Here is a 45,954-nt window from a genome sequence, read left to right as displayed (position 1 = left end):
AAAATTCCGACTGATGAAAAAAAGCGTCTGCGCGGAGATGATTATGAATGCCCTTCCATACCATGACGTGCGGTTCGTCCGACATGAGTTTGGTGATGGCCGATTCATGAAAACGGAGTTTCCGGTCGTACACGCTCAGGATGTCGGGCAATGACACGCCGAAATGAAAATCCGGGCTCAAGTTTTGACCCGAATTACAATAATAATGTGTGAGAAAATTCATGCCGTTAATGTACGATCGTCGGGGGCAATTGCAAACAAAAGTTGATGTACACTACGATCAAGCAATTTGTCATAAAAATGACAACGCGTCATGCTGTTGTGCCGTTGTACGGCAATGCAATGTTGATATGTAGAGCGGAACGGCGTTCCGCTCTACAATTTCCGACGCGGTCGTTGAGCGAAGTCGAAACGAGCGGAATGCCCGAGGCTTCCTTCGACTCCGCTCAGGAAGCGGTCTTGGTCGTTGAGCGAAGCCTGATGCCGGAGGCACATCCTCCAGAGGCGGACACAGTCAGCCTTTGGCTGAGAAACGACTCTGCGTCATGCTGAACTCGGTGCAGCATATTTTTAACGAGGGTTTTAAAGTGAAACTTGTTCGAACGGGAAATTAAATAAACGGTGGGATTTTTACTTCTTAGAAACTCTGATCTTCTTTATCTCCACAAGACTCAAGCCGGTGATTTTTCAGCTTTTTTCAGATCGATCGTCATGGATGATGTGTGTAAAATTTTTACGATATGATTTGGACGGCTACATTGTAATAAGCGGAGAGATGAAAGGCAAGTGATTAAAGTGATTACGGTTTACAATAGTGATCGAAGAAAGACATGATTTTATTTTCATATTCAATTCCTCCTGCAGTCATTAAATTATAATGGTCACCTTCGGATATTTCATAGAATTCTTTATAAGGAGATTGAAGATTATGATAAACTCTTTTTCCGTATTCGATCGAGATATGTTTGTCTTTTGTACCGTGAACCACCAAAACCGGTTGGCGAATGGAAAACGCTGCGATTTCGGGTTGAACTTCGTCAACGGGAAACTTAGCAATGGAACCTGCTTCATTCAAAGCCGCATTTGAAAAAGAGCGCCAACGTATTTTGATGATTCGCGTCAAGTAATCCGACGTAACTTCCCGTAATGTTGCGAAAGGACTTTCCACAACAGCACAAGTCAAGCGAGGCTCTATAGCCAGCGTTTGAATAGTAATGGCTGCGCCGAGCGAATTGCCAAACATGGCGAATGGAGCGGCTTGCGGATATTTGGATTGAATAGAATCGATAACAATAACCACGTCGCGTTTTTCCCAATATCCATACGTACAATATTCGCCGCCGCTTTCGCCGTGCGTCCGCAAATCAAACAATACAACATTGTAATTGTTCCGGCAAAATTTACTTGCGAGCGGCAGCATCGCTTCTTTACAACTTGCGATTCCGTGTAAAACGAAAACAGTACCTTTATTGCTATCGGTTATCGAATGCAAAAACCAGCCTTTAAGCGTGATCGTATCGTTTACCGGAATTGAAAGTGTATCAAAGGTCAATCCGAATTGATCCGGATAACGCTGAGAAAACATTTGTTCGATCTCAGAACGGGACAGCCGGTGCGGTTTGATAATAGAATACGGGGCGATGTGACAAGCGGCTACATATAAAAGTGAAGCGATAATAACACCGATAGCGAGAAGACGAAGGATCCATTTGATCATTTTAGAATATTTCGATGAAGGTTTATTTTGGAGCTATTGTGAGAACAGTGATGGAATGAAAATCAATACATAAAATTAAATGGAAATGTCTATCGAATTAGTCGGCCTTAATTAAATCAACTGTTCCATTCGAATAAGAAAATATAATAGTTCTTATAGAATTATATACCAAAATACCTCTTCTATTGAATGTTGCAGCTGTTATTATCTTATCATTATTGTCGTATAATCCAGCATGCAAGGTAGATGAATCTCCTGGCATAAAACTAATTTTTAAATGACTATATGCTTTATATTGCTCAACCAAATTATCAATATGCGAATATAGGTTGATGTCCACTTTTTGAATGATTTTATTTGCACTATCAGTATAGTTCATAGCTTGTCATTGCTCAAACTGCTTATTTTGAAAAAATATTACGTCGCAATTGTACATCATAGTTCGTGGAAACGCAAGTTATAAAATGGACAACCGCCCTTGCTGGTCAGTTCTCGACATGCTCGAACTGACGCCATTCTTACGTGCGTTTCGACAATTGTAACGAGGTCGTTGAGCGAAGTCGAAACGACCGGAATGCCCGAGGCTCCCTTCGACTCCGCTCAGGGAGCGGGACACAGCCTTGACCTTTTCTTGGTTCTTTCTTTTGGGTCAAGCCAAAAGAAAGAACGTGGTGTCCGGTCTTTGCGGATATTCACTCAGAGCCTGAATTTGTTTGTGTTCCAAATCACTAAAACCTGAAATCCATTATGTTCTTTTCTTTGTCTTGATACAAAGAAAAGAACCAAAAGAAAAATCAAGGCTTTGCAAAAAACGCCTGAACCGCCGTTCGCTTTTTGGGTGCGGAAAACAGTTACATGCTATTAGTTTTGCTCAAAGATTGAATGTGTTTCACGTTTTCCGCATGATGATATGCGAACGCCGGTTCTTAGTCCGGCGTTTTTTGCAAGGCCGGTCAGAAATGCCCAACTAACACCAAATCTCTTTGAAAGGAATGGGAACTTTTCCAACTCTTATGTCATACCCGCGAACGCGGGTATCCAGATTTCACACACTAATTTGGAATTTCGTTCTGGATTCCTGCGTACGCGGGAATGACAATCCCATTCGACACGTATTTCCTTGGCCTTGATAAAACCGCCGAAGAGAATACGAGTTCGCGAAAGGTTCAGCGGAAAATGTGAAATGATTGATCACGTTTATGAATGCGATAGAATTTGGAACTATTTTCCGCCACTAAGTAAGCGAACTCGGATTCCGGCAGTTTTATCACAGCCTTGATTTTTCTTTGGCTACTTTCTTTGTATCAAGACAAAGAAAGTGGCACGGCGTAGCCGTAGGAACACTTATGAGAATATGCTTTCTGGTCTGGATTCCCCCGACTTGTCAGGGGAATGGCAATTTCATTCAACGCGTATTTTCCGGCCTTGATAAAACCGTGTTTCGACAATAGTAACGAGGAAAAACTTGTTCGAGCCCTTCTTGGATTCCCGCTTGCGCGGGAATGACACCTAACAAATCGCATTTGATAATCGCGAAGGGAAAGGTTATTTTATGTCCCACTTATTCAGGGAGACAATCATGGCTGAACATAGTTTATCCGGACTGGAACCGCGTCAGGTCTTCGATTATTTTTACCAGATCACGCAGGTTCCCCGGCCTTCCAAAAAAGAAGAAAAAATCCGCACATATATTATTGAAACGGCTAAGAAACTGAACCGTGAAATTCAGGAAGACACCACGGGCAATATCGTCGTCAGGAAAGCGGCGTCGGCCGGTTTGGAAAATGCGCCGGCGGTCGTTTTGCAAGGCCATCTCGATATGGTGTGCGAAAAAAACAAAGACGTGACGATGGATTTCGACAAAGATCCGATCCGTCCGCGCGTTGACGGCGAATGGATCAAAGCGACGGGTACGACGCTCGGCGCGGACAACGGTATTGCAGTGGCGACGATGCTGGCGATTTTAAGCGACGACTCGCTCGTGCACGGACCGCTGGAAATGCTTTTTACCATCGATGAGGAAACCGGCCTGACCGGCGCGACGCATCTGGACCCGAAAATGCTCAAAGGACGTCGCTTGATCAACCTGGATTCCGAAGAAGAAGGCGTTCTTTTTGTCGGATGCGCCGGCGCCAAAGATGCGACGATTACGTTTCCAGTCAAATGGAAGGACGTGCACGACGGCATGACGGCATTGCAAATCAAAGTCGAAGGCGCAGTCGGCGGCCATTCCGGTCTCGATATTCATCTCGGCCGCGCAAACGCGATCAAGATCCTTGCGCGAATTCTCTGGAGCTTGCACCGTTCGTACAGTTTTCGTCTGTCGCATCTTCACGGCGGCAGTAAACGCAATGCGATTCCGCGCGAAGCAGAGGCCGTCCTGGCCATTTCAAACGAAGATGTTGCGTCGTTCAAAAAGGATTTTCAGCGATTGCAGAAAGCTATCAAACCGGTCTATCATTCGACCGATCCGCATTTAAAAATGACACTGACCGAAACGTCCACGGAAAAACCACATGTCATGAAGAAATCACAAACGGCCGTTTTGATTAATTTATTACATGCGTTGCCGCACGGTGTGATGGCGATGAGCAAAGAATTATCCGGACTTGTGGAGACGTCGGTGAACCTGGCGACGATCGAAATGACGCATACATCAATATTGATCGGGAGCAATCAACGCAGTTTCATCGAAACGGAAAAAGACGCGCTGGTCGATCGGGTGCGCGCGACTGCTGAACTCGCGGGCGCCGAGATGACACAATCGGAAGGATATCCTGGATGGAAACCGGACATGAAATCGAAAGTGCTCGGCATCGCTAAAACGACATTTCAGGCAATGTACGGCAAAGAACCGCATGTCACGGCCATTCATGCAGGTCTGGAATGTGGAATCATCGGCGAAAAATTTTCAGGTATGGAAATGATTTCATTCGGTCCGACAATTCAAGGTGCGCATTCGCCTGACGAAAGCTTGTTCATTCCGTCCGTTAAACCGTTTTACGAAGCAACGTTGAAAATGCTCGAGAAATTGGCGCAAGGGTGAAACGAGTTCGAAGTAGACAGAGTTGTACATTTTTCGACTTTTTCAGCGAAAACTAAATTATCTGCAATAGCTAATGTTTGACCAAAAACTCATCGAAAAATTACGCACGGCAAAACGTATTGTAGCGTTTACCGGCGCAGGCATTTCCGCCGAGAGCGGCGTTCCGACTTTTCGTGATGCGCAGACGGGCATGTGGGCGCAATTCAATCCGGAGGAACTGGCCACGCCGCAGGCTTTCCGGCGCAATCCGGCCATGGTATGGGAATGGTATGCCATGCGCCGCGAAATGATCGCCAAAGTTCAACCCAACCCCGGACATTTTGCATTGGCTGAGATCGAGCAGCGCGCGGAATCGTTCACTCTCGTCACACAAAATATCGACGGTTTGCACCGGCTGGCCGGAAACCATCATGTTTTGGAAATACACGGGAACATCAAGCGTACGAAATGTTTTGAAGAAGACGTCGTCGTGGAGTTATGGAAAGATACCGGCGATGTTCCGCCGCGGTGTCCGCGATGCGGGGGCATGCTGCGGCCCGACGTCGTATGGTTTGGCGAAATGTTGCCGGTAAAAGAAATGCACGAAGCTATGGAGATCTCGCGTCAATGCGATGTTTTTTTTGCCATCGGAACGTCGGGCGTTGTCTTTCCGGCTTCCGGGCTGCCATTGGATGCTTTGCGGAACGGCGCAACGGTAGTGGAAATTAATCCGGAAGTAACGCCGTTGAGTCCGAAAGCAACTTATTATCTTCAGGGTAAAAGCGGGGAAATTCTGCCGGCGTTGGTGAAAGCCGTGTGGGGATGAATTCCGGCTTATCGGATTATAAATTTTAAAAGCGAATAGTGTCTTTTGAAAACGACCCAATTATTACTTTCCTTATTAGGATAATTTTTTTACATTCGTCCGTCCGAAATGTTCAACAAAAACCGGAGATTCACGTGGCAAACGGGCTTTTTATAAGTTTCGAGGGCATTGACGCGTGCGGCAAGTCGACGCAAGTGGAGAAACTGGCTGAGAGGCTGCGCGCCGACACTTTTAATGTACTCACGCTGCGCGATCCGGGCGGCACACCGATCTCCGAAGAAATCCGTAAAATTCTTTTGTCGAATCAACACGCCGAAATGGGCGCGATGACGGAATTGCTTTTGTATGAAGCGGCGCGTGCGCAAATCGTCTACGAACGCATCATTCCCGGTATGCGGGAATGTGACGTTGTTTTGATCGACCGGTTTTTCGATTCGACTACGGCGTATCAGGGTTATGGCCGCGGCATCGATTTGGAAAATGTCAAACGCGCCAATTTACTGGCGACCGGCGGGCTCACGCCGCAATTGACGTTTTTCATCGATATCGCGTGGGAAGAATCGCGGCGTCGCAAAAGCAACGGCCACATGGATCGCCTTGAAAGCGAAGATCAGGATTTCTTTAACCGCATCCGCAACGGATATTTGCAATTGGCCCAGACACACGCCAAACGGTTTCGCATTATCGACGGCAATCAATCGCCCGACGCCGTGCATGAAGCGATTTATAAAGAAACGAAAAAAATTACCAGCGGATGGATCTTGAGCCGGTTGAAATAAACATTTCGGCTACCCCACACCATTGCTTCGCATGAATCCAACATCCTCTTTTTTCCTCAAACATAAAGGCGAGATTTCTTTTTTTGCGGTTTTGTCCGGCCTACTGGGAACCTCGGCCGTCATCAAACTTTTTCCGGAATGGGCGCCGTTGTGGATGAGCGTACTGCAAACGGGTTTTGAGGCGGGCACGGTCGGCGGAGCCGCCGATTGGCTGGCTGTCAAAATGATTTTCGATGAAATCAAGATCGGCCGGTGGCGTGTCGTGCCTGCGTCAGGCATCATTCCACGTAAACAAAAAGCCATCGCTCAAAGTGCGGGCAAATTGGTGGCCAATGAATGGTTGTCGCGCGAAAGTATCGGCAAAATGTTGACGCAAATTGATGTCAGCGATGCGATAGCGGAAATGCTCTCGTCCATGCACCGTAAAGGTGAAACGACAGCCTTCATTCAATGGCTGATGAATACATTGTTTGAGTTCCTTGAACAACCTTCGACGCAGGAAAAATTGACCGTACTGGCGAAAGAAAAACTATCCGACATCCGCGTCAGCCGGTGGATAGGTCAACATCTGAATGACGGGCGAGTTCGTGAACTCATGAATCGCCTGATCCCTTTTCTGTCGGATAAATTTATTGCGGCGTTATCCACGAAAGAAGCATACGATTTGATTTATGAAAAAATGGCGGAAGAACGGGGCGGATTTTTCAAACAATTGTTTTTTGATCCGGCGGACGCAACCGATAAAACTATTATTAAATTAACGCGATTTCTCGAGGACATTCAGTACAACGAATGGCATCCTTTGCGCGAACGACTGAATGAACTCACGTCGGACTGGGCACAGAGACTCCTGGATGAGCGTTCGTCCGCTGCCGTTGAAATGAATGAATTAGGGAAAGAATTGACACGAAATTTCGATACAAAAGCCTGGATCCAACGGCTCGTTGCCGCTATTAAAAATAGCGTCGACGAGCAAATGCGTGCAGTCGACAGCTCATTGAGCACCATGATTCGAGAAGGCGTCGAGCAATTGATCGGGCGATTGAAAACAGACGTTGAATTGAAGTCCGACATCAATCAAAAAATTATGAATATTGTCGGAGAGCTTTTGACCAGACATCATCATCGCATCGGGGAATTGGTCGAAGAAAACATCTTACGTCTTTCGCCGGAGGCGATCAAAGAGCAATTCAAGGCACGCACGTATGATGACATGCAGTGGATCAGGGTCAACGGTGCCATAGCCGGCTTTGCTATCGGAATTGTGATCGGTTTGATTCGGTTGCTGTTTTAAAAGCAGCGTTGAGTAATTCAACGCAACCGTTATTTAATCAAAAGATTATGATAATATATTTTGACATTCGCTGAATTTGTTCTTACTATGTCCGGGACAACACACTGAAACATAATCTATTCTGCTCGCGTAAAGTTGCAGTAATTTTTTCATGCCTTTACCGGAATCTTCAAAGTTGTAAACCATTATCTTGAATTTCACTGCCAAAGGAGTTATGACATGATCTGGAGCGTTCTGACTGAACATTGGTGGCTGCCTGTATTGATTGCATGCATCAGCGGACACTTGACAACGGTATGCGTGAGTTTGTATCTTCACCGCGATCAAACGCACGGAGGATTGACCATTAAAGCTCCGGTGAGCCATCTGATGCGATTCTGGCTGTGGCTGTCAACCGGGCTTAATACACGCGAATGGGTTGCCTGCCATCGCAAACATCACGCGTTTACCGATCAGGCGGACGATCCTCACAGTCCTGTCAATCACGGCGTGTTGGGAATCCTCTTTGCAGGCGTGTACTATTATCGCCAGGCAACCAAGAACATGGCCGTCCTGGAAAAATACGGCAAAGGCGTCGTCAATGACTGGCTGGAAAAATATATTTTTACGAAATTACAATTCGTCGGCGTCTTGACATTATTGGCCATCGATATCGTATTATTTAACGTCGGATATGGATTGCTCGTATGGACCATTCAAATGGTATGGATTCCTTTTTGGGCTGCCGGCGTAATCAATGGCGTAGGACATTATTTGGGATACCGCAATTATAAGGTTGAAGATGAAAGCCGTAATATTGTTCCGTTCGGTATTTTGCTTGGCGGTGAAGAACTGCACAACAACCATCATAAATATCCCGCATCGAGTAAGTTTTCATCGAAATGGTTTGAATTTGATATCGGTTGGATGTACATCCGCATCCTGATGTTTTTCAGGTTAGCCCAGGTAAAGATTTCCGATATGTCGAAATAAAAATGTAAAGGCTGCCCGTTCGGGCAGCCTTTTTTGTTTTTTCCGTTCCCGCCTGCTTGACTTTCGCTCGATCACTCCTTACCTTCAAAAAGACATAATCTTCTCTGCAACCTGATCTAAATTTCATGAATCCGCCATCGGACGTTTTAATCGAAGTCACCAATCTTCGGAAGAATTTTCGTGTCAGAAAGAATTTTTTTTCACATTCGGCTGCTGCCGTTCAAGCCGTGGGCGGAATTTCGTTTTCGATCAGTCGTGGCGAGACGTTGGGGCTTGTTGGTGAATCCGGCTGTGGCAAAAGCACGACGGGCCGATGTGTGATCCGGCTGATCGAACCGACCAGTGGGACGGTTACACTGGAAGGACGCGATGTGACGACCTTATCCGGTAAGGATTTGCGGGCTATACGGCGTAAGATGCAGATGGTTTTTCAGGATCCTTTCAGTTCACTCAATCCCCGCCAGACCGTCGATACTATGTTACGGGAAATTTTTCATGTGCATCGCATCGCCGAAGGCGCACAGGCGGATCAAAAAATCAGTGAGTTGATGGAAATGGTAGGTTTGCCGGTTGGCAAGGCCAATAATTATCCTCATGAATTTTCCGGCGGTCAACGCCAGCGTATCGGTATTGCGCGTGCATTATCGGTTAATCCGTCGTTTATAGTATGCGATGAGCCTGTTTCAGCGCTTGACGTATCCATCCAGGCGCAAATTGTTAACCTTTTAACGGAACTCAAAAAAAAACTTTCGCTGACAATGTTGTTTATTGCGCATGATCTGGCGATCGTGCGCCACATTTCGGACCGGATTGCGGTGATGTATCTCGGTAAAATTGTTGAGATGGCGGATGCTCAGTCGATTTACAAGAATCCATTGCATCCTTATACGCAGGCCCTTATGTCGGCGGTACCAATTTCGGATCCGGAAATCAAAAAGCAAAGAATTGAATTGAAAGGGGACGTACCAAGTCCGGCTCAAATACCGCAAGGCTGTGCATTTCATACGCGATGTCTGTATGCTGAAAAAATTTGCAAAGAAGTCGAGCCGTCATGGAATGAAGCCGGCGGACATTGGGTAAGTTGTCATTTAGCTGGTCGTCATACAATGGCGGTTTGAATTGTAAAAAAAAGCGAGGTGCCTTATGGAAGGGCAAGTCATTCATTTTGACAATGAAGAAATCGGTGACGTGATTCTTATGCGAATTCATGATGAACGCGTGGACAGCCGGATATCGTCTCATTATAAACAGGAATTTCTGGCTTTACGCAATGAAGGTATTTGTAAAGTGATAGTTGATCTTTCCGAAGTTAATTTTATTGACAGTTCAGGGTTGGGATCGCTGCTATTCGGGCGGAGGATTTTCAGTGAAGACGGAGGCGATCTCCGGATCGTCGGCGCCTTTGAAAAAGTACTAAGCATGTTCAAAATTGCCAAACTTGACCGCGTGTTTGAATTTTTTGAAAATAAGGAAAATGCTATTGAAAGTTTCCGTGAGGACGAAGAAGAAGAGGGATTAGAAACATAATTTTACGCGGGATTTTTAAGCCCGTCGGCTTACATTTTGGATTTCTGTTTTTTTGGTTCAATATCTAAAAGATTCATTAACTTCCTTTATTGACATTATTCGAATATTTCAGTAACATTGCGAGAATTTTTCACGCCGACAGTGTATTCATATTTAATTCTATCAGGTAGGTAGAGCATGGAAGACATTTTAAAACGATTACGCAACGATACTCCCGGCGTGAGCGCCGTGGCCTTAGTCAGCAACGACGGTTTGATCATTTCCTCATTATTACCCGACTCGATTGAGGCGGAAAGGGTGGCTGCAATTTCAGCCGCTCTGCTGAATCAAGGCGAAACCAGTTCAGAAGACGCCATGATCGGACAAATGTCGCAGATCACTATTCGCGCAAAAGAAGGTTTTATCGTGATTACCCGTGCGGGGCGCGAAACGCTTCTGACAGTATTTACGACAACGAATGCGAAACTTGGATTGATTCTATTTGATATTAATACGGCATTAAAAGAATTAAAATCGCACGTCAATTAAACGGCAAAAGGCTCCATGCTTTCTCATAAATCTTATTTTGACAAACTCATCAAAGACATCGAATCCGTCGATGCGAAATCCATTGTAGCACTGGTTTCGGAAGAAGGCTTTGTGCTGAGTTCGAATACGCCCGATGAAAATGCTGACGCACAATTAGCAGCGATGGTGTCGGTTTTTATGGATTACGGTAAAAAGATTTTTGCGATCCCGGGCGTTACATCCGATCAAATGAACGAAGCCGTACGGACCAACGTTTCAGTCGGTGACCGACGGTATGTATTGGTGACGCAATTGGCGCCGCACACTTTTATCATTGTTGCCGGTGAAGACAAAAACCGCATCAGCATGATGATGAAAAAGACCCTGGAATACGTCGACGCCACGGCATCGATGATGCAGAAAAAAGAAATTGTTTTTTAATTGAACAAGCGGAATCAGTTCCGCTTTTTTTATGTACTTTTAACGACAAACGGACATGCTTTATTACAACAACATCCTGGAAGTGATCGGGCGTACCCCGATGGTAAGACTTAACCGCGTTGGCGCCCATTTGGAATGCAACTTATTTGCAAAATGTGAATTTCTCAATCCCGGCGGATCGCTGAAAGATCGTATTGGTAAATCGATGGTGGAAGCGGCTGAAAAAGAGGGCCGTATCAAACCCGGCGACACCTTGATTGAGCCCACGAGCGGTAATACGGGTATCGGCATTGCGCTTGCCGGAGCGGTGCGCGGTTATCGCGTCATCATTACGATGCCAGAAAAAATGAGCCGTGAAAAACAAGTCGTCCTGGAGGCTCTGGGCGCGGAAATTATCCGTACGCCGACAGAAGCATCGTTTGATTCGCCCGAAAGTCATATCAGTGTCGCGCGACGGCTTCAATCGGAATTGCCCAATGCTCACATTCTCGATCAATACTCCAATCCCAATAATCCGCTCGTTCATTATGAAACTACGGCCAAGGAAATTCTGGAAGCCGTGGATGGCAAAATCGATATGGTTGTAATGGGAGCAGGTACCGGAGGTTCGATTACCGGCGTCGCGAAACGTATCAAAGAAGTTGCGCCGAATTGCCGCATTGTCGGAGCCGATCCGGTCGGATCGATTTTGGGCGGCGGTACGCAAGTCGGTACGTACAAAGTCGAAGGCATCGGCTATGATTTTGTTCCGGACGTACTTGATCGCGGATTGGTGGATGAATGGGTGAAAACAGAAGATCAACAGTCGTTTCTTTTGTCGCGCCGGTTAATTCGCGAGGAAGGTTTGTTGGTCGGCGGTTCCAGCGGTTCGGCTATGTTTGCCGCTTTGCAAAAAGCTCCGTCGCTTAAGAAAGGTCAAAATTGCGTGGTTGTATTGGCGGACGGCGTTAGAAATTATATGACAAAATTCGTTGATGATAAATGGATGCGCGATAACGGATTCTTTGAAACACAGCCAATCAAAGGCAAAGTGAAAGACATTTTGGATAAGTCGCCGCGGCCACAACTGGTCTGTGCCGATGATATGCAAACCATCCAGATGATCGTTGCTCAAATGCGCGAAAAAGGTATTTCACAATTACCCGTAACGTCCGGCGGCGTGCTGGTTGGCATTGTGTCGGAGGCCGACCTGATGGAATTTCTCGCGTCCGGCGCAGGCGTTCCGCATTCATTGGTTTCAAAATGTATGAACCGGCAAGTACCGGTCGTTGGATTCAATACTCCCATTACAACGTTACAAGAAATGCTAAGTAAGAGTCAGGCCGTTGTCGTGGTTGATGAACATCGGAAGCCGGTGAGTATTATGACGCGTATCGATCTGCTCGATTATTTAGCCGTTATGGGAAAGTAATTAATCGTAATCAAATTATGCGTTGACAGTCCAATTTTGAAATTGGATGATCGTCAATACAATTACTAAAAAGGAAATATCATGGGCTTCCAGACCGATGCAATTCATGCCGGACAAATTCCCGATCCGACGACCGGCGCGGTGATGACGCCGGTTTATTTCACGTCGACCTACGCACAGGAGGAGTTGGGTAAATCCAAAGGTTTTGATTACGGACGCACGATCAATCCTACGCGCGTAGCGCTTGAAAAAAATATTGCCGCACTTGAAAAAGGAAAACACGGGATCGCGTTTGCCAGCGGCATGGCGGCCATTACAAATATTGCCGCGTTGCTCAACGGCGGCGATCATGTGATCGTGTCAAACAATGTCTATGGCGGTACATTTCGTTTTTTCGATAAGATCATGAAACGTTTTAACCTGGAAGCGTCGTGGATCGATACGTCTGATGCAAGTCTCATCGAAAAAGCCGTGCGTCCGAATACAAAAATGATCTACGTCGAAACACCGACGAATCCGATGTTGACGATTACCGATCTGCAGGCCGTTGTGAACATTGCAAAAAAACATAAACTGATTTCTGTCGTCGATAATACGTTTATGAGTCCGTATTTTCAGACGCCGCTGAATTTTGGAATCGATATTGTCATGCACAGTACGACCAAATACATTAACGGCCACAGCGATGTGATCGGCGGCATCGTGATCACGGGCGATGATGCTATTCATGAGAAATTACGTTTTCTTCAAAATGCGATTGGCGCCGTGCCGTCGCCGATGGATTGTTTTCTTGTTTTACGGGCGACCAAAACGCTCGGACTTCGTATGCGCCAGCATAACGAAAACGCAATGCACATGGCCAAATTTTTATCCGAACATTCTAAAGTGAAAAAAATTTATTATCCGGGATTACCGACCCATCCTCAACACGCGTTGGCAAAAAAACAAATGACAGGGTTCGGGGGAATGATTTCCATCGAATTGGGCTCGATTGAAAACGGAAAAAACCTTTTGCGCAATGTTAAAATTTTTGCATTGGCGGAAAGCCTTGGCGGCGTCGAAAGCTTGATATGCCATCCGGCCAGCATGACGCATGCGTCCGTGCCGCAGGAAGACCGTTTGAAATTGGGATTAACCGACGGACTAGTCCGGCTTTCGGTCGGGTGTGAAGACAGCGATGATTTGATCGCCGATATCCGGCAGGCATTGGAACACGTGTAATTCAGGATACAGCCACTTCGCTTTCGGATGGTTCGGCTGTAATCAATCCACGGTCTGTTTCCGGAATGTAATCTGACACTATTTCATTTAGATAATTAATATAGCGCGGAACGATGGAATCCCAGGAGAAATGGGATTCAACATAAGCGCGGCATGTCGCAGCCATCTGTTTTGATTCCCCGTTAAGCATTACATCGATTCGCTCGGCGAAGATCTCAGGATGACCGTAAGGAATGCGGTAACCGTTTTTGCCTTGCGAGATAACATCTTTGATACCCTCCAGATCCGACGCTATCACCGGCGTTCCAGCCATATTTGCTTCCAATAATACTATTCCAAATCCTTCCATGTCTCCTTCGACAGGAACATTGGGCATAACAAAAATATCTGCAGCGGCATAAGCCATCTTTAAAACCTCATCCGTTTGTTTGCCCAGAAGTTGAACACAGCTTTGTAAATTCATACGTCTTATCATATTTTCAATAGCACTATATTCCGGCCCTTCTCCGATAATCAGATAAACACAGTCGTGACGAATTTTCAGAAAAACGTTTTCGATAAACCATGCGTGGCCTTTTCGTTCTATCAGTCGCCCGACGGTAAGCAATATTTTTTTGTTAAGGAAAGGTCTATGCACAATTTCTTCCAGTGATTGTTTAGCCGTAGTTCTTTCTATAAAAGTTGTCAACGGAAAATCATGGAAACCATTTGGGATGACGATACTTTTTTCTTCGGCCAAACCACGATCCATGCACGCTTGCCTGGTAGCATGCGATACAGAAATGACGCCGTCTAGCTTTGAAAATATAACCGGTAAAAAATATTGATATAAAAAAAACGGCAAGGTAACATCTTTGCCGTGAGTGACGGCTATCATCGGTGTATCAAGACGGCTTTTCAGGATAGTCGCGGTCAGCGCAGTTACCATCGAAGAGAAAATAATTACATCAGGCTTAAAACGTTCGGCAACCACAGGAACCCTGAATAACAGATTCCACAAGAAGTGAAAAGTTTTTACGCCAATCCATGACCATGACGTTTGTTGGACCATGGAAAAAAGTTTAACGCTTCGGTGACGTCTTAATGCCTGTTCCAACTGCATACTCACTCGCTGCATACCGCCGACATTTTCAAGCGGAGCATTTACGGGAGGATGGGAATGGGAGATGTAGAGGATTCGTAAGGCCATAGTTTTTTGTTAATAGTATATTCTGATGAACGTAATGCCTGGTAATAATTATCCAATAATTCCGAGTTGATTTTTTCCCAAGGCAGTGTCATCGCTTTTTGGCGTGCCGCTTTGGACATGTGCTCGCGTAACGATGACGATCGGCTCAACTGAAGGATGTATTGGACGAACATTTCGATACGTTTGGGCTCGGCTGCAAATCCTGTAGCACCATGCTGAACAAGGGATACACTGCCCGTCGCATTGGCGACAATAACCGGTAGTCCACTGGACATGGCTTCCAAAGTAACGTTACCGAAAGTTTCAGTCTCTGACGGAAAGAAAAACATATCGCTGCTGGCATAGGCTTTGGCAAGTATTTCGCCGGACAATGTACCCGTAAAACAAGCTTGCGGCAACTGTCGCTGCAGTTCAGTTCGCGCGGGACCGTCACCTACAATTAACGTTTTGATGCTTCGATCCGTTTTCATGGCTTCCTGCATGACGTTTACAAAAACACTGAGGTTTTTTTCCCAGACCAACCGCGAGACTAATAATACCACTTTATCATGGTCGTTGAAGCCAAGTTTTCTCCGCCAATTCCAATCACGTTTATCCGGTTCGAATAATTCCGTATCGACTCCGCGGCTCCACAGCCGGATATCGGGAGCGACGTTATGTTTTCGCAATTCAGCAGCCATCGATGGAGTGGGAACATACACATGCCGGCATTGTTTGTAAAACCATCTTACAAATTGCCATCCCGGTTTTTCCAGCCATCCCAATCTGTAATATTTCAGATAACCGGTGAAATGAGTGTGGTATGAACCGACCATTGGAATACGCCTGCTTTTTGCAAACCGGATTGCACTGAGTCCAAGTGCATCCGGCGTGGACACATGAATAAGATTCGGATTAAAATTCTGAAGTTTGGCCAGCGTATGCTGAGGCAACCCGAGAGAGAAACGGTATTCTTTTCTTCCCGGAATTGTTACCGACGGAACGGTCTCGAGATTTCCAAAAGGCTCGACGGCCGGTTTGTCGATATACGGTGAAAAAATCATGACATGAACTCCACGGCTGTCGAGAAATTTTACTAAACGGTTCAGAGTGAGCGCTACACCATCCCGTACGCATTGATAATTGCCTGTAAAAAGCGCAACCCTTAAAGATTGAGGGGATAACTTCGATGCATGCAAAGGCAGACTATGCTCGAACATGGTGGCCCTTAATATGAAAAAAAATGTTTCGAAAAAATTAGGCTCAAAAATTGCGCCAAACGCTCACGAAAATTGTTGAATGCGAGAATGTTATGAGAAAGTTTTGAGAGGATAGATTTATAGTGACCGGGTTACACGACAGAAAGATTTATTAGAAGAATATTATGAGTGTTAATCGCGATAACATTTACTGCAAGAAACAATGTACGTGCGCAACAAAAAAATGGCATGCAAGGATGTAATGAATGAGTCAAAATGAAGGATATATTTATACCGCGTATGGCGAAGAAAAATATTTACACCATGCTGCTGCATCGGCAAAAACGCTGCGCCGATATGATCAACAACGGCCGATCGCGTTGGTATGTGAATCGAGCCATCGTGATATCCTGCAAAAGAATGAGATAAATGTTTTTGATCAAATCGTCATGTTGAATCCGAAACACACATCCATCGTCGGATTCAAACATAACGTTCATGAGTATATGATTTTTGAAAAGAATCTTTTTTTGGATTCCGATATGATATGGTGCAGAGACCCCGACTCATTATGGACTTCATTATCGGTTCATCCTTTTACAATCACGGGAAAAATCGTAGCGGATAATTTTTTCGGCGGCCCAAAAAATGCCGGAATTGTCGCGGATATTTTATTTCGGCGGCGGCAACGAACATTACAAAGATTTGGATTGACCTATTTGAGCCGCGTTCAATCAGGGATGATATTTGCTCAAGATACCGTACGGACGCGGGATGTTTGTTTAAAAGCGCAAGAAATACTCAGCCGGAAACATGAAACTCACTTTCGGAGCCGGAAACAAGAAAAAGGCCGGAACGAAGAATCATGCGAATGGAGTCTAGCGATGGCTATGTCATCATTGAATATCCCGGTGTATCCATGGTTCCAGGCACACAGCAGTCCTCAACTGGATTATATTAAAAACTGGACGATGCATGATTCTGAATTTGCACAAGTCGAATGTCTGTATTTCGGCGATGAAACGGTTTACTCATTTCGCGGACTTAAATCGGAGCGACTAAAAAAACTATTGATCAAGTTGTGGTCCTATTATCCCGGTAAAGGTGATAAAATGAAAGTAACGCCTTACGTATTACATTTTGGCTGGCACCATGAGAAGCAACCGTTTCTGGAGTTTGCTGAAAAACAATGGAACGCAATGATCGGGGACAAGCCATGAAACAAGTCTTAATGCTGGCTCCATATTTTCCACCGCGCCGTCGCGTCGGTTCATTGCGTCCATTTAAGTTTGCCGTTCACCTACGTGAATTCGGCTGGAAACCGACCATCGTCACGTTCGGAACTGATCAAAACTTATTGACGGAAAAAGAACGACACGCACTTGAAGGTATCGAGGTGTTGTCATTAAAACCGCCTATGGATCGCACGCAAACTTCAGAAAGTCATTTAAATAAAAATGCGCCACCTAAAGCAAATTTGACATCATTTGTTGATCAATGGTTTCCGATCGATACTTGGCTACCATTTTGGTGGAGTCAGCATTTTCAGCTTTTGAAAATCGTTCATAAAATCAAGCCTCACGTATTGTGGAGTACGGCTGATCCGTGGTCATCGCACGTTGCTGCTTTGTCCATGTCGAAACAATTCAAGATTCCCTGGATAGCAGACTTCCGCGATCCCTGGACATTATGTCCGGTTCGAAACCATCATCGTTGGAATATCAGCCGGAATATCGATCGATTGTATGAAAAACAAATTTTAAAAAGAGCCAGCCGCATTGTATTTACGGCACGACAAACCGAAGAAAGATACCGGACATCTTATCCGGTTTATTCGGAAAAAATGAAAACCATTTATAATTCGTTTGAATCCGAAGCGGTTGAAAAGAACGGTGACGAAAATGCGTTGACGGTTAAAGATCAGCTCAACGTCGTTTTTTTTGGAAAATTCAGAACATTGTCGTCCGCTAAAAACATCATTGAAGTGATTGCCGAATGTAAAACCATCGATCCTGAGCTTGGATCATTCATTCGTATTTTTTCATTTGGAAATCTTAATCACAATGATCGCTGTTATGCTGAAAAGCGCGGTGTGTTGAATCAATTTAACGTCCTTGATCCCGTTTTGCCTGAAATGGCCTACGAAACTTTAAAAAGATTTGATGTGTTGCTCTTGAGCACATCGGATCAGCGCAACGATATCATTCCGGCCAAACTCTGGGATTATTTACCTGCTGGAAAACCTATTTTATCCTTATCGCAAAATAACGAAATCGAAAACATACTTCGTACGACCAACACCGGAATTCAATTTTCAGATAATTCCGTGTATCGCAGCGCAAAATTTTTACTTTATTGCGTTCAGGCAAAACGGGATGGATTGGAATTGCCCTATTCCGGTAATGCGGTTCAAAAAACAATTACGACATTTAGTTCTACATCGACCAGTCAGAAACTTGCGGATCTATTGAACGAGGCCTTGCATGGCTAAATCATTAGCGGCAAAAGCAGGAGTCGTCGTATTCTCACGGGTCATGACCACGCTGATCGATCTTGTAACGGCGATCGCTACGGTTCGGCTACTCTCGAAAACCGATTTTGCAATGGTCAGCTATCTGCTGATGGTTTATCAAACCGTCAAATATCTGGCGACGTTGGGTTTTCCGGACAGCGTTTTTTATTTTTTTGAACGCATTCATCCGAATGTACGTAAAGCTTTTACCATTCAAACGTGTACTATTCTTGCCATTACCGGCGCTTTAGCGGCCCTTGCCGTAATCGCGTACGGGTATATGGTTCCGTTTTTTTTAAATGAATGGAGTCATGAACAGGTTGAAGCAATGCAAGCGTGCTTCATCTATATTGCCGTCACAGCTATTTTTGAAATTCCGACCTGGCCGGTGACCAACTTGCTATTGGCATGTGATCGACAGAAAGACGCGGCGTGGTTTGAGATAGCGACGAGTGCTTTGATGTTCGGCTGTTTGATCGGACCGCTCTTGCTGGGTTACTCGCTTTCGGTCGCGCTTATTGGATTGATGATCTATGCCATCATTCGTTTTATAGGTTCGTTTGTTTGGCTGAACTGTGTCTTACCGAATACTTTAGAAAAATTGCCGAAGCAGATTTTATCAGAGCAGTTGCGGTTTTCATTTTACATCGGTTTATCGTCTTTGGTGGGCCGCCTGAATAAATATGCGGACAAATTTATTGTCGCGGCAATGTTGCCCGCCGCCGCATTGGCAGATTACAATGCAGGAGCCCAGGAAATTCCTATCATTTCCGTCATTCCATTCGCTGTTGGATCCGTGCTAATCAGCCGCTATGTGCGACTAGTACTGGGCGAAAATAAGCGCGAGCTGTTAGAATTATGGTACGCCGGTATCCGAAACGTGACGTTGATCGTTGTGCCGCTTGGGATACTGTGTATCGTGTTGGCGCGCGATATAATCATTCAACTGTTCGGGGAACAATATCTCGGCGCTGTGATTCCCTTTCAGATCTATACTTTGATTGTACTGCATCGAGTCACATCCTACGGCAGTATTTTACAATCGTTTGGAGATACGAGAGGAATTCTCTGGATTACTGTTTCGTTATTAGTCGTCAATATTTCTTTAAGCCTCGCATTGACGCCGTATTTAGGCATAAACGGTACGGCGTTGGGAAGTTTTCTGGCCAACATGGTGAGTTGGTACTTGGCGCTTCGTCGTATCGGAAAACATTTGCAATTACCTTTTTATCGTGTACTGCCTTTTCCGTTTTATTTCAAAGTGTTGGTCATATCCATTGCTTGCGGAGTGATAGTTTGGGGATTGCGGCCTTTCATCAATCCGATCGCCAATGACTTTGCGGCCTTAGTTTCTGTTCTGATGTATTTAACATTGTTCGTCACGTTAGGCACTATCGGCCGAATCATTCATCATGAAGTTTGGCACTATTTACTGAATTTTGTAAGAATTAAAATATTAAGAATTGATTAATAAAATAGATTGTACAATGAACTTAAAAAAACGCGTTGCTGTATTTAGGACTAATTTTCTTCCTCCTTCAGAAACATTTATTCACAATGAACTCATTTATCACGAGCGATACGAGGTCACGGTTTTTGCCCGTCGATGGATGAATGCAGAATTGTTTCCAGGTCATGATGTGATAGCGCTGACATCTCACCTGAAAAAACGCCGGTTAGAGTCAATGGTTTTTGATCTCAGTATGCAGAGTTGGACTTTTGATCGAGTTTTTCGACAACGCCGATTTAATATCGTTCATGCCCATTTTGGCTTCAATGGCGTTCATGCTTTGCGCTTTGCAAAACGGCACGGATTACCTTTAGTCGTGACGTTGCACGGTCATGATGTTTCCGTTCTCGAAGGTCATGAAAAAAATCAGTGGAGTTGGCGTTACTATGTAAAGAATTATCCTGAAATGCGGGATTATGCTTCAGCATTTTTTTGTGATTCGGAGAGTCTCCGACAGTCAATGATTGCTTTGGGTTGTCCACCGGATAAATTGATTACACATATTTTAGGAACTGATTTGAATGTTTTTAAATTTGAAAGAAGAAAAAAAAGCAATCCGTTGAAGGTGGTCATGATCGGTAGATTTGTAGAGAAAAAAGGATTTGACGATGGCATTGAAGCTTTTGCAGAAATCTGCAATAAGTTCAATGCAAGATTGATTATTGTCGGTTACGGCACATTGGAGCGATATTATAAATCGTTGATCACTAAGTTAGGTATTGATCACTGTGTTGAATTCACGGGGCCTTTACCGGCTGCGGGCATTAATGATCTTCTCAATGATTCGGCTGTCGTTCTTCTTCCCAGCCGGACTGCAAGTAATAATGATAAAGAAGCTACAACGAATGTCGTCAAAGAAGCGTATGCGTGCGGAGTGCCGGTGATTGGAACACTGCATGGTGGTATCCCTGAAATGATCAAGGATGGTGAAGATGGTTTTTTAGTCGCAGAACGGGATAAAATCGCAATGGCAAATCGGTTGGAACGTTTACTTTCAGACGAAACATTAAGGAATCGAATGGGGGAGGCAGGGTACGAGAAAATTTGCAGAGAATATGAAATCACAGCGGTCAATAGAAAGTTAGAAACGTATTACGATCAAATAATTGATAATCACGAGGCCGGTTTGAAATGATCAGAATCATTTTGATGATGGCCATATTCGTCATGAATGTCATTAGCGATAAATCGATAACGCTGGAAAATTTTGAGAACGATACTGTCGGTAATTTGCCTGAAAACTGGTTCAACCGTGACGGTAAAAATAAGCCAAAATATTATTCACAAGATGCTAAAAAGAATTACCAATATGCGATAGAAAAAGAAGAGGGCAATCAATTTCTTCGATACGACGGATGGGATGGGAAACACCTCAGTTTGCCTTTAGGGAATCGTACGGATATTGATCTGATGCAAACGCCGGTTTTATCCTGGCGATGGCGTGCGTGGCAATTGCCATCCGGCGCTTACGAATATGACGACGATAAAAACGACGTTGCGCTCAGTGTGTATGTGGTTTATAAATTCAGCGGAATTTTCAAGTCGCCGGTTTCCATTCGCTATACATGGAGCACTTCGCTTCCAAAAGGCAAAATCGTGAACAAGAACAATCAAAAAATAATGGTTCTCGAATCAGGAATGGAACGCTCTGGCCAATGGCTTACGATTGAACGTAATATTGCCGAGGATTACGAAAATTTATTTGGAGAAAACCCTCCAAAATGTCCCGTAGCCATTTTAATTCTCAGTGATGCAGATAATACCAAAACGTGGGCGCGCGGAGATTATGACGATTTTATTCTGAAGTCGCTATAGAATAGGCTGCAGCCATCGCGATTCGAACCACGACGGTTTTCTAACTAAAAGATAATCGATTAACCGGCTCCACGGAAAACCGATTAAGATCAATTCGTGGATGAAATAATGGAATTGAATATTCATTGTGAACATAATACCGATATGCAATCCGATCAGGGCGATCGTTATATACGGTCGCGTGTTACTGAACCATAGTAAAAATCCTGATAATTCTGTAACCAAACCGATTGTTAGAATAAGTGTGGCTATGGTGACGTGGGTGGACGCCAGTTGCTGAAGGGCATTCATTTCAAAGCTTCCGGTTCTGGACAAAGTATCCGTTCCTTTTTCAGCCATCCATAGCCACAGATGCTGTCCAGCCGCCCACGTCCAGCCGGATCCGACCAATTTACATATTCCAGCGGATACATAACTAAGTCCGATATAAAAGAATACAAAACTCCAAACGAATTTTCGTTTATCGGATGGATTGCTAAAAAAAAGATTCCCTAACGCCAATCCCATCAAGGTCATGCCGATCATATTGCCGCTGTGCGAAATTTCTCCCTGACTGTCCCGGGCCACGAGTTGGATGTGTAGAAGAATAATAATCATTCCATACGTCCCGCGGAATTTCTTGAAAAAGGCGATGATGCCGAATAAAGTAATTAAAACCGCATTGGCCAAAGGCAATATGTTGCCGTACATAAACCGGATGTCAATATAGTTTGCAAGGCCCAAAGGTAAAGCTACGTCGCCCAATCGCATAGTATAGAGCCCCCATTCCCACGCAAATTTGACGATATAATACAGAACGAATAATTCAAAAATTCTAAAAAAGATAACATCACCCGATGTTTCGGTTTTTTTTGATTCGACAATTTTTTCAAAAAACTTCTGCATGATTTAAAAGCTTATAAAGCTATTGGAGTTTTCTTCAAGAAGCAGAAACGGGGTCGCTGTTACATTTACACCATCGCGCGATAATTGACCATGAACTTTGACGATCAGCCATTTTTTGTTTTTAAAATGTTCTTCGCCAAGCAAGCTTCGGATGCCATGGATTTTTTCATTATTCCATGATTCAGTTTTATTAATGTAATCAGCCAGATCAATGGTCTCTATGCCGTAGTTGTTTAATGGAACAGCCAATCCCGGCAGCCGATCCATGTTGATAGGGTGATTGTAAGTACTATCCGGAATGCCTGTGACGTCACGAACGATCACTCGCTGCCACGGTCTGCCGGCCTTTGAAAACATCGGGTAGATACTAAATGGCCAGAATTCTCCATCATGCGTGGCGACTAAAATCAAATATACTAGCATGGTGCCGGCTAAAATTTTGGTGGCTTTATTGATCATAGATAATGTCTCATTTGAGCAGATTTAATTTAATACTCAACTGTGAAATTAATGTTATCGGGAGGTTACGCTTCAACAAAACTTTAATTTTGCATTAGTGCGCATGAGTCATTATATTGGAGCCATTCTTGTCAAACATGGAAAATCATGATTCAAATTAATTACGATAAATGCGATTTGTGCGGTGCGTGTGTAGGTGTTTGTCCGTTTGATGCGCTCGAACTTTCGGAAGTTCGCCTTGGTGTTATTCATCAAAATTGTACTGAATGTAATTTCTGCGTTGAAATATGCCCTTTCGAAGTGTTGAATAACGACGGGGTGCCTCTTCCTAAATTATCCGAACGGCGCAAAGCTCAAACTGTGGCGTAGTACATGGACTTTCTTTCGGCTTCCGGCGATTGGGCGCATTTTTTTTATGCGTTGCTGGGTCTGACAGGTATCGTAGTAACCGGCGAAAGCATTCGTAAATATTTTGGCTGGCCCGGCGAAACGACGCGGCAGATCATTCATGTTGCCACCGGCATTCTCGTTTTCTTCTCTCCCGTATTTCTCGTATCAAAAATTCCCGCTATTGTTCTGGGCTGTTTTTTTACTATAGTTAATTTTCTTGCCATCCGGTTTGAATGGTTGAGCGGAATGCACGCGACCCAGCGAAAAACATACGGGACCGTTTATTATCCGCTGTCGTTCACCATTCTCGCTGTGGTGTTTTGGGATCAGGATAAACCTGCTTTTATGATCGCGATGGCCGTGCTGGCTTTAGGCGATGCCGCGGCGGCGATTGCCGGAGAGCGTGTCCGCCAACCGCATAGTTTTGTGTGGTATCGCGATCGCAAATCGCTCGAAGGTTCTTCCGTCATGTTTTTTACTTCGTTGCTTGTGGTTTTGACAGCGTTTTATTATCTTCACGCCATTGGTTTTTATCATGGAATGTTCTTTGAAATGATCGTGATCGCCGTTTGTACGGCCGTTTTGGCAACTACCGTCGAAGCGATGTCATCGCAAGGTTCGGATAATTTCAATATTCCGATCGTTACGGCGATGGTCATAAGTTTTATGACGCATGCCGAACCGAATGCCCAATGGCAGTTTGCATCAAGTATTGTAATAGCGGCATTGGTCGCCGTTGCTTCCTATCGACTTGGATTTTTAACGCAGGGTGGATCGGCCGGTGCGTTTTTGTTGGGAACGGTTATCTTCGGTGTAGGCGGTTGGAAATGGGCATGGCCTATTCTTTTATTTTTTGTTACGTCGAGTATTTTATCTAAGCTTGGCAAAAAAAGAAAAGAACATTTTGAACAGGTTTTTGAAAAAGGCCATACAAGAGATCTGGGACAAGTGGTCGCCAATGGCGGACTGGCCGGACTAGCCGTTGTCATGGGTTACCATAATCCTGAGCCGCGATGGTACGTGATTTATCTAGGTGCGGTAGCCGCTGTGACAAGCGATACGTGGGGTACAGAGGTTGGTACTTTTTTTAAGGGCACAGTGCGAAGTATCGTGAATTTCAAAAAAGTCGAACCTGGAACTTCCGGAGGCATTTCGTGGCAAGGCACGCTGGGGAGTTTATTGGGAGCGGCCGTCATTGCGGGAAGCGGGTGGGCATTTTACGACGATTGTTTTTTTTCTCAAAAACAGATTTTTGCGTGGATTGTTTTAGCAGGAATGTTCGGGAGTTTGGTTGACAGTTGGCTTGGGGCAACGCTCCAGGTCCAATACATTTGCCGCGTGTGCAATAAAATAACTGAAAAATTTAATCACTGTAATGAAAATACATGCCCGACACGCGGATTTGAATTTTTAACCAATGATCGCGTCAATATTCTGTGTGGTTTTATTGGCGGTTTAGCCGCTTTTTGGATGGTCAATTAACTGAAAGTATTCAAGCATGTTTATAGGCCGGGTTGTAGGAACAGTTTGGGCAACGAAAAAAGTTGATAATGTCAAATCGCTTCGCTTTTTGATGATTCATCCGGTTAATATCGATAAAGCACCGAATACAAATGTGGTTGTTGTTGCGGACACACTCGGCGCTGGAATTGGCGAACTTGTTATTTGCTCGTACGGTCACGCAGCCCGACGAGCCTTGAGCGACCATCCCAATGAGTTATCCATTGAAGCCGCCGTTATCGGTATTGTCGATGAAATCGAAGTGGATGAAAAACTACTTCATGGCCTTGAAACTGAAAAACTGCGCAAGGATTTTCCCGCACCTCCAAAATAAGCGTATATTCATGGCAGCGCCCTTCCGCTTTTGCCGGTTAATCGCCGGTCTTCTAGGTTTGTATATTGTGATTCATGCCCAACCTTTGCAAGCGCAAACTGCGGCACAAGCACGCTTACGTTTTCATAAAACCTATATCGATTCCACCGGGTCGAAACTCGACTCATTGCCGTCGTATGATGACAGTGTGTTTGTTAAAAACAAACGCTATTATTATTATGCAGTCAATGAGAAAGGAAAAGTCGAAGGCGGATTGAATGCGTTTGATGACCTGACATTGAATCTGGCATTGAAAATTGGTGAAGAAGAGGAACGTGAACTCAGTACAGCAAGAAAAATCGGATCATGGTTCGCTAATTTTATTGTTCGTGTTGCCAGTTTGAGTTTTTATGATTTGGGATGGGGTGCCAACAGGCTTTTTTTTGATAAATATACGCTCAATAGCGATATGCGTCGCATCCGTTCGCTCTACGAAAGTAAAGGTTATTTCGAATCGAAGATAGTCCGGTACCGGGCAGAATTTTCGGATAACCGAGAATATATCGCCATTCGCATTTACATCCAGGAAGGTAAACCGACTACGTTGGCTGAGACGCCTAAAATTAAAACAGTATCGACACAACCTCTCGTTGATTTTAAAGATAAGCTAAACGAAAAAGACATTGTTCCGCAATTGCTGACTCAAAAAGGCGATCCGATTGGACGGGATAATATTGAGCTTTCCAAAGCAACCGTTCAGAAAATTTTTGCGCAAAATGGTTATCCGTCAGTCGACGTGAGCGAAACAATTGATACTGTTTCGCAAGGACCTTATAAAGCGACCATTGAATATTTAGTTGTGCCGGGGCGCTATACGGTTTTTGGCAAAACAACCGTATCCGGCAATTTTTATAAAAACGGCAATGGCCAGCCTTCCGACACTACAAAAAACATCGTTGACGATAATGTGATATTGCGGAAAGTACGTTACAAAGAAAATCGTCCTTTTAATCCTGATCAATTGGCACTGAGTATTGGTCAAATCAACGGGCTCGGTGTTTTTCGTTCGGTAAAACCGCTCACGCTTTTGAAAAAAGGAAAATTAGATTCGACGTGGATTTTAGACAAATTCGAAATGGATTCAGTGAAAGAAAAATCCGGGAACCGTTTGCTCCATAAAGTACCGTTGCGCTCATTCGGCGTGACTGTTGATACAATGGCCGTGAATATCAGTGTCGCTGAACGAAAGGAGCGTAGCATCAAACCCGGCGTGGGCTTTACGACCGATTTTATCGACCGCCCCGAATCGGAGAAAAAGAAAGGATTGAGTACGCTGCCGTTCATGACATTTCAAATCTCATGGCAAAGTAAAAATTTTTACGGCGGTGCGAGAAAACTCCAGATTTCAGGAACGATCAGTAAAGGTTTTCAGACCAACGGAATATTCTTTGCCAACTATATGCAGACCAAGATTACGTTTAGGCAGCCGGCATTCAAGTTGCCATTGACGCGCGACGCTGATAATGATCTTATTACGACTTTTTCATTTGAACGAAATAATACGGCTGCATTTGACGTCAAAAAGTTCGATGCGTCGCCAACATTTGTCCGTCAATTTACTCGGGAGTTCAGCGCCAGTTTGACGCCGTTTTCTTTTACAAAAGTATTGGAAAAAGATTATGCCGGCGATTCGACCCGTACATTTTTTACAACCAATCAGAAGCTTGGAGTTACGTATAACAGCAGTAACGATTTTTTCTTTCCGACTACAGGATTTTTGATTTATGCCAATACAGATTTTGCCGGCTTCACACTCCCGTCCGATCTGAAGTATATCAAACTGAATTGGGATAATCGGAAGTATTTTGGTTTGAGTGAGCGATTGAGCGTGGCCGTGCGCGCACGGGCCGGATCGGCTATTCCTTACCGTACCAACGGACAAAAAACAACGATTCCGGTCAGCGAGCAATTTTATGCTGGTGGTCCTAACAGCGTTCGTGGCTGGGGTATCAAAGAATTAGGCATTATCGAAGAAGATACATCAAGTGTCAATGGCAAGACTTTCAGTACGCTCAAATTTATTGGCGGCAACAGTATTATTGAAGGCGGTATAGAGTTTCGATATAACTTGTATGTTTCAAGAGACCCGAGTGAAGCGATCACAGGGATGGATCTCGCGACATTTCTCGATGTCGGAAATGTCTGGACAGAATATAATTTCAAAAATAAACCGCAAGGTTTGCCAAAAAAAATTGCTGCATCCGTCGGCGCCGGAATGCGTATTCGTACGCTGGTCGGACCTTTTCGTATTGACGTGGGATACAAACTTGCCGATCCGGCAAAAATGAAAGTCAAAGACGAATCGGGTGCGGTCAGGAGAATTTCAAAAGCCGGCGCCAAACAAATTTCACGTATTGGCATTCAGGTTACCTTGGGGCAGGCATTCTAGGATCCATGGAAAATTCAAATGAAAAATCGATACAATTTAAATATATTATGCCCGTCATTGGCTGGGCGATTTTGATTTTTATTGCGTCTTCGATTCCGGGGACTTCTTTACCCGATCTTGGGAAATGGTCTCTGGATAAATTTATTCATAGCGGGGTTTTTGCAGTTCTTTCAGGATTATCATTTATCGCAATCAGGCATTACGGCGCTGTCCAATCAAAATCTCAATGGTGGTGCTGGATCGTCAGTTTTAGTTTTTGTCTTTTGTATGCGGCTTCGGATGAAGTTCACCAATTATATGTTCCAAACCGTTCTTCAGAAATACTTGATTTCTTGGCCGATTCGATCGGAATTGTTATTGTGCACGGATATCAGTTAATTTTCAGATCAAAATCATAAGGTTGGTCATGTCCATTCTCGATAAATTAAAACAACGTCTTGTCAAAACCCGCGAAAATGTTTTTGGACGAATTGCCGGTATTCTGCAAAGCAGCGCAAAGATTGACGAAACAACTTTGGAAAAAATTGAAGAAATTTTGATCACGGCGGATCTTGGAGTAGCGACAACCCAAAAAATCATTCAATCGCTTCAACAAAGGGTTAAAAAAGAAAAGCTAGAAAAACCGGAATTACTTTTCCTTATGCTCGAAGAAGAAATGGAAAGATTGATCGTCCCGATTGAAGGCATCCATGTGGAAAAAAAACTCGATCATGCGAAACCTTTTGTGATATTGATTGTCGGTGTCAATGGCACGGGTAAAACTACGACTATCGGTAAGCTGGCGCATCGTTATACACAGCACGGAAAAAAAATTTTACTGGCGGCGGGAGATACTTTTCGGGCTGCCGCAGGCGGACAATTAGAAATATGGGCACAACGTTCATCGGTCGAAATTGTACGTCAAAAGGAAGGAGCTGATCCGGCTGCCCTGATTTTTGACGCGCTCGCTTCGGCCAAAGCCAAACAATCCGATATTGTGTTGATCGATACCGCAGGTCGCCTGCATACGAAAGTTAATTTAATGGAAGAGTTAAAAAAAATTCACCGCGTGATTCAAAAGCAGATTCCCGAAGCCCCGCATGAGACACTTCTGGTGCTGGACGGCACGACGGGTCAAAATGCGATTCAACAGGCGAAGCAGTTTTCGCAAGCCGTCAATGTTACAGGTTTGGTTCTTACAAAATTAGATGGAACGGCCAAAGGTGGCGTTGTACTGGCGATCCAACAAGAATTAAAAATTCCCGTTTATTATATTGGCATCGGCGAAGGTATTGATGACCTCGAAGAATTCCATGCCCATGATTTTGTACAAGCTATTGTTGAATAACTTATGAAAACCATTCATCTCGCACTCGGCATTCACAATCATCAACCGGTGGGCAATTTTGATTTTGTCTTTGAAGAAGCGTACATCAAAGCGTATAAGCCATTCTTGGATATTCTGAAACGATTTCCTTCCATTAAAATCGGCATGCACTACACCGGTATCATTTTCGACTGGCTTGACCGCTCTTATCCTGAATTGATCGACGAATTACGGGGGCTTGTTGATCGTGGTCAGATTGAAATGATTGGCGGAGGATTTTATGAACCGATTATGCCGATCATTCCGGATCATGATAAACTTGGGCAAATTGAAAAACTAAACCGATTTGTACACGAAAAAACCGGCGTTGTTCCTCGCGGAATGTGGATGGCCGAACGGGTATGGGAACCTCATCTGCCTAAAACCTTGGCGGAGGCCGGTATGCGTTATACTATTTTGGATGACACGCATTTTCAGTATGCAGGATTGCAGGAAGATCAATTGTTTGGTTATTACGTCACTGAGGAGTTAGGATTTTCTACAAATTTGTTTCCGATCAGTAAAAAATTACGGTATACCATTCCGTTTCAAGACCCCGAAAAAACGATCGCCTATCTGCGAGAACATGCAACAGAAGATGGAAATGCATTGGCTGTTTTTGCCGATGACGGCGAGAAGTTTGGTATTTGGCCAGGGACTCATGAACATGTTTATACGAACAAATGGCTTGAAAAATTTTTTACATTACTTGAAAAAAATTCAGATTGGATCCGCATTATTCATTTTTCGGAAGCGCTGGAAAAAATCAGGCCGTTGGGTACTGTATATCTTCCTACGGCCTCGTACAGCGAGATGCAGCATTGGGCATTACCGGTAAAAAGTTACCAGGAATACGAACACTTTGAGAAAGAATTGAAACAAAATAAATTGACTGATCCATACGGTATTTTTGTTCGTGGTGGTTTCTGGAGAAATTTTTTTGTCAAATATTCGGAAGCCAATCGCATGCACAAAAAAATGTTGAGGATCAGCCGACGCTTGCATCAACTCCAGGCTTCAGCGAATTCGGACGATGAAGAAATCACAAGTATGATCCGGACTGTCCAGGATCATTTATGGGCTTCTCAGTGTAATTGTCCATATTGGCACGGCGTCTTCGGAGGAATTTATCTGAATAATATCCGTTATGCTTTGTACAAGGAAATGCTGTTGGCCGAAAAATTTCTTGATGTAATTGAGCACGGATCGTCTACGACATGGCATATCATTGAACAAACGGATTATGATGCCGATGGAAATCAGGAAATTCTATTTGAAACGCTGAAGCTGAATGCTTACTTTGATTCAGCAAGAGGCGGAACGTTATTGGAGTTGGATTACAAAGATATTCCAATGAACGTGACTGACGTACTGATGCGGCGCGAAGAAGGGTATCATGAAAAATTGATTGAATTCCATCGGCAAGAAGAGTTAAAGAAAACTGAAGAAAAAAAGGATGATTCAGGGGAAATAGCCAGTATCCATGATCTGGTTCTTTCAAAAGAAAAAAATTTACACGAATTCTTGATAAAGGATTCATTCCGACGTCATTCTTTCATGGATTCGTTTTGGAATGACACTGTGATGCTCGATCATTTTTATAAAAACGAACGAAAAAATATTGTAACGGTGGATAGTCCTTGTGCGTCGGATATTTTGGAAACGGAAAAAATGCTGTCAGTTCGGTATACGTCGGTAATCCGCATTGCCAGTCAAGACGTTCATTGGTCGAAAATTTATACGCTTATACCGGGAACAAGCATTCTAAACGTTGCGTATGAAATACAGAATGCCAGCGACAAGATCCTCAATACTTTTTTCGGAACGGAAATCAATCTGACCTTGCTGGCCGGCGATGCGGACGACCGGTATTATTATGCGGAAGGTTTGAATTTATCTGATAAAAAATTACGTTCGAAAGGCGAATGGCAGCATATTGGAAAGATGGGATTGGTTGACGGTTGGCAAAAAATTAATATTCAGTTTAATTACGACCGTGAAGCCACGGTGTGGCGATACCCGGTTGAAACGATTTCATTATCGGAAGAAGGATTTGAACGAGTGTACCAAGGCTCATGTATACTTCCGTTTTGGAATCTGAGGCTCGATGCAGGCGAACAATGGAAACTTAATATACAACTCTCTTTATCACGTGAGATTTAGGAGGTATTGAATGAAAAGAAAATTCATATTGCCGATAATGCTGATCGTAGTCGTGGTGGTCGCTTTGGCCGGATTTACTGATACCGCGCAAAATACTTATAAAAATATCATCAAACTTCAAAAAGTACTCGACTTAGTTTCACAAACCTACGTGGAAGATGTCGATCAAGGTAAGTTGATTGATGACGCTATTGTCGGCGCTCTGAAAGGATTGGATCCGCATTCCGTTTATATTCCACCGAAAGAAATGAAAACGGTTCGCGAAGAATTCCAGGGCAATTTCGAAGGCATTGGGATTCAGTTTGAAATCGTCAATAGTATTTTGACGGTTGTTACACCGGTGCCCGGTACACCATCGGAAAGAGTTGGATTACTGGCCGGCGATAAAATCATCAAGATCAATGATGTCTCAACTAAAGGCATTACTAATGATGAGGTGTTTTCCAAATTACGCGGTCCTAAGGGAACTAGCGTTCACCTGACGATCGAACGGCCGGGCATGAGCGATCTGCTTGAGTTCGATGTTGTACGCGATAAAATTCCGCTCTACAGCGTCGATGCAAAATTCATGTTGGATAATAAAACAGGATATATCCGTTTTAATAAATTTGCCGAAACCACGGCTGACGAAATTGAACAAGCTTTGCAGGAACTCGAAGCCAAAGGCATGCAGCAATTGGTTCTTGATTTGCGCAATAACGGCGGCGGCTATTTAGATCAGGCATTTGCCATTACGGATAAGTTTTTACCCGGGGGCAAAAAAATTGTATATACGCTTGGCAGAATACCTAATTCATCCAAAGAATATTTGTCCAATTCCAAACCCAATTATCGCAAAATGCCATTGATTGTTTTGATCAATCGCGGGTCGGCATCGGCTTCTGAAATCGTGTCCGGTGCAATTCAAGATCTCGATCGGGGTATTGTGGTTGGTGAACGCAGTTTCGGAAAAGGACTCGTGCAACAACAGTATGAATTAAGCGACGGTTCGGCGGTGCGTGTTACGACAGCGCGGTACTATACGCCGAGCGGAAGATTGATTCAGCGTCCGTACGATGGCAAGTCGCTTGAAGATTATTATGCCGAAGCCCGTCTTGATACTATTCATACGGATTCTACCAAAATCTATTACACTTCTATGGGTCGTAAAGTTTTTGGAGGCGGCGGAATTGTCCCGGATTACCACGTAGATAATGACACCATATCGGCTTATTATGTCAAATTACTAAGCCGCGGCATTTTCCGTGAATTCACTAATGTTTATCTCGAAAGGAAAGGACCGCAGTTACGCGATCAATTTAAATCCAATATGACTAAATTCCTTTCGTCGTTTGAGTTGTCCGATAGCGAAATGCAGGAAATGATCAAAATGGGCGACAGTAAAGGTGTTCCGTTTGATGAAACGTCATTCCAAAAAGATAAAACGGACATGAAGAACATCATCAAAGCTGAAGTCGCTCGGTATATCTGGGGTAACAACGAAGCGGCACTGGTAAGAGTTCAATCGGATAATGTGGTCGGTGAAGCAATGAAATTTTTCCCGGAAGCAAAAAAATTCTCAGAGAATCGATAAATCAGTAAATGATTCGAATAAAAAAAGCGGTAGGACGAAAGTCTTACCGCTTTTTTTGCAAGGAGGATTAATCCGTTTTAGACGCTTTGGGCAATGTGCTCAAAGACAAAGTTTTTGATTTTGTAGTTTTCGTCTGAAATTTTGATACAAAAAGTTTCCATAAGATTTTTGCCGCCCTGATAATCGATGGCATAGCGGCTTCCACAACGATATACTTTGTGTTCTCTCGTCAGCTTTTCTAAAATATCTTTAAGCATCGAAATGTTCTTATGGCTTTCTTTCATGTGAAGACGCTTGGCTACGACATTGGTCGATGTTGGCTCAGAATTGAGGCCAAACTTCAGGATTTGTTGTTCAAGCTCAAAAAAAGTCGGATTTGTTTTTGATTTGCCGTGCGATTTTAATTTGGCCTGCATAGCAAATTCCTTTCAATGAGTTTTAAATGGAAGGTTTTAAAATTAAATTGAATTGCTCCATTCTATTACAAAGAGTCGGCCAAATTTTAAACAGGTATACTATCATTGATAATTAAGACTTTATAAAAAATCGCAAAAGCAAGTGTAAAGTAAAAATTGTATCACGAAGATTGGAATGCTTCAAAATGAGACAGCATAACTTAGAGAATTGATTCACATAAAAATCAAAGATTTACAACAATTAATAATTGACTATATGGATAAAAACGAATAATTTCGCGTTGAATGAATATGAAATGAATACTATTTATGGATATTGAAAATAAATAAGGAGATAAGATATGCCGTATGATGAAAGATTAGTGGCTCCTATGCGGGAAGAATTGACTCGCATTGGGTTTAAAGAGATGAGAAACTCGCAGGAAGTGGATGCCATTTTGGGTAATGAAAAGGGGACGGTTTTGGTAGTGGTTAATTCAGTATGCGGATGTGCTGCCGGTATGGCGCGTCCGGGAATAGCGTTGGCATTGCACAACAAAAATTTACCTGATCATTTGACAACTGTATTTGCTGGTCAGGATATCGAAGCAACAACCAAAGCACGCAGTTATTTGGCCGATATTCCTCCATCGTCTCCGTCAATAGCGCTGTTTCAAGATGGTAAAGTCGTGTGGTTTTTACCGCGTCATCAGATTGAAGGACGTACGGCCGACCAGGTTGCGAACAGTCTTGTTCAAGCTTTCGAAAAATTTTGCGCCAAGGTAGTCGTAAAGTAATGGAGTTTTTCTAAAAAAGTCATGAGAGCAATTATTCTACCGGAAGTAGGCAATTACGATAATTTAATTTTTGGCGAGGCCGTTGATCCAAAACCTAAGTCTGGCGAGGCTGTAATAAAAATTCATGCAGCCGCGTTAAATCACCGTGATTTATGGATCACAAAAGGTCTCTACGCAAATATAAAAGTTCCGATCATTTTAGGATCGGATGGCTGCGGTGTAGTAACCGATACAGGCTCTGAAAACGATCGCCATTGGATCGGGAAGAAAGTTATTGTCAATCCAAGTATGAATTGGGGCGATGATCCGGGAGTTCAAGGCAAAGACTTTAGAATTCTAGGTCTTCCTGATAATGGGACATTGGCCGAAAATGTTGTCGTACCCACGGCAAATCTTATTGAAAAGCCGTCCTATTTATCCGATGAAGAGGCGGCGGCGATTCCTCTGGCGGGTTTGACTGCCTATCGGGCATTATACACACAAGGTAACCTGCAAAAAAATCAAACAGTATTGATCAATGGTATTGGCGGAGGAGTTGCTGCTTCGGCGATGCAAATGGCGCTTGCCACCGATGCTAAAGTGATCGTTACGTCCGGCCGTGATGATAAAATCCGACGCGCTGTTAGTCAGGGCGCCGTTTTTGGGAGTAATTATAATAATCCTGACGGCTTTAAAGAATTGATTGAAAAATCAAAGCCATTGAATGGAATTGATTTAATCATCGATGGAGCCGGCGGTAAAGGATTCAACCATTTGATTAATGTTGTCAAATCAGGCTGTAGGATTGTTATCTATGGCGCTACTGCCGGACTGCCTGATTCGATAGATCTGCGCAAAGTGTATTGGCGGCAAATTCATATTATTGGTTCGACCATGGGAACGAACGATGATTTTAAGCACATGATTGAATTTATTACTGCTCATAAAATTAAACCTGTTATCGACAAAGTATTTTCATTCTCACAATTTAAAGAAGCTTTTCGGCAAATGGATTTGTCGGAACAGTTCGGAAAGATCGTTCTAAGGCCATAAAGAAGATTGTCCAAGCAATTTAAAAAAATGGAGGAGGAAGTAGTATGGAAACCCAAACGGAGCCAACGTCCGCTGAGGAAATGAATGTCTTCAGCCGAATTTTAAATGTATTTTTGAGCCCGTCAGAGACGTTTAATTACTTAATAGCAAAGCCTGATTGGATTACGCCGGTAATCGTGACAATTATTCTGTTTCTGAGTTCGGGCATTTTGTTGAAGGATATTATTCAAACCGAGCAGATCAAAGCAGTGCGTACTCAGATCATGAAAAGTGACCGTGTTCCTGACAGCCAAAAAGAACAAGTCATCGAACAGCAGACTCAGATGATGAAAGGTTTTTGGGTAGTAGGATATGTGATCGGTCTTGTCGGCATTCTAAGTATGTATTTTATTGGAGCCGTTTTTCTAATGATCGGCGGCAACAATGTACTTGGCGGAAAAGCGACTTATATGCAAGTTCTATCTATTTTTGGATATAGTATGATGATTGATATTCTGGCGACGTTGGTGAAGGTGCCGATCATGTTTGTTAACTCCACGTTGCGGGTTGATACCGGCTTAGGGCTATTTGTCGCGGCGGATCAGACTCGTTCGGCAATGTATACGTTTTTGAGTAAATTCGACCTATTTACATTCTGGCAGTTAGCAGTGTTGGTTATCGGCATCTCGCTGCTTTTCGGATTTTCGAAGGGTAAATCGGCTGGGTTGGTTTTCGGGCTATGGTTTGTATGGGTGCTTTTCGGAACAGGTTTAGCCGCGCTTGGGGTGAATTTCGGATAAAATAATGATGTTTTTAAACGGGCTCCTTTGAATATGGATTCAAAGGAGCTTTTTATTTTTATCGTTTGCAACTTTCGGGCTTCGAAATGGTCTAATCTGGCGATAATCGGGTATTTTCATATTTTTTTTTGAACGAAAAATGAAACAAAATAAGATTCATAACGAATACAAGAGTGATTTAAAAATACAGGCATACTTTTCAAGCGAGGAGAAGGAACAATGAAAAAAACTATTCATTTATTATTGATGACAATGGTGATGACCTTAGGGGCTTCAGCGCAAGAGAAGATAACTCTTACGCTCGATGAAGCCTTGGCAATTGCCATGAAGAATAACATTCAGGTCATTACTGCACAAAATACTTATAATGCGGCTGTTGCGGATGTTTTGCCTAAAACTTGGGGTAATAACCTTCCGACGGTAGATTTGAATGCTCAATACAGTTTGGCCGATGAAAAAAGCACGTTTGTTACTAACAGTGGTGTAAAAGAAAGTGCCGAAAGATATTCGTATTCATTGTCGGCCAATTATGTATTGTTTGACGGGTTTAAGAAGTTTGGAGAAATGAAGCAAGCACGGTTAGATGAAAGTTCAGCTCAGTTCACTTACGAAAACACTAAGCAAGACGTCGCATTACAAGTTCATAAATCGTATTTTGATGTCTTAAAAAATCAACAATTGTTGCGCGTCAGCGAAGAAAATTTAAAACGCAGCGAGGAACAACTTAAACGTCTCGAAGAACGTAATCGTTTAGGTGCGCAAATTCTTTCGGATGTATACAAGCAAAAAGTTCAGGTAGGTTCTGATCGGTTAGCGCTTAATCGTTCAAAAAATAATTTAAATACTTCCAAAGCAAGCCTGAATAGTTTGATTGGAATTGACGTCAATACACAAGTTGAATTGAAGGATCTGGGTTTGGATGTTACATTCGATGCGTCCGAGTATAACTTTGACAAAGCTTTTTCGAAGGCGCTGGAACAACGTAAAGATTATTTAGCGAGCATTAAGAAGGTCGAAAGTTCACGTGCTTCACTCAGGAATGCCCGTAGCGGATTCTTTCCTACGTTGTCAGCGTTTGCCGATTATAGCTGGTCCGACGCTTTCAGACCGGGCAGCTTTAAAGAAATAGGCGCCAATGATCGCGTTAGTGTTGGCTTAAATTTTAGCATGCCGATTTTCAATGGTTTTCAAACGTCTGCAAGCGTTATTCGTGCGGATCAAAGCGTACAAACAGCAAAAAGCAACCTTGAGAATACGCGCCGGCAAGTTGCTCTAAACATTAAAATAGCGCTACTGAATTTGCAAACGTCATATGAAAATGTAAAACTCTCCGAAGAAAATGTTAATTCGGCTAAAGAAGATTTACGGCTAGCGACGGAAAAATACAATCTCGGTGCGGGAACCATTTTGGATCAGATCACGGCCAATGCAAGTTATGCTCAAGCCGAGGCTAATCATATTCAGGCCGTTTATGATTTCCTATATGCAAAGCAACAGTTTAATATAGCCGTAGGTGCGATCGAAACTAAATAATTTTATAAACTATAAACAGACAATTATACTTTTTAAGCAGGGAGTATACGTATGTCGAAAAAGAAAAAGATACTTATCGGTAGTATCCTAGCCGTGGTTATAACCGCGGTGGTCGTATTCAATCTAAGTAACAAAAAAGAGGAATCGACCGAAGTACAGACTGAAAAAGTCAAACGGGGCGATGTGATCAAAACGGTCAGTGCATCCGGAAAAATTCAGCCGGTTACGGACGTCAAGATCAGTTCCAACGTCAGCGCCAAGATTATGCGAATGTACGTGAAAGAAGGCGACAAAGTAAAAAAAGGACAGGTGTTGGTCTCGCTCGATCGTACGAATTATGAAGCGGCTGTGAATCAGACTAAAGCCGAAGTGCTTCGTACGCAATCGCAAGTCATGAATGCGAAAGCGAACCTTCAAAAAGCGCAACAGGACCACGACCGCGTCAAAGGATTATTCGAAAAGAAATTGGCTGCGGAGGCTGAAATGCAAACTGCCACTGCCGCGCTATTGACGGCTCAGTCTACTCTGGCATCAGCCGAAAGCCAGGTACAAGCAGCGGAAGCACAATTAGCGCAAACAATGGATAATCTGAATAAAACCGAAATCTATGCTCCGATTGATGGAACCGTCAGTCAATTAAATAAAGAAGCCGGTGAAATTGCACTAGGCTCACAATTTTCACAAGATGTCATCATGGTAGTAGCTAATTTGGCTCAGATGGAAGCACGTGTGAATGTTGATGAGAATGATGTGATTGCAATTAATATTGGTGATTCTGCGAAAATTGAAGTCGATGCGTTGACCGGACGCTACATTAATGGCTTTGTAACCGAGATTGCCAACAGCGCCAATGTTAAAGCTGCCGGTACTCAGGAAGAAAAAACGGAATTTGAAGTCAAGATTGCGTTGGCTGAAAATCTCGATGTATTACGTCCGGGTATGTCGACAACCGCCGACATTACAACCGATGTTCGCAATAGTGTTTTGAATGTGCCGATTCAATGTGTCACCGTACGTGAACCTGAAAAATTAAAACGAAAAGAAGGCGTTGAAAAAGACGCGGCGATCGCCAACGATACGGCTAATGAATTTGTTCCGAATAAAGATGGTGTTGTGGAAGTCGTATTTGTAATTGAAAATGGCGTATCGGTTGCAAAGGCCGTTAAAACAGGAATTCAAAGCGAATCACATATAGAAATTATCGAAGGGCTCAAAGAAAACGATGAAGTGGTGGTCGGCAGCTACCGTGCAATCAGTAAATTGCTTGAGAACGGATCCAAAGTTAAAGTGGATAATGAAAAAAAGACTAAAAAATTTGGTAGTTCTGAAGGCGATGAAAAATAAAAAAGCGTAAATGCCGATAAAAAGGAAAAACCGTCATGGTAATTGACATACGAAATATTACTAAATTATATAGAATAGGAACCGAAGAGGTTCATGCATTACGAGGCGTGTCATTGAGCGTTCAGAAAAACGAGTATATTGCATTAATGGGGCCATCGGGATCCGGTAAGTCCACATTGATGAATGTGATCGGATGCCTTGATACGCCGACTTCCGGAGAATATTTTTTCGAAGGCGAAGACGTAGCGAATATGTCGGACGATCAATTGGCAGAAATACGTAACCGTAAGATCGGATTTGTTTTTCAGAATTTTAATCTGATTCCGCGATCAAATGTATTTCACAATGTCGAGCTTCCGATGATTTATGCCGGAATGTCCGCGCCTGAGCGGCGTAAACGTACTGTAGAAGCCATTGAAAAAGTAGGGTTGGGCGAGCGTATGAAACATAAGCCTAATGAACTTTCCGGTGGCCAACGTCAACGTGTGGCAATTGCGCGTGCTCTGGTCAATAACCCTGCGATCATTTTAGCCGATGAGCCGACAGGAAATCTCGACTCGAAAACCGGTGAAGAAATCATGATGGTGTTTGAAGATTTATACAAAGCCGGCCAAACTATCATCTTAGTTACCCATGAAGAAGATATTGCTTCCCATGCACGGCGTGTGGTAAGATTGAAGGATGGCGTTGTGGAGATTGATGAAAAAATTACCGGTCGTAAGGTATTCAAAAAAGTTTTAGTAGATCACTCGGAAGCGTAACGCTCAACATTACGGAAAAACAATGAGACGATTAGTATATGAAATCAGCGAGGCATTCAAAATTGCTTTAACAGCAATTCGGGCCAATAAAGCGCGTGGTTTTTTAACAACCCTTGGCATCGTTATCGGTATTACTGCGGTCTCGACAACGATGACTGTTATGGTCGGGATGAAAAATTCATTTCAGTCTCAATTATCAGCATTGGGTTCAGATGTTCTATATGTTTCGAGAATGCCATGGCTCATCATGGACGACTGGTGGAAATACCGCAATCGGCGACAAATTACACTTGAGGAAAGTGAAAAACTTGAAAAGGCGCTTAGCGATAAAGTAGTTGCTGTCAATCCTTCTGTGGGAACAACCCGAATGATTAAATTCGAGTCGGAAACTTTGGAAGATGTTTTTATTCGTGGCACGACCAATAAGGAATTATTTACGTCATCCGCATTGCCTGAATTTGGGCGTTATATCAATGCAATGGACGTCAAAAATGCGAAATTTATTTGTGTGATTGGATCGGAGATTAAAGAAAAACTTTTCAAAAATAAAGATCCGATCGGCCGACGACTACGGGTGGGAGCTTATAATTTTAGAGTGGTTGGGGTTATGGAAAAACAGGGCCGTTTTTTGGGGGGATTAGGAGGCCCAAATCTGGATATCCAGGTGTCGATACCCATTACAACATTTCTGAAATGTTTTGGTAAACAACGTGGTTTGCAATTAGCCGTAAAAACATTCGGCCCCCAAACGATGAGTGATACGGAAGAAGAAATTACCGGTGCGATGCGTAAAATCAGAAAATTATCACCAGTACAAGAAGAAAACTTCTCTATCAATCGTCAAGACACCTTCACTAAAGTCTATGACAGTATTATGGGAGTTGTTGGCGTAATCGGCGTGTTGATTACAAGTATTTCATTATTTGTCGGTGGTATTGGCGTAATGAATATTATGTTTGTTTCTGTTACGGAACGAACTAAGGAAATTGGTATTCGCAAAGCCATAGGCGCCAAAAGAAGAACGATATTAGTTCAATTTCTCTTTGAAGCATCGATGATTTGTTTGATTGGTTGTGTTATTGCATTGCTGTTATCGTATGCGTTAAGCTGGGTCATTAATATTTTCTTTACGGCTACTCTGTCTCTTGGTATCGTTATTATAGCGATAGTTATTGCGGTTTCAGTCGGCATTATGTCCGGATTCTTTCCGGCTCTGAAAGCATCACGGCTAGATCCGATCGATGCTTTGCGTTATGAATAATTTAAAACAACAAGGTTGATTGTTATGCGAATGGATTGGTTCGAAAGTATCAAAATGGCGATGACAGCCGTTGTGACCAACAAGTTACGTTCGCTGTTAACGCTGGTTGGAATTGTTGCCGGTGTTGCATCGATCATTGCCGTAATGACCGCTATCAAGATCGTCCAAACGAAAATGGAAACGGACATGAGTCGTCTGGGTTCGGGAGTTTTTCAGGTTCAGAAATGGCCAGCGATTGGAGGTCCCGGCACAAATTGGCGTAAGATTATGCGGCGAAAACCGTTAACGATCGAACAAGCTGATTTAATTCGCGAGCGCGTTAAAGATGCAGAATTGGTCGGAGCAGAATTGTGGGAGCAGCCAGCAACGCTTGCTCATGAGGATCTCAAAACGAATAATAACGTGTCATTGGCTGGAGGCACTCCTGAATTTCAAATTAATAATAATCAATTAGTATCGGTTGGGCGTTTCATCAACGAAGAAGATATTAAGGTTGGTCGTAATGTTATTGTGATTGGGTCAAGAATCGTTGCAAAGCTGTTTCCGTTTAAAGATCCGATAGATCAAATCATAAAGATTAACGGCCATAAATATACAGTAATTGGAGTGTATGAGGAATTGGGTGATGGCCCTTCAGGATCAGGCGACAACAGCGCGTGTATTCCGATTACGGCTTTCGTTGACCAATTTGGTTTAAAAGATAAAGAAGGATTTGATCGTTCAGTCAATATTACGGTAAAGGCAAAACCCGGAGCTATCTTGGAGGATGTGATAGAGGAAGTACGAGGAGTATTACGGGTTGCCCGCAACGTAAAGCCTCTTGAAGAAGATGATTTTGACTTTTTTTCAAACGATAGTATGATCAAAGCTTTCGGAGAAATGACGGCAGTTATTAAATTAGTAGCAATTGCAATGGGGGGAATTTCGCTGATCGTAGCAGGGATTGGAATCATGAACATAATGTTGGTTTCGGTCACGGAACGTACAAAAGAAATTGGCATCCGAAAAGCGATCGGCGCTACTCGTGGTAATATTATGATGCAATTTTTGATCGAGGCAGTAGTTTTGTGTGAAATTGGTGGTTTGATTGGAATTGGCGTTGGCGTTGGAATAGGCAATATTGTTAGTGTTCTAATGAGTGTTCCAGTTACTATTCCATACGATTGGGCTTTCGGAGGGTTGATTTTCTGTAGTTTTATTGGAATCATTTTCGGAATGTGGCCGGCATCCAAAGCATCGAAACTCGATCCTATCGAGTCTTTGAGGTATGAGTAATTTCAAAATTTAAAGTCGAAGCCAGATAAAGCGGGTAAATACAAGTTTCCCGCTTTTTTATTTGGTTTAATTTGACTGAAATCTCCGATAAATCGTACAAGCCAATGAAGTCGTTGGCTGTTAAAAAACACCTTGACAAAGCTTTTGCAATTGTTTATTTTACAGTCATTAAAAAAAGTCCTCATCAATCATTTCTGTGCAAAATTTCTATTACTTATTTCTCCAAAAGAACGAATGGGCTAAAAACGGAGGAGTTATGCCTTTGAAGTCAAAATCTTTACAATTCACATTGAAGGCCACCGTTGCGATAATATTGTTGTTTGTCGCAACCGTTACGGATGTAACGGCCCAGATCGGCAATGGATTAGGAACCGGTAAGTATGGTACTTTTAATACATATTCTGCATCGACCCTGAACAAGGGATTTTTCAGTACTTATAACCAAGGCAGAGTATATGTTGCAGCGGGGTTGAGTGGAATCAGTTCAGTTAAAAACATAAATTTATGGCATGCAGCTAATAATTTTACTTTTGCATATGGAATTTACGACCATTTCGATGCTTTAATATCGATTGGTACTTACCAAGATCTTAATCTTAGAGCAATCAGAAATAAACAGAGCACTGTTCCGGGTGACTTGTTCGTTGTACTAAGAAGTGGTGGTTTTGAGTTTGTCGATGGCAAGATTGGTTTAGGTGCCTCATTGGGTTTTAAAGTTCCAACGGGAGGGCAGCAAAATATTCCTTTTGAAGTCTATAAGAGCGATAATTTTGAAGTTGGTATTTTAGGAATGGCAACATATTATGGTAATCCATACTATAAAGAACAATCTTTTTTATTTAATATAAATTTAGGATTGTGGAGCCATAATGACAATGGAAAACAAGTTTCTTTTTATAAGAATAGCCCAGTTGAAAGTGATGTTAATTCGATGGCATTCCAATTTGGGTTTGGTACAGTTGTTCCTGTAAAAAAGGTGCAATTAATGGTAGATGCGTATGGAATAGCTTATCTCACTCAACCGGTTAAAGAGGTATATAGCCGAGAGTCCTTTGTTTACATTACACCCGGCATTCGTTACAATATCCTGCCTTGGATTAATATAGGAACGTATGTGGATGTGTTGGTTGCAGGCAAAACAGATGATACAGAATATTCACAATTGACCGGTGTTTTGAGACCGGGTGAAGGTGATGGGACCACAGGTAAAGGTGCTCCTAACTATGCATCGTGGCGGTTAGGTTTTAGCCTTGGTTTCAATATCTTACCTGTGAATTTCTATTCATCCGGAAGTGATCAAAAACGCAAGCGTTTATTGGATCGTCTTCTCGAAGAAGAACGTGGAGCCCAAAAGGCTGCGGCTCAGTTAGAGAAACTAAAGAAGTTGCGTTTGAATGCAGAAAAAGAGCTCGAAAAAATCAAAAAAGATTTAGAAGAAAATAAATCTGAATAAAAGTTGATCGTCGGTTCATGAAAAAAATCGAGGCGATCATTAGACCGTTCAAACTTGACGATTTAAAAGAAGCTTTGCTGCAAATTGGCGTTAAGGGAATGACGATCACGGAAGTGAGGGGATTCGGCAGGCAGAAAGGACATACGGAACTGTATCGTGGCAATGAATATCGGATTGATTTTTTGCCGAAAATTAAAGTTGAAATTGTTATTGAAAATTCCATACTTGAGCAAGTAATAGATACTATTTTGGATTCTGCTAAAACAGACCAAGTGGGAGATGGGAAAATTTTTGTAAGTGATCTTGAAGACGTTATTCGCATTCGTACAGGAGAATCAGGCGATGAAGCCATTTGACCTTCGTCACCGACGAAGGAAGTTTCCGATACCGATTCTTCGGTTTTTAACTAAAAAAGCTTTATAGGGATTTTAGCCCCTTTCCAAAACGGAAAGGGGCATTTTATTTTTATTAGTAACTTTTTAATTAATAATCCTATAACACAAAAATAACAGGAGTAATTCAATGAGTAGTGATGCTGTGAAGAAGGTGTTTGAACTGGCGAAACAGAAAAATGTTCGCGTAATTGATTTCAAGTTTATGGATTTCATCGGAATATGGCAGCATTTCAGCGTGCCAGTGGAGGAATTAAATGAAGAAATTTTTGAACACGGTCTTGGATTTGACGGCTCAAGTATTCGCGGGTGGAAAGCAATCAATGAAAGCGATATGTTGATCATTCCTGATGCCACCAGCGCTTTTATCGATCCGTTCATGACGCCAACGACTTTAAGTTTGATCGGGGATGTCCATGAACCATTGACCAAAGAGCGATTCCGCCGTTGCCCGCGCGGAATTGCAGTGGCCGCTGAGAACTATTTAAAGTCGACTGGTATCGCTGATACAGCTTATTTTGGTCCGGAAGCAGAATTTTTTATTTTTGATGAAGCCCGTTTTGATCAAACTCAAAATTCCGGATTTTATTTTTTGGATTCTGTTGAAGGTGTTTGGACTCGCGGGCGCGAAGAAAGTCCGAATTTGGCCTACAAGACTAGAAATAAAGAAGGTTATTTCCCAGTTCCGCCAACCGATCGATTCCAGAATCTTCGCAATGAGATGATGATAGTATTGCAGGAATGTGGCATACAGGTGGAGCGCCAGCATCATGAAGTAGCGACGGGCGGGCAAGCTGAGATCGATTTTCGTTTCAATGCATTGCGTGTATGCGCCGATCAGTTGATGTTATTCAAATATATTATTCGCAATATTGCTTTCCGTCATGGAAAAACAGTGACGTTTATGCCAAAGCCATTGTTTGGGGATAATGGCAGCGGGATGCACGTTCACATGAGTTTGTGGAAGTCTGGTCAACCGCTGTTTGCAGGGAATCAATACGCGGGGTTGAGCGAGACCGCGTTATATTTTATAGGTGGTATTCTCAAACATACTAAAGCTCTAAATGCACTGACCAATCCAACGACCAACTCTTACAAACGTTTGACTCCAGGATTTGAAGCTCCGGTGAATTTGGCATACTCACAAAGCAATCGCAGTGCGGCGGTTCGGATACCGATGTATTCGGCAAGCCCGAAAGCTAAACGTATTGAATACCGTTGCCCGGATCCGTCTTGTAATCCGTATCTGGCGTTTTCAGCCATGCTGATGGCCGGACTAGACGGAGTTATTAATAAAATTCATCCCGGCGATCCTTTAGATAAAAATATCTATGACTTGAAACCGGAAGAACTTGCCAAAGTACCTTCTACGTGTGCTTCGCTTGATGAAGCATTGAAAGCGCTGGAAAACGATCATGACTTTCTTATGAAAGGTGAGGTTTTTTCAGAAGATGTGATTGAAACATGGATTCAATACAAAACTGAACAAGAAGTTAATGCCTTGCGTTTGCGTCCTCATCCTTATGAATTTGCGCTTTATTTTGATATTTAAAAACGATGACATCGCATAAGAAAGGCCGGATAGAATTTCTTCCGGCCTTTTTATTTTTTGACTTTTCATCTTATTTTTGATACTTTGCGTCGGTTTTTTGAAAAAAACATTAATTTTTCGTAAGGAATTTTTATGATTTCGATGTCTGAATTAGAATCATTGCTTGAGTCCGCACAATCAAAAGTCAATGAGATGCGGAGGTATCTTTGACGTCGATAACCGGCAAACTAAGATAGCCAGGCTTGAACATGAGTCATCGGCGCCTGATTTCTGGAATGATAATCAGCGTGCACAACAGATCATGCAGGAATTATCCGTCGAAAAAAAATGGGTTGACAGTTGGACACGATTAGCAACTCAAGTTCGCGATGCTAATGAA

Annotated in this window: 45 protein-coding genes; 37 read left to right on the top strand and 8 right to left on the bottom strand. The window is 43.2% G+C overall.

Annotated elements, in window-relative coordinates; translation table 11 throughout:
* Positions 1 to 181, bottom strand: a 181-nt coding sequence (locus K1X84_08570; protein MBX7151681.1) for a hypothetical protein, incomplete at its 3' end; no start/stop codon positions are given.
* An 86-nt stretch (positions 182 to 267) separates the two neighbouring features.
* On the opposite strand from K1X84_08570, the gene K1X84_08565 reads away from it, so the two are divergent.
* Positions 268 to 552, top strand: a complete 285-nt coding sequence (locus tag K1X84_08565) for a hypothetical protein (protein MBX7151680.1) — start codon at positions 268 to 270, stop codon at positions 550 to 552.
* A gap of 247 nt (positions 553 to 799) precedes the next feature.
* Here the strand turns inward: K1X84_08565 and K1X84_08560 are convergent, their stop codons facing one another.
* Together K1X84_08560 and K1X84_08555 are read right to left on the bottom strand one after the other, a co-directional pair.
* Entirely contained in the window at positions 800 to 1,717 is a 918-nt protein-coding gene (locus K1X84_08560) for a lysophospholipase (GenBank protein MBX7151679.1), read from the bottom strand.
* Positions 1,718 to 1,814: 97 nt separating this feature from the next.
* Entirely contained in the window at positions 1,815 to 2,096 is a 282-nt protein-coding gene (locus tag K1X84_08555) for a hypothetical protein (GenBank protein MBX7151678.1), read from the bottom strand.
* A gap of 1,200 nt (positions 2,097 to 3,296) precedes the next feature.
* Between K1X84_08555 and K1X84_08550 the strand changes: the two genes are divergently transcribed.
* From K1X84_08550 to K1X84_08500, 11 genes are all read left to right on the top strand, one after another.
* Positions 3,297 to 4,763, top strand: coding sequence for an aminoacyl-histidine dipeptidase (locus K1X84_08550; GenBank protein MBX7151677.1), 1,467 nt, complete (start codon positions 3,297 to 3,299; stop codon positions 4,761 to 4,763).
* Between the two features lie 73 nt (positions 4,764 to 4,836).
* A complete protein-coding gene (locus K1X84_08545) occupies positions 4,837 to 5,568 on the top strand; it encodes an NAD-dependent deacylase (GenBank protein ID MBX7151676.1) in 732 nt (243 codons plus the stop codon).
* A gap of 134 nt (positions 5,569 to 5,702) precedes the next feature.
* Entirely contained in the window at positions 5,703 to 6,347 is a 645-nt protein-coding gene (gene tmk / locus K1X84_08540; GenBank protein MBX7151675.1) for a dTMP kinase, read from the top strand.
* A 31-nt stretch (positions 6,348 to 6,378) separates the two neighbouring features.
* The gene (locus K1X84_08535; protein MBX7151674.1) at positions 6,379 to 7,641 is read left to right on the top strand and encodes a DUF445 domain-containing protein; all 1,263 of its coding nucleotides are present in this window, start codon (positions 6,379 to 6,381) and stop codon (positions 7,639 to 7,641) included.
* A 219-nt stretch (positions 7,642 to 7,860) separates the two neighbouring features.
* Positions 7,861 to 8,613, top strand: coding sequence for a fatty acid desaturase (locus K1X84_08530; protein MBX7151673.1), 753 nt, complete (start codon positions 7,861 to 7,863; stop codon positions 8,611 to 8,613).
* 125 nt (positions 8,614 to 8,738) lie between these two features.
* Entirely contained in the window at positions 8,739 to 9,731 is a 993-nt protein-coding gene (locus K1X84_08525) for an ABC transporter ATP-binding protein (GenBank protein MBX7151672.1), read from the top strand.
* 25 nt (positions 9,732 to 9,756) lie between these two features.
* A complete protein-coding gene (locus K1X84_08520; protein ID MBX7151671.1) occupies positions 9,757 to 10,140 on the top strand; it encodes an STAS domain-containing protein in 384 nt (127 codons plus the stop codon).
* 177 nt (positions 10,141 to 10,317) lie between these two features.
* Positions 10,318 to 10,668 carry a roadblock/LC7 domain-containing protein gene (locus tag K1X84_08515; protein MBX7151670.1) on the top strand — a complete coding sequence of 117 codons (351 nt, stop codon included), beginning with the start codon at positions 10,318 to 10,320 and terminating at the stop codon, positions 10,666 to 10,668.
* 15 nt (positions 10,669 to 10,683) lie between these two features.
* Positions 10,684 to 11,088, top strand: a complete 405-nt coding sequence (locus K1X84_08510) for a roadblock/LC7 domain-containing protein (protein MBX7151669.1) — start codon at positions 10,684 to 10,686, stop codon at positions 11,086 to 11,088.
* 55 nt (positions 11,089 to 11,143) lie between these two features.
* Complete coding sequence (locus K1X84_08505) at positions 11,144 to 12,499, top strand: cystathionine beta-synthase (GenBank protein ID MBX7151668.1); 1,356 nt, start codon at positions 11,144 to 11,146, stop codon at positions 12,497 to 12,499.
* Positions 12,500 to 12,580: 81 nt separating this feature from the next.
* Positions 12,581 to 13,720 (top strand): cystathionine gamma-synthase, encoded by a 1,140-nt coding sequence (locus K1X84_08500; protein MBX7151667.1) that lies wholly within the window; start codon positions 12,581 to 12,583, stop codon positions 13,718 to 13,720.
* A gap of 1 nt (position 13,721) precedes the next feature.
* Here K1X84_08500 and K1X84_08495 read toward each other — a convergent pair whose 3' ends face one another.
* The gene (locus K1X84_08495) at positions 13,722 to 14,909 is read right to left on the bottom strand and encodes a glycosyltransferase family 4 protein (protein MBX7151666.1); all 1,188 of its coding nucleotides are present in this window, start codon (positions 14,907 to 14,909) and stop codon (positions 13,722 to 13,724) included.
* Positions 14,864 to 16,108 (bottom strand): glycosyltransferase family 1 protein, encoded by a 1,245-nt coding sequence (locus K1X84_08490; protein MBX7151665.1) that lies wholly within the window; start codon positions 16,106 to 16,108, stop codon positions 14,864 to 14,866. The genes K1X84_08495 and K1X84_08490 overlap by 46 nt, the downstream gene beginning before the upstream one ends.
* A 245-nt stretch (positions 16,109 to 16,353) precedes the next feature.
* On the opposite strand from K1X84_08490, the gene K1X84_08485 reads away from it, so the two are divergent.
* From K1X84_08485 to K1X84_08465, 5 genes are read left to right on the top strand one after another with little or no spacing between them, the layout of a single operon-like run.
* A complete protein-coding gene (locus K1X84_08485) occupies positions 16,354 to 17,307 on the top strand; it encodes a hypothetical protein (protein MBX7151664.1) in 954 nt (317 codons plus the stop codon).
* On the top strand, positions 17,304 to 18,578 hold the full coding sequence (locus K1X84_08480) for a glycosyltransferase (protein ID MBX7151663.1): 1,275 nt from the start codon (positions 17,304 to 17,306) through the stop codon (positions 18,576 to 18,578). Before K1X84_08485 ends, K1X84_08480 begins: the two co-directional genes overlap by 4 nt.
* Complete coding sequence (locus K1X84_08475; GenBank protein ID MBX7151662.1) at positions 18,571 to 20,070, top strand: oligosaccharide flippase family protein; 1,500 nt, start codon at positions 18,571 to 18,573, stop codon at positions 20,068 to 20,070. Before K1X84_08480 ends, K1X84_08475 begins: the two co-directional genes overlap by 8 nt.
* A 16-nt stretch (positions 20,071 to 20,086) precedes the next feature.
* On the top strand, positions 20,087 to 21,244 hold the full coding sequence (locus K1X84_08470; GenBank protein ID MBX7151661.1) for a glycosyltransferase: 1,158 nt from the start codon (positions 20,087 to 20,089) through the stop codon (positions 21,242 to 21,244).
* On the top strand, positions 21,241 to 21,924 hold the full coding sequence (locus K1X84_08465) for a DUF3047 domain-containing protein (protein MBX7151660.1): 684 nt from the start codon (positions 21,241 to 21,243) through the stop codon (positions 21,922 to 21,924). The genes K1X84_08470 and K1X84_08465 overlap by 4 nt, the downstream gene beginning before the upstream one ends.
* Here the strand turns inward: K1X84_08465 and K1X84_08460 are convergent.
* A complete protein-coding gene (locus K1X84_08460) occupies positions 21,919 to 22,809 on the bottom strand; it encodes a hypothetical protein (GenBank protein MBX7151659.1) in 891 nt (296 codons plus the stop codon). The two genes, K1X84_08465 and K1X84_08460, sit on opposite strands and share 6 nt — an antisense overlap.
* Before the next feature lie 3 nt (positions 22,810 to 22,812).
* Complete coding sequence (locus K1X84_08455) at positions 22,813 to 23,268, bottom strand: hypothetical protein (protein ID MBX7151658.1); 456 nt, start codon at positions 23,266 to 23,268, stop codon at positions 22,813 to 22,815.
* A gap of 147 nt (positions 23,269 to 23,415) precedes the next feature.
* Here K1X84_08455 and K1X84_08450 point away from each other — a divergent pair, with 147 nt between their 5' ends.
* The 8 genes from K1X84_08450 to K1X84_08415 are packed head-to-tail and all read left to right on the top strand — an operon-like array spanning position 23,416 to position 33,001.
* The gene (locus K1X84_08450; GenBank protein MBX7151657.1) at positions 23,416 to 23,637 is read left to right on the top strand and encodes a 4Fe-4S binding protein; all 222 of its coding nucleotides are present in this window, start codon (positions 23,416 to 23,418) and stop codon (positions 23,635 to 23,637) included.
* A 3-nt stretch (positions 23,638 to 23,640) separates the two neighbouring features.
* Positions 23,641 to 25,140 carry a DUF92 domain-containing protein gene (locus K1X84_08445; GenBank protein ID MBX7151656.1) on the top strand — a complete coding sequence of 500 codons (1,500 nt, stop codon included), beginning with the start codon at positions 23,641 to 23,643 and terminating at the stop codon, positions 25,138 to 25,140.
* A gap of 16 nt (positions 25,141 to 25,156) precedes the next feature.
* Positions 25,157 to 25,492 (top strand): EutN/CcmL family microcompartment protein, encoded by a 336-nt coding sequence (locus tag K1X84_08440; protein ID MBX7151655.1) that lies wholly within the window; start codon positions 25,157 to 25,159, stop codon positions 25,490 to 25,492.
* Positions 25,493 to 25,502: 10 nt separating this feature from the next.
* A complete protein-coding gene (locus K1X84_08435) occupies positions 25,503 to 27,920 on the top strand; it encodes a BamA/TamA family outer membrane protein (GenBank protein ID MBX7151654.1) in 2,418 nt (805 codons plus the stop codon).
* Between the two features lie 5 nt (positions 27,921 to 27,925).
* On the top strand, positions 27,926 to 28,318 hold the full coding sequence (locus K1X84_08430; protein MBX7151653.1) for a VanZ family protein: 393 nt from the start codon (positions 27,926 to 27,928) through the stop codon (positions 28,316 to 28,318).
* Positions 28,319 to 28,326: 8 nt separating this feature from the next.
* The gene (gene ftsY, locus K1X84_08425; protein ID MBX7151652.1) at positions 28,327 to 29,247 is read left to right on the top strand and encodes a signal recognition particle-docking protein FtsY; all 921 of its coding nucleotides are present in this window, start codon (positions 28,327 to 28,329) and stop codon (positions 29,245 to 29,247) included.
* Between the two features lie 3 nt (positions 29,248 to 29,250).
* Complete coding sequence (locus tag K1X84_08420; GenBank protein ID MBX7151651.1) at positions 29,251 to 31,428, top strand: DUF1926 domain-containing protein; 2,178 nt, start codon at positions 29,251 to 29,253, stop codon at positions 31,426 to 31,428.
* A 10-nt stretch (positions 31,429 to 31,438) separates the two neighbouring features.
* Positions 31,439 to 33,001: a S41 family peptidase gene (locus K1X84_08415; protein MBX7151650.1), complete on the top strand. Its 1,563-nt coding sequence runs from the start codon at positions 31,439 to 31,441 to the stop codon at positions 32,999 to 33,001.
* Between the two features lie 77 nt (positions 33,002 to 33,078).
* Here K1X84_08415 and K1X84_08410 read toward each other — a convergent pair whose 3' ends face one another.
* Positions 33,079 to 33,417, bottom strand: a complete 339-nt coding sequence (locus K1X84_08410; protein MBX7151649.1) for a hypothetical protein — start codon at positions 33,415 to 33,417, stop codon at positions 33,079 to 33,081.
* A 341-nt stretch (positions 33,418 to 33,758) separates the two neighbouring features.
* Here K1X84_08410 and K1X84_08405 point away from each other — a divergent pair, with 341 nt between their 5' ends.
* The 12 genes from K1X84_08405 to K1X84_08350 form a co-directional block, all read left to right on the top strand.
* Positions 33,759 to 34,193, top strand: a complete 435-nt coding sequence (locus tag K1X84_08405) for a BrxA/BrxB family bacilliredoxin (protein ID MBX7151648.1) — start codon at positions 33,759 to 33,761, stop codon at positions 34,191 to 34,193.
* A gap of 21 nt (positions 34,194 to 34,214) precedes the next feature.
* Positions 34,215 to 35,225, top strand: a complete 1,011-nt coding sequence (locus K1X84_08400; GenBank protein MBX7151647.1) for a zinc-binding dehydrogenase — start codon at positions 34,215 to 34,217, stop codon at positions 35,223 to 35,225.
* A gap of 44 nt (positions 35,226 to 35,269) precedes the next feature.
* The gene (locus K1X84_08395; GenBank protein MBX7151646.1) at positions 35,270 to 36,004 is read left to right on the top strand and encodes a YIP1 family protein; all 735 of its coding nucleotides are present in this window, start codon (positions 35,270 to 35,272) and stop codon (positions 36,002 to 36,004) included.
* A 219-nt stretch (positions 36,005 to 36,223) separates the two neighbouring features.
* Positions 36,224 to 37,537: a TolC family protein gene (locus K1X84_08390; GenBank protein MBX7151645.1), complete on the top strand. Its 1,314-nt coding sequence runs from the start codon at positions 36,224 to 36,226 to the stop codon at positions 37,535 to 37,537.
* Positions 37,538 to 37,588: 51 nt separating this feature from the next.
* Entirely contained in the window at positions 37,589 to 38,881 is a 1,293-nt protein-coding gene (locus tag K1X84_08385) for an efflux RND transporter periplasmic adaptor subunit (GenBank protein ID MBX7151644.1), read from the top strand.
* A gap of 35 nt (positions 38,882 to 38,916) precedes the next feature.
* Positions 38,917 to 39,642 carry an ABC transporter ATP-binding protein gene (locus K1X84_08380; protein MBX7151643.1) on the top strand — a complete coding sequence of 242 codons (726 nt, stop codon included), beginning with the start codon at positions 38,917 to 38,919 and terminating at the stop codon, positions 39,640 to 39,642.
* Positions 39,643 to 39,664: 22 nt separating this feature from the next.
* Positions 39,665 to 40,903: an ABC transporter permease gene (locus tag K1X84_08375; GenBank protein MBX7151642.1), complete on the top strand. Its 1,239-nt coding sequence runs from the start codon at positions 39,665 to 39,667 to the stop codon at positions 40,901 to 40,903.
* Positions 40,904 to 40,927: 24 nt separating this feature from the next.
* Positions 40,928 to 42,178, top strand: coding sequence for an ABC transporter permease (locus K1X84_08370; GenBank protein MBX7151641.1), 1,251 nt, complete (start codon positions 40,928 to 40,930; stop codon positions 42,176 to 42,178).
* A gap of 256 nt (positions 42,179 to 42,434) precedes the next feature.
* The gene (locus tag K1X84_08365) at positions 42,435 to 43,631 is read left to right on the top strand and encodes a hypothetical protein (GenBank protein MBX7151640.1); all 1,197 of its coding nucleotides are present in this window, start codon (positions 42,435 to 42,437) and stop codon (positions 43,629 to 43,631) included.
* 17 nt (positions 43,632 to 43,648) lie between these two features.
* Positions 43,649 to 43,987: a P-II family nitrogen regulator gene (locus K1X84_08360; protein ID MBX7151639.1), complete on the top strand. Its 339-nt coding sequence runs from the start codon at positions 43,649 to 43,651 to the stop codon at positions 43,985 to 43,987.
* 166 nt (positions 43,988 to 44,153) lie between these two features.
* A complete protein-coding gene (gene glnA, locus K1X84_08355; protein ID MBX7151638.1) occupies positions 44,154 to 45,575 on the top strand; it encodes a type I glutamate--ammonia ligase in 1,422 nt (473 codons plus the stop codon).
* A 187-nt stretch (positions 45,576 to 45,762) separates the two neighbouring features.
* Positions 45,763 to 45,954 (top strand): PCRF domain-containing protein (locus K1X84_08350; GenBank protein MBX7151637.1); only part of this gene is annotated, 192 nt, incomplete at its 3' end.

Source organism: bacterium, from assembly GCA_019695335.1.
GTDB lineage: Bacteria > CLD3 > CLD3 > SB21 > SB21 > JABWBZ01.
The sequence above is the reverse complement of the archived record's forward strand: the minus strand, read 5'-3'. Positions and strand labels throughout refer to the sequence as shown.

Excerpts from the sequence above, each read along its gene's own strand:
- K1X84_08385 (MBX7151644.1), top strand. The coding sequence starts at position 37,589 with ATGTCGAAAAAGAAAAAGATACTTATCGGTAGTATCCTAGCCGTGGTT.
- K1X84_08485 (MBX7151664.1), top strand. The coding sequence starts at position 16,354 with ATGAGTCAAAATGAAGGATATATTTATACCGCGTATGGCGAAGAAAAA.
- K1X84_08420 (MBX7151651.1), top strand. The coding sequence starts at position 29,251 with ATGAAAACCATTCATCTCGCACTCGGCATTCACAATCATCAACCGGTG.
- K1X84_08545 (MBX7151676.1), top strand. The coding sequence starts at position 4,837 with ATGTTTGACCAAAAACTCATCGAAAAATTACGCACGGCAAAACGTATT.
- K1X84_08520 (MBX7151671.1), top strand. The coding sequence starts at position 9,757 with ATGGAAGGGCAAGTCATTCATTTTGACAATGAAGAAATCGGTGACGTG.
- K1X84_08380 (MBX7151643.1), top strand. The coding sequence starts at position 38,917 with ATGGTAATTGACATACGAAATATTACTAAATTATATAGAATAGGAACC.
- K1X84_08360 (MBX7151639.1), top strand. The coding sequence starts at position 43,649 with ATGAAAAAAATCGAGGCGATCATTAGACCGTTCAAACTTGACGATTTA.
- K1X84_08530 (MBX7151673.1), top strand. The coding sequence starts at position 7,861 with ATGATCTGGAGCGTTCTGACTGAACATTGGTGGCTGCCTGTATTGATT.
- K1X84_08505 (MBX7151668.1), top strand. The coding sequence starts at position 11,144 with ATGCTTTATTACAACAACATCCTGGAAGTGATCGGGCGTACCCCGATG.
- K1X84_08510 (MBX7151669.1), top strand. The coding sequence starts at position 10,684 with ATGCTTTCTCATAAATCTTATTTTGACAAACTCATCAAAGACATCGAA.
- K1X84_08445 (MBX7151656.1), top strand. The coding sequence starts at position 23,641 with ATGGACTTTCTTTCGGCTTCCGGCGATTGGGCGCATTTTTTTTATGCG.
- K1X84_08450 (MBX7151657.1), top strand. The coding sequence starts at position 23,416 with ATGATTCAAATTAATTACGATAAATGCGATTTGTGCGGTGCGTGTGTA.
- K1X84_08405 (MBX7151648.1), top strand. The coding sequence starts at position 33,759 with ATGCCGTATGATGAAAGATTAGTGGCTCCTATGCGGGAAGAATTGACT.
- K1X84_08370 (MBX7151641.1), top strand. The coding sequence starts at position 40,928 with ATGCGAATGGATTGGTTCGAAAGTATCAAAATGGCGATGACAGCCGTT.
- K1X84_08390 (MBX7151645.1), top strand. The coding sequence starts at position 36,224 with ATGAAAAAAACTATTCATTTATTATTGATGACAATGGTGATGACCTTA.
- K1X84_08495 (MBX7151666.1), bottom strand. The coding sequence starts at position 14,909 with ATGGCCTTACGAATCCTCTACATCTCCCATTCCCATCCTCCCGTAAAT.
- K1X84_08555 (MBX7151678.1), bottom strand. The coding sequence starts at position 2,096 with ATGAACTATACTGATAGTGCAAATAAAATCATTCAAAAAGTGGACATC.
- K1X84_08400 (MBX7151647.1), top strand. The coding sequence starts at position 34,215 with ATGAGAGCAATTATTCTACCGGAAGTAGGCAATTACGATAATTTAATT.
- K1X84_08470 (MBX7151661.1), top strand. The coding sequence starts at position 20,087 with ATGAACTTAAAAAAACGCGTTGCTGTATTTAGGACTAATTTTCTTCCT.
- K1X84_08435 (MBX7151654.1), top strand. The coding sequence starts at position 25,503 with ATGGCAGCGCCCTTCCGCTTTTGCCGGTTAATCGCCGGTCTTCTAGGT.
- K1X84_08560 (MBX7151679.1), bottom strand. The coding sequence starts at position 1,717 with ATGATCAAATGGATCCTTCGTCTTCTCGCTATCGGTGTTATTATCGCT.
- K1X84_08465 (MBX7151660.1), top strand. The coding sequence starts at position 21,241 with ATGATCAGAATCATTTTGATGATGGCCATATTCGTCATGAATGTCATT.
- K1X84_08535 (MBX7151674.1), top strand. The coding sequence starts at position 6,379 with ATGAATCCAACATCCTCTTTTTTCCTCAAACATAAAGGCGAGATTTCT.
- K1X84_08475 (MBX7151662.1), top strand. The coding sequence starts at position 18,571 with ATGGCTAAATCATTAGCGGCAAAAGCAGGAGTCGTCGTATTCTCACGG.
- K1X84_08375 (MBX7151642.1), top strand. The coding sequence starts at position 39,665 with ATGAGACGATTAGTATATGAAATCAGCGAGGCATTCAAAATTGCTTTA.
- ftsY (MBX7151652.1), top strand. The coding sequence starts at position 28,327 with ATGTCCATTCTCGATAAATTAAAACAACGTCTTGTCAAAACCCGCGAA.
- K1X84_08430 (MBX7151653.1), top strand. The coding sequence starts at position 27,926 with ATGGAAAATTCAAATGAAAAATCGATACAATTTAAATATATTATGCCC.
- K1X84_08365 (MBX7151640.1), top strand. The coding sequence starts at position 42,435 with ATGCCTTTGAAGTCAAAATCTTTACAATTCACATTGAAGGCCACCGTT.
- K1X84_08550 (MBX7151677.1), top strand. The coding sequence starts at position 3,297 with ATGGCTGAACATAGTTTATCCGGACTGGAACCGCGTCAGGTCTTCGAT.
- K1X84_08410 (MBX7151649.1), bottom strand. The coding sequence starts at position 33,417 with ATGCAGGCCAAATTAAAATCGCACGGCAAATCAAAAACAAATCCGACT.
- K1X84_08395 (MBX7151646.1), top strand. The coding sequence starts at position 35,270 with ATGGAAACCCAAACGGAGCCAACGTCCGCTGAGGAAATGAATGTCTTC.
- K1X84_08490 (MBX7151665.1), bottom strand. The coding sequence starts at position 16,108 with ATGTTCGAGCATAGTCTGCCTTTGCATGCATCGAAGTTATCCCCTCAA.
- K1X84_08565 (MBX7151680.1), top strand. The coding sequence starts at position 268 with ATGTACACTACGATCAAGCAATTTGTCATAAAAATGACAACGCGTCAT.
- K1X84_08415 (MBX7151650.1), top strand. The coding sequence starts at position 31,439 with ATGAAAAGAAAATTCATATTGCCGATAATGCTGATCGTAGTCGTGGTG.
- K1X84_08525 (MBX7151672.1), top strand. The coding sequence starts at position 8,739 with ATGAATCCGCCATCGGACGTTTTAATCGAAGTCACCAATCTTCGGAAG.
- K1X84_08455 (MBX7151658.1), bottom strand. The coding sequence starts at position 23,268 with ATGATCAATAAAGCCACCAAAATTTTAGCCGGCACCATGCTAGTATAT.
- K1X84_08500 (MBX7151667.1), top strand. The coding sequence starts at position 12,581 with ATGGGCTTCCAGACCGATGCAATTCATGCCGGACAAATTCCCGATCCG.
- K1X84_08460 (MBX7151659.1), bottom strand. The coding sequence starts at position 22,809 with ATGCAGAAGTTTTTTGAAAAAATTGTCGAATCAAAAAAAACCGAAACA.
- K1X84_08515 (MBX7151670.1), top strand. The coding sequence starts at position 10,318 with ATGGAAGACATTTTAAAACGATTACGCAACGATACTCCCGGCGTGAGC.
- K1X84_08480 (MBX7151663.1), top strand. The coding sequence starts at position 17,304 with ATGAAACAAGTCTTAATGCTGGCTCCATATTTTCCACCGCGCCGTCGC.
- K1X84_08440 (MBX7151655.1), top strand. The coding sequence starts at position 25,157 with ATGTTTATAGGCCGGGTTGTAGGAACAGTTTGGGCAACGAAAAAAGTT.
- glnA (MBX7151638.1), top strand. The coding sequence starts at position 44,154 with ATGAGTAGTGATGCTGTGAAGAAGGTGTTTGAACTGGCGAAACAGAAA.